Annotated in this window: 51 protein-coding genes, 1 other RNA gene and 1 pseudogene (1 of these 53 running past the window's edge); 30 read left to right on the top strand and 23 right to left on the bottom strand. The window is 54.5% G+C overall.

Annotated features, from left to right (window positions below):
* Positions 1-97, top strand: a pseudogene (locus IGQ15_RS01620) (photosystem II protein D2); the annotation flags it as partial.
* 57 nt (positions 98-154) lie between these two features.
* Here IGQ15_RS01620 and rfbC read toward each other — a convergent pair.
* The 3 genes from rfbC to rfbB are packed head-to-tail and all read right to left on the bottom strand — an operon-like array spanning position 155 to position 2659.
* Positions 155-703 carry a dTDP-4-dehydrorhamnose 3,5-epimerase gene (gene rfbC, locus IGQ15_RS01615; protein WP_297048004.1) on the bottom strand — a complete coding sequence of 183 codons (549 nt, stop codon included), beginning with the start codon at positions 701-703 and terminating at the stop codon, positions 155-157.
* On the bottom strand, positions 672-1583 hold the full coding sequence (rfbA, locus tag IGQ15_RS01610) for a glucose-1-phosphate thymidylyltransferase RfbA (protein ID WP_297048012.1): 912 nt from the start codon (positions 1581-1583) through the stop codon (positions 672-674). Before rfbA ends, rfbC begins: the two co-directional genes overlap by 32 nt.
* Positions 1580-2659 carry a dTDP-glucose 4,6-dehydratase gene (rfbB, locus tag IGQ15_RS01605; protein WP_297048002.1) on the bottom strand — a complete coding sequence of 360 codons (1080 nt, stop codon included), beginning with the start codon at positions 2657-2659 and terminating at the stop codon, positions 1580-1582. Before rfbB ends, rfbA begins: the two co-directional genes overlap by 4 nt.
* A 103-nt stretch (positions 2660-2762) precedes the next feature.
* On the opposite strand from rfbB, the gene IGQ15_RS01600 reads away from it, so the two are divergent.
* Positions 2763-3212 (top strand): nucleoside deaminase, encoded by a 450-nt coding sequence (locus IGQ15_RS01600; protein WP_363315758.1) that lies wholly within the window; start codon positions 2763-2765, stop codon positions 3210-3212.
* A gap of 6 nt (positions 3213-3218) precedes the next feature.
* Here the strand turns inward: IGQ15_RS01600 and alr are convergent, their stop codons facing one another.
* Complete coding sequence (alr, locus tag IGQ15_RS01595) at positions 3219-4370, bottom strand: alanine racemase (RefSeq protein WP_297047998.1); 1152 nt, start codon at positions 4368-4370, stop codon at positions 3219-3221.
* A gap of 350 nt (positions 4371-4720) precedes the next feature.
* On the opposite strand from alr, the gene murI reads away from it, so the two are divergent.
* Both murI and IGQ15_RS01585 read left to right on the top strand, forming a co-directional pair.
* On the top strand, positions 4721-5560 hold the full coding sequence (gene murI, locus IGQ15_RS01590; protein ID WP_297047996.1) for a glutamate racemase: 840 nt from the start codon (positions 4721-4723) through the stop codon (positions 5558-5560).
* A 77-nt stretch (positions 5561-5637) separates the two neighbouring features.
* Positions 5638-6360, top strand: coding sequence for a Bax inhibitor-1 family protein (locus tag IGQ15_RS01585; protein WP_297047994.1), 723 nt, complete (start codon positions 5638-5640; stop codon positions 6358-6360).
* Here the strand turns inward: IGQ15_RS01585 and aroC are convergent.
* From aroC to rimI, 6 genes are all read right to left on the bottom strand, one after another.
* Entirely contained in the window at positions 6357-7448 is a 1092-nt protein-coding gene (gene aroC, locus IGQ15_RS01580; protein ID WP_297047992.1) for a chorismate synthase, read from the bottom strand. The two genes, IGQ15_RS01585 and aroC, sit on opposite strands and share 4 nt — an antisense overlap.
* 15 nt (positions 7449-7463) lie before the next feature.
* Positions 7464-7802, bottom strand: a complete 339-nt coding sequence (locus IGQ15_RS01575; RefSeq protein ID WP_297047991.1) for an iron-sulfur cluster assembly accessory protein — start codon at positions 7800-7802, stop codon at positions 7464-7466.
* Between the two features lie 11 nt (positions 7803-7813).
* Positions 7814-8752, bottom strand: a complete 939-nt coding sequence (locus IGQ15_RS01570) for a TIGR01777 family oxidoreductase (protein ID WP_297047989.1) — start codon at positions 8750-8752, stop codon at positions 7814-7816.
* 6 nt (positions 8753-8758) lie between these two features.
* Entirely contained in the window at positions 8759-9235 is a 477-nt protein-coding gene (locus IGQ15_RS01565) for a ChuX/HutX family heme-like substrate-binding protein (protein ID WP_363315755.1), read from the bottom strand.
* Between the two features lie 45 nt (positions 9236-9280).
* Positions 9281-10456, bottom strand: a complete 1176-nt coding sequence (locus IGQ15_RS01560; protein WP_297047984.1) for a transaldolase — start codon at positions 10454-10456, stop codon at positions 9281-9283.
* Between the two features lie 99 nt (positions 10457-10555).
* A complete protein-coding gene (gene rimI / locus IGQ15_RS01555; RefSeq protein ID WP_297047982.1) occupies positions 10556-11098 on the bottom strand; it encodes a ribosomal protein S18-alanine N-acetyltransferase in 543 nt (180 codons plus the stop codon).
* 61 nt (positions 11099-11159) lie between these two features.
* On the opposite strand from rimI, the gene IGQ15_RS01550 reads away from it, so the two are divergent.
* From IGQ15_RS01550 to ald, 6 genes are all read left to right on the top strand, one after another.
* Complete coding sequence (locus IGQ15_RS01550) at positions 11160-11537, top strand: DUF2996 domain-containing protein (protein ID WP_297047980.1); 378 nt, start codon at positions 11160-11162, stop codon at positions 11535-11537.
* A gap of 7 nt (positions 11538-11544) precedes the next feature.
* Complete coding sequence (locus tag IGQ15_RS01545; RefSeq protein ID WP_297047978.1) at positions 11545-12018, top strand: peroxiredoxin; 474 nt, start codon at positions 11545-11547, stop codon at positions 12016-12018.
* Positions 12019-12116: 98 nt separating this feature from the next.
* Positions 12117-12839 (top strand): DUF928 domain-containing protein, encoded by a 723-nt coding sequence (locus IGQ15_RS01540; protein ID WP_297047977.1) that lies wholly within the window; start codon positions 12117-12119, stop codon positions 12837-12839.
* Between the two features lie 7 nt (positions 12840-12846).
* Positions 12847-13211: RNase P RNA component class A (rnpB, locus tag IGQ15_RS01535), an RNA gene on the top strand.
* Between the two features lie 60 nt (positions 13212-13271).
* On the top strand, positions 13272-14120 hold the full coding sequence (gene pheA, locus IGQ15_RS01530; RefSeq protein WP_297047975.1) for a prephenate dehydratase: 849 nt from the start codon (positions 13272-13274) through the stop codon (positions 14118-14120).
* A 7-nt stretch (positions 14121-14127) separates the two neighbouring features.
* Positions 14128-15219 (top strand): alanine dehydrogenase, encoded by a 1092-nt coding sequence (ald, locus tag IGQ15_RS01525; RefSeq protein ID WP_297048010.1) that lies wholly within the window; start codon positions 14128-14130, stop codon positions 15217-15219.
* 279 nt (positions 15220-15498) lie between these two features.
* Here ald and IGQ15_RS01520 read toward each other — a convergent pair whose 3' ends face one another.
* A complete protein-coding gene (locus IGQ15_RS01520) occupies positions 15499-16356 on the bottom strand; it encodes a phosphatidate cytidylyltransferase (RefSeq protein WP_297047973.1) in 858 nt (285 codons plus the stop codon).
* 234 nt (positions 16357-16590) lie between these two features.
* Here IGQ15_RS01520 and IGQ15_RS01515 point away from each other — a divergent pair, with 234 nt between their 5' ends.
* Both IGQ15_RS01515 and IGQ15_RS01510 read left to right on the top strand, forming a co-directional pair.
* Positions 16591-17256: a sigma-70 family RNA polymerase sigma factor gene (locus IGQ15_RS01515; protein WP_297047971.1), complete on the top strand. Its 666-nt coding sequence runs from the start codon at positions 16591-16593 to the stop codon at positions 17254-17256.
* Positions 17257-17297: 41 nt separating this feature from the next.
* Positions 17298-17828: a DUF4880 domain-containing protein gene (locus IGQ15_RS01510; RefSeq protein WP_297047969.1), complete on the top strand. Its 531-nt coding sequence runs from the start codon at positions 17298-17300 to the stop codon at positions 17826-17828.
* Here the strand turns inward: IGQ15_RS01510 and IGQ15_RS01505 are convergent.
* The 8 genes from IGQ15_RS01505 to proB form a co-directional block, all read right to left on the bottom strand.
* A complete protein-coding gene (locus IGQ15_RS01505) occupies positions 17818-18744 on the bottom strand; it encodes an NAD(P)H-dependent glycerol-3-phosphate dehydrogenase (protein ID WP_297047967.1) in 927 nt (308 codons plus the stop codon). The genes IGQ15_RS01510 and IGQ15_RS01505 overlap by 11 nt on opposite strands.
* 12 nt (positions 18745-18756) lie before the next feature.
* Positions 18757-19077 carry a hypothetical protein gene (locus IGQ15_RS01500; protein ID WP_297047965.1) on the bottom strand — a complete coding sequence of 107 codons (321 nt, stop codon included), beginning with the start codon at positions 19075-19077 and terminating at the stop codon, positions 18757-18759.
* 99 nt (positions 19078-19176) lie between these two features.
* Positions 19177-20031 (bottom strand): DUF6671 family protein, encoded by an 855-nt coding sequence (locus IGQ15_RS01495; RefSeq protein ID WP_297047963.1) that lies wholly within the window; start codon positions 20029-20031, stop codon positions 19177-19179.
* Positions 20024-20794: an ABC transporter ATP-binding protein gene (locus IGQ15_RS01490; RefSeq protein ID WP_297047961.1), complete on the bottom strand. Its 771-nt coding sequence runs from the start codon at positions 20792-20794 to the stop codon at positions 20024-20026. The genes IGQ15_RS01495 and IGQ15_RS01490 overlap by 8 nt, the downstream gene beginning before the upstream one ends.
* On the bottom strand, positions 20795-21841 hold the full coding sequence (locus tag IGQ15_RS01485; RefSeq protein ID WP_297047959.1) for a serine hydrolase: 1047 nt from the start codon (positions 21839-21841) through the stop codon (positions 20795-20797).
* Between the two features lie 5 nt (positions 21842-21846).
* Entirely contained in the window at positions 21847-22599 is a 753-nt protein-coding gene (locus tag IGQ15_RS01480) for an RNA methyltransferase (protein ID WP_297047957.1), read from the bottom strand.
* Between the two features lie 591 nt (positions 22600-23190).
* A complete protein-coding gene (locus IGQ15_RS01475; protein ID WP_297047955.1) occupies positions 23191-24198 on the bottom strand; it encodes a GntR family transcriptional regulator in 1008 nt (335 codons plus the stop codon).
* A 159-nt stretch (positions 24199-24357) separates the two neighbouring features.
* Positions 24358-25467: a glutamate 5-kinase gene (proB, locus tag IGQ15_RS01470; RefSeq protein ID WP_297047954.1), complete on the bottom strand. Its 1110-nt coding sequence runs from the start codon at positions 25465-25467 to the stop codon at positions 24358-24360.
* 74 nt (positions 25468-25541) lie between these two features.
* Between proB and IGQ15_RS01465 the strand changes: the two genes are divergently transcribed.
* The 3 genes from IGQ15_RS01465 (at position 25542) to IGQ15_RS01455 (ending at position 27050) form a co-directional block, all read left to right on the top strand.
* Positions 25542-26345 (top strand): inositol monophosphatase family protein, encoded by an 804-nt coding sequence (locus IGQ15_RS01465; RefSeq protein ID WP_297047953.1) that lies wholly within the window; start codon positions 25542-25544, stop codon positions 26343-26345.
* 85 nt (positions 26346-26430) lie between these two features.
* Positions 26431-26802 (top strand): DUF29 domain-containing protein, encoded by a 372-nt coding sequence (locus IGQ15_RS01460; protein ID WP_297047951.1) that lies wholly within the window; start codon positions 26431-26433, stop codon positions 26800-26802.
* A gap of 62 nt (positions 26803-26864) precedes the next feature.
* Entirely contained in the window at positions 26865-27050 is a 186-nt protein-coding gene (locus tag IGQ15_RS01455; RefSeq protein ID WP_297047949.1) for a hypothetical protein, read from the top strand.
* Here the strand turns inward: IGQ15_RS01455 and IGQ15_RS01450 are convergent.
* The gene (locus IGQ15_RS01450) at positions 27047-27631 is read right to left on the bottom strand and encodes an L-threonylcarbamoyladenylate synthase (RefSeq protein ID WP_297047947.1); all 585 of its coding nucleotides are present in this window, start codon (positions 27629-27631) and stop codon (positions 27047-27049) included. The two genes, IGQ15_RS01455 and IGQ15_RS01450, sit on opposite strands and share 4 nt — an antisense overlap.
* Positions 27632-27640: 9 nt before the next feature.
* Positions 27641-29368, bottom strand: coding sequence for a gamma-glutamyltransferase (gene ggt / locus IGQ15_RS01445; RefSeq protein WP_297047944.1), 1728 nt, complete (start codon positions 29366-29368; stop codon positions 27641-27643).
* Positions 29369-29466: 98 nt separating this feature from the next.
* Between ggt and IGQ15_RS01440 the strand changes: the two genes are divergently transcribed.
* From IGQ15_RS01440 to IGQ15_RS01395, 10 genes are all read left to right on the top strand, one after another.
* Positions 29467-31296, top strand: a complete 1830-nt coding sequence (locus IGQ15_RS01440) for an NAD(P)H-quinone oxidoreductase subunit F (protein WP_297047942.1) — start codon at positions 29467-29469, stop codon at positions 31294-31296.
* Positions 31281-32777 carry an NADH-quinone oxidoreductase subunit M gene (locus IGQ15_RS01435; protein ID WP_297047940.1) on the top strand — a complete coding sequence of 499 codons (1497 nt, stop codon included), beginning with the start codon at positions 31281-31283 and terminating at the stop codon, positions 32775-32777. Before IGQ15_RS01440 ends, IGQ15_RS01435 begins: the two co-directional genes overlap by 16 nt.
* Positions 32774-33919, top strand: coding sequence for a CO2 hydration protein (locus tag IGQ15_RS01430; protein WP_297047938.1), 1146 nt, complete (start codon positions 32774-32776; stop codon positions 33917-33919). Before IGQ15_RS01435 ends, IGQ15_RS01430 begins: the two co-directional genes overlap by 4 nt.
* 66 nt (positions 33920-33985) lie before the next feature.
* A complete protein-coding gene (gene glyA / locus IGQ15_RS01425) occupies positions 33986-35263 on the top strand; it encodes a serine hydroxymethyltransferase (protein ID WP_297047936.1) in 1278 nt (425 codons plus the stop codon).
* Between the two features lie 28 nt (positions 35264-35291).
* Positions 35292-36338, top strand: a complete 1047-nt coding sequence (locus IGQ15_RS01420; protein WP_297047934.1) for an MraY family glycosyltransferase — start codon at positions 35292-35294, stop codon at positions 36336-36338.
* Positions 36339-36342: 4 nt separating this feature from the next.
* Positions 36343-37593, top strand: coding sequence for a competence/damage-inducible protein A (locus IGQ15_RS01415; protein WP_363315757.1), 1251 nt, complete (start codon positions 36343-36345; stop codon positions 37591-37593).
* A complete protein-coding gene (locus IGQ15_RS01410; RefSeq protein WP_297047930.1) occupies positions 37590-38018 on the top strand; it encodes a hypothetical protein in 429 nt (142 codons plus the stop codon). The genes IGQ15_RS01415 and IGQ15_RS01410 overlap by 4 nt, the downstream gene beginning before the upstream one ends.
* Before the next feature lie 13 nt (positions 38019-38031).
* Positions 38032-38994: a glycosyltransferase family 9 protein gene (locus IGQ15_RS01405; protein WP_297047929.1), complete on the top strand. Its 963-nt coding sequence runs from the start codon at positions 38032-38034 to the stop codon at positions 38992-38994.
* On the top strand, positions 38987-39577 hold the full coding sequence (locus IGQ15_RS01400; protein ID WP_297047928.1) for an HAD family hydrolase: 591 nt from the start codon (positions 38987-38989) through the stop codon (positions 39575-39577). The genes IGQ15_RS01405 and IGQ15_RS01400 overlap by 8 nt, the downstream gene beginning before the upstream one ends.
* Positions 39578-39579: 2 nt before the next feature.
* Positions 39580-40047: a hypothetical protein gene (locus IGQ15_RS01395; protein WP_297047927.1), complete on the top strand. Its 468-nt coding sequence runs from the start codon at positions 39580-39582 to the stop codon at positions 40045-40047.
* Between the two features lie 24 nt (positions 40048-40071).
* Here the strand turns inward: IGQ15_RS01395 and IGQ15_RS01390 are convergent, their stop codons facing one another.
* Positions 40072-40767 carry a Crp/Fnr family transcriptional regulator gene (locus tag IGQ15_RS01390; RefSeq protein WP_149818430.1) on the bottom strand — a complete coding sequence of 232 codons (696 nt, stop codon included), beginning with the start codon at positions 40765-40767 and terminating at the stop codon, positions 40072-40074.
* A gap of 461 nt (positions 40768-41228) precedes the next feature.
* Between IGQ15_RS01390 and IGQ15_RS01385 the strand changes: the two genes are divergently transcribed.
* Genes IGQ15_RS01385 through IGQ15_RS01375 form a run of 3 tightly spaced genes read left to right on the top strand, consistent with a single transcriptional unit; the run spans position 41229 to position 42268 of the window.
* A complete protein-coding gene (locus IGQ15_RS01385; protein ID WP_297048006.1) occupies positions 41229-41438 on the top strand; it encodes a DUF2997 domain-containing protein in 210 nt (69 codons plus the stop codon).
* Between the two features lie 20 nt (positions 41439-41458).
* A complete protein-coding gene (locus IGQ15_RS01380; RefSeq protein ID WP_297047925.1) occupies positions 41459-41845 on the top strand; it encodes a DUF1257 domain-containing protein in 387 nt (128 codons plus the stop codon).
* Between the two features lie 12 nt (positions 41846-41857).
* A complete protein-coding gene (locus tag IGQ15_RS01375; RefSeq protein ID WP_297047923.1) occupies positions 41858-42268 on the top strand; it encodes a ferredoxin in 411 nt (136 codons plus the stop codon).
* Here the strand turns inward: IGQ15_RS01375 and IGQ15_RS01370 are convergent.
* A complete protein-coding gene (locus IGQ15_RS01370) occupies positions 42255-42686 on the bottom strand; it encodes an NfeD family protein (RefSeq protein WP_297047921.1) in 432 nt (143 codons plus the stop codon). The genes IGQ15_RS01375 and IGQ15_RS01370 overlap by 14 nt on opposite strands.
* Before the next feature lie 205 nt (positions 42687-42891).
* Here IGQ15_RS01370 and IGQ15_RS01365 point away from each other — a divergent pair, with 205 nt between their 5' ends.
* Both IGQ15_RS01365 and IGQ15_RS01360 read left to right on the top strand, forming a co-directional pair.
* On the top strand, positions 42892-43068 hold the full coding sequence (locus tag IGQ15_RS01365) for a hypothetical protein (RefSeq protein ID WP_297047920.1): 177 nt from the start codon (positions 42892-42894) through the stop codon (positions 43066-43068).
* Between the two features lie 38 nt (positions 43069-43106).
* A protein-coding gene (locus IGQ15_RS01360; RefSeq protein ID WP_297047917.1) for an EI24 domain-containing protein crosses the window boundary here: on the top strand, positions 43107-43229 show its start. 642 nt of this gene lie beyond the right edge of the window; 123 of the gene's 765 nt are visible here — the first part of the coding sequence; the start codon lies at positions 43107-43109; its stop codon lies off the right edge, out of view.

The raw sequence follows: 43229 nt of genomic DNA, 5'->3' as shown, positions 1-43229 counted from the left end.
GAACGAGGGGATTCGCGCTTGGATGGCGCCCCAAGACCAACCCCATGAAAACTTTGTCTTCCCAGAAGAGGTACTCCCCCGTGGTAACGCTTTATAGGGCGTAATTGTATCCTCGTCTGAGTGTCCCTCTCCAGTGGGGGAGGGATTTTTTATCTCAAGCGAATAGGGGAAGTTCGTTAAAAGACTTGCCCTGCTGATCCTTGGCAGAAAGGAGGGGTTCGCTGTCGATCGGCCATTGAATGCTGACGGTTGGATCATTCCACAACAGCGTATATTCATCCCTCGGATTGTAGTAGTCCGTTGTTTTGTAGAGCACTTGGGCGGTGGCTGATTGCACCCAAAAGCCGTGGGCAAAGCCAGGGGGAATCCACAGTTGCTGGAACGTGTCTGCACTGAGCCAAGTACCTACCCATTGGCCACAGGTGGGGGAGGAACGCCGTAAATCGACTGCGACATCAAAAATTTTTCCTTCGATGACGCGAATGAGTTTGCCTTGGGGCTGTTGATGCTGGTAGTGTAATCCCCGTAGCACGCCCTGTTGTGAGGCAGAGTGATTGTCTTGGACAAAGGTCACGTCTAACCCTGTAGCGGCCATAAAAGCCCGTTGATTAAAGCTTTCTAAGAAAAAGCCCCGCTGATCGCGAAAGACATGGGGTTCCAAGAGGAGAATATCAGCGATCGCCAGCGGTTCTACCTTGAGCATGAATGCCTCCAGTGACTTCTGCCCACACCTGCAAGAGATATTGGCCGTAGCTACTTTTGCGCAAGGGTTGGGCGAGTTCATAAAGTTGCTCTGGGGTAATGTAGCCCTGATGCAGGGCAATTTCCTCTAAGCAGGCAATTTTGACCCCCTGCCGCTCCTCAAGGGTGCGAATGAAGCTACTGGCCTGTTGCAGCAGATCATGGGTACCCGTATCTAACCACGCATAGCCGCGTCCGAGCAATTCCACCCGCAGTTGTCCCTGTTCGAGGTAAAGGCGGTTGAGGTCGGTGATTTCCAGTTCTCCCCGAGCTGACGGTTGCAGTTGGGCTGCCAGATCGCACACCTGATGGTCATAGAAATATATCCCCGGCACAGCATAGTTGGACTTGGGTACCGCTGGCTTTTCCTCAATGCCGAGGACGCGGCCGCTGGCATCAAACTCAATCACACCGTATTGCTGCGGATTGGCCACCCGATAGCCAAAGATCATTGCCCCTTGGGTGAGTTGAGCGCCTCGTTGCAACTTCTTGGAAAGATCATGGCCGTAGAGAAGATTATCGCCAAGGGTGAGGCAGACGGGTTCCCCCTGCAAAAATTCCCGCCCTAGAATAAAGGCTTCCGCCAGACCATTGGGCTGAGGCTGCACACAATAGCTGAGGGATAAGCCCCACTGATGACCATTCCCCAGAAGCTTCTCAAAAAGGTAGAGGTGCTCTGGGGTAGAAATAATGAGAATCTCTCGAATCCCCGCCAACATCAAAATTGAGAGGGGATAGTAAATCATCGGCTTATCGTAGATGGGCATCAGTTGTTTACTGACCACCTGCGTTAGGGGATAGAGGCGGGTTCCAGACCCACCCGCCAAGATAATTCCTTTCATGGGCAAGGGGTTAAGAGACTGCCATAGTTGGTTGTTAGCCAAGCACTGTAGTCGGCGGTGCGCGCCGCTTCCACCCAATCTTGATGGGCAAGATACCACTGCACGGTTTTTTCGAGGCCACTGCTGAAGGTTTCTTGGGGTTGCCACCCCAGTTCCCGTTGGATTTTGCAGGCATCAATGGCGTAGCGGCGATCGTGGCCGGGGCGATCGCTCACAAAGGTAATCAAGCTGCGGTAATTCAAATCAGACCGAGGCACAAGGGTTTGCAGCAGATCACAGAGGGTTTGCACGACCTCAAGGTTGGGCTTTTCGCAGTTGCCGCCAATGTTGTAGGTTTCACCCACCTGACCCTTTTGCCAGACGGTATAGACCGCGCGGCAGTGATCTTCAACGTAGAGCCAGTCCCGCACATTTTGACCATCGCCATAAATGGGTAGCGGTTGCCCCGCCAGGGCTTGGCAGATCGTCAGGGGAATCAGTTTTTCGGGGAACTGGTAGGGGCCGTAGTTATTGGAGCAATTGGTTGTCAGGGTGGGCAGGCCGTAGGTGTGGTGGTAGGCACGCACAAGGTGATCTGAGGCGGCCTTTGAAGCGGCATAGGGGCTGTTGGGGGCATAGGGGGTGTCTTCCCGGAAGGGCGGATCCTCAGGGCCAAGGCTACCATAGACTTCATCGGTGGAAATGTGAATGAAGCGAAACTGCTCTTGGGCACTAGAGGGTAACTGTTGCCAGTAGGTTTTGACCTCTTCTAGGAGATTGGCGGTGCCGACAACATTGGTTTGGATAAAGTCTTGGGGACTATTGATGGAGCGATCGACATGACTTTCAGCAGCAAAGTGAATAACTGCATCGGGCTGAAAGGTTTGTAATAGCTCTTGAACGAGGGGGCGATCGCCCACATCTCCTTTCACAAATTGATAATTGGGCAATTGCTCTAGCATAGCCAAGGTGCCGGGGTGACAGGCATAGGTCACTTTATCAAGGTTGAGCACCGCCCCCCAGCCTTCCGTAAGGGCTAAGCGCAAAAAGTTGGCGCCAATAAAACCACCCCCACCCGTTACTAAAAACTTGATCATGGACACTCACACCCCCAGATTCTGGCTTGCATCATATCAAGACTAGACACCGATTCAACAAAAGATGTTTACTAGGAATGAACGTTTGCTCAAGCATACACTTATGGATGAATTTATGGCGGCGGCGATCGCCGAAGCAGAACAAGGACTCAGAGAAGGTGGCATTCCCATTGGCTCGGTCTTGGTGCGCAATGGCCAAATCATTGGTCGCGGTCACAACCAACGGGTGCAGCGGGGCAGTCCGATTCTGCATGCGGAGATTGACTGTCTAGCCAATGCGGGTCGCATCGGTCGCTACGAGGATACGGTGCTCTACTCAACCTTGATGCCCTGCTATCTCTGTGCGGGTGCTGTGGTGCAGTTTGGCATCAAAAAAGTCATTGCTGGTGAATCCCAGACCTTTCCGGGGGCGCGGGAGTTCATGGAAGCCCACGGCGTTGAGGTGATTGATTTGAACTTGGAGCAATGCCAGCAGTTAATGCGGGACTTTATTACGCAGCATCCCCAGCTCTGGTTTGAGGACATTGGCCAACTCACCCCTGAAGGAGAGTAGCAAAATTTAGGACACGGGAATACGCGGCAAGCGGTTCTTGAAGCCGCAGAGAATTTCCCAAGTAATTGTGCCTAGGGTGTCCGCCCAAGTCTCTACGGTTAGTCGGTCCTCGCCATCTTCGCCTAGGAGCGTAACGACATCTCCCTCTTGCAAGCCATCAATGTCACTGACATCAATCATTAGTTGATCCATCGTAATTGCCCCCACTTGGCGCACCCGTTGTCCCTGGACTAGAACTTCGAGCTTGTTGGAAAGAAGGCGGGGCACCCCATCGGCGTAGCCAATGCCAACAACAGCAATTTTCATCGCTTTCGGGGCAATGAATTGGTGGCCATAGCTAATGCCCGTATGGGCAGGAATCTCTTTCAATAGGGTAATGCGCGATCGCACTTGCATGACTGGTCGCAGCGGCACCACATCCCGTAAATGGGGGGCAGGATACACGCCGTAGAGACTCAAACCAATGCGCACCATGTCATAGTGGCTACTGCGATTGGCCAAGGTGGCTGCTGAATTGGCCATGTGACGCCGTACCGACCCCAACCCAAGGGAGGCAAGGTCTTGGCACACCTGCTCAAAATAGGCCTGCTGCTGCCGCATCAAACTGGGGTCAGGGTCATCAGCACTAGCAAAGTGGGAGTAAATGCCTTGGATACGCAGGTGAGGTAGCCGCTGCACAAACTGCACAAAACCCACTGCATCCTGCCACGGACAGCCCAAGCGAGACATGCCTGTATCAATCATCAAATGGACATCAAGGGGTTCCCGCAGATGATCGGCGTAGTCAGAGAAAATCAGGGCTTGCTTGGGTGTAGAGAGGGTGGGCTGGAGTTGCCACTCGGCCATCATCTGCACCTGCACGGGCAAATTGACGGATCCCAAGACCAAAATTGGCGCTGTAATCCCCGCCTGCCGTAGAGCAATCCCTTCGGGAATCGTTGCCACCCCGAGCCAAGTTGCGCCGTGGGCTAAAACCGTCTGTGCCACCGTGAGGGCGCCATGACCATAGGCATCTGCTTTCACCACGGCTAAAAGTTCCGTGGTTGGTGCCAGCCACTGGCGAAGATGTTGGGTATTGGCTGCCAAGGCCGCTAAATCAATTTCAATCCACGCACGCTCACACTCATGGGAACGGGTGAGCTGTTCCTGACTGAGCATTGTTTTTCCTATCCTCACACCATAATCCCCGGCAGGGGGTGACAAAACTTACAACCACGGGTGCTCTGTGATTCAATGTATAGCACTCTATGTTCGGTCTTAGCGTCAATCATTCGGTTCTTAGCAAAACCTGCTAAAGTGGCACTACAGCCCTTTCCTAAGACCTAGAGTCCATCAAGGGAATCTCACGGTTTGCAGCGTGTTTCATCCCTGTGAAAAGGGCGTTAGATTGGCTGTGGTTGCCCTCTTTCTGAACGGGGCAATCTCATTTTTGTTGGTGTGAGGTCGAGGTTCGAGTGGACAACTGGCACAAGACATCCCTAGGGCTCAATCCTCTGGGAGCGATTGGCGTGTTTGACAGTGGGGTGGGTGGCCTAACGGTTTTACAGGCACTCCAAAGCCTTTTACCCCAAGAATCGTTTCTCTACTTTGGTGATACGGCACGGTTGCCCTATGGAACTCGTCGCCGCGGTGAAATTCTCCAATATGTGCGGGAGATTCTAACCTGGATGCATTCCCACGGCGTGAAGATGGCGGTAATGGCCTGCAATACCAGTTCGGCTCTTGCCTTGACACAGGTCCGCAGTGAGTTTCCCTTTCCGATCCTTGGTTTGATTGTCCCCGCTGCTAAAATGGCGGTCACGCGGGGAAAGCGCATTGGCGTCATTGCCACCCCCGCAACTGTCAAAAGTGGTGCCTATGCCCGGGCACTTCAGGAACTCTCACCCACGGTGGCGATCGCCCAAGTGGCTTGCCCTGAGTTTGTCCCCCTTGTGGAAAGCAATTGCCTAGAGGGCGATCGTGTCCATCGCATTGTTCGTCAGACCCTAAGACCCCTAGTTGACTTTGACCCCGATACCCTCATTTATGGTTGCACCCATTACCCCCATCTGCGCCACGTGATTGAGCAGTATTTGCCCGCACCGGTTCATCACCTTGATCCTGCCCATGCGGTTGCCCATGCAACAGTGCGCAAACTAGAGGCCATGAATTTAGCGACTCCCTGCCCCCAAGGCCAAGTGCAATTTTATGTCAGTGGGATACCCGAACAGTTTGCCCAATTAGCCAGCCAATGGCTGGGATACTACCCAACGGTGGAACATCTATCCTTGAGTGTTTTAACCCAATTCTATCCGCTATTAGAGATAACCGCCCCGCCACCAGAGGTCTCCGTGGTTGTTGCCAGCTAGGTGCCCTTGGGAATTTTGGCACAATAAAACTATGCTATTTGGCTGTGTTGTCTATTCACCCCCCTTGGAGGATTCCCGTGAGTAGTACCAGTAACTTTCAAGATGCGATTCGCGAGGCGCGCAGTCATGCGATCGTTGGTCCCAATGTTATTCGCAATGCCCTACCCTTTTTGGGTGGTGGCCTCGTCTTGACGGCGGTGGGGAGCTGGGGTGGTCTGGGCGTGCTTGCTGCTGCGCCCCAACTCTTCATGCCCACGTTTATTGTGGCCATTATTGCTGAACTTGTACTCTTTTTTGTGGCCCAGGGAGCCGCTCGCAAAGGGAATAATGGGTTGGCACTGCCACTGTTGGCCACCTACAGCCTGCTGTCGGGCTATACCCTTTCGGGTTTGATTTATGTTGCCCTCAGTACCGTGGGTATTATGGGCATTATCATTGCCGCTGGGGGCTGTGGCATCACGTTTATGGCCGCTAGTCCCATTGGTTCCAATCTCTCGGAACGCGATGGCTTTGCCCTTGCCAAAACGGTACGACTGGGGATTATTGCTCTGCTGGTGGTGCTGGTTCTCCAGTTGATCTTTAGCGTCTTTGGTGTCTTTACGCCCACGTTTCTGGAAATTGCAATTTCGGGCATTGGTGTCGTGCTCTTTGTGGGGGCTGCGGTGGTGGATTTCTTTGTGCTGCCCCGTACCTACCGCGATGATCAGTATCTCTCTGCTGCCCTTTCGATGTACTTGACCTACATCAACCTGTTTATCTTTATCCTGCGGTTACTGATTGCCCTCAATCGCAGTCGCTAAAACAGCAGATGACACTGGGCATGATCCCGTAGCAGATGGTCACAGAGAACCAAAGACACCATTGCCTCGACCATCGGCACTGCTCGCGGTAACACACAGGGATCATGCCGCCCTTTTGCTGCTAAAATTGTTTCCTCGCCTGCTTGGTTGACGGTTTTCTGGGCTTGGCCAATGGTGGCGGTGGGCTTAAAGGCTACCCGCAAAATAATGTTTTCGCCATTGGAGATGCCCCCCTGAACCCCCCCGGAGCGGTTGGTGCGGGTGCGAATTCGCCCCTGTTCATCGGTGTAGAACTCGTCGTTGTGCTCTTGACCCGTGAGCAGGGTACCGGCAAAGCCGGAGCCAATTTCAAAGCCCTTACTCGCGGGTAGCGACATCACCCCCTTAGCCAGATCTGCTTCCAGTTTGTCAAAGACGGGGGAGCCCAGACCGACAGGCACGTTGCGAACCACACACTCAATGACGCCGCCAATGGAGTTGGCCTGCCGCCGCACCTCATCCACAAGGGCAATCATCTTTTCGGCGGTGACGGCATCGGGACAGCGCATGATATTGGCCTCAACGGCAGCCGCTTCCACGGTATCAGGATCAACAACGGCTTCAATGTCCTTGACCCGCTTGACGTAGGCGATGATTTCAGTGCCAGCGACTTGAGCCAGAATTTTGCGGGCGATCGCCCCCGCTGCAACCCGCCCAATGGTTTCCCGTGCCGAGGAACGCCCACCCCCTTGCCAGTTACGAATCCCATATTTACCGTCATAGGTGGCATCCGCATGGGAGGGACGATAGACCTGTGCCATTTCGGCATAATCTTCGGGGCGAGTGTCCTTGTTGCGCACCAAGATGGCAATGGGCGTGCCGAGGGTTTTGCCCTCAAAGACGCCGGAGAGAATTTCACAGCGATCGCTCTCTTGGCGAGGGGTCGTGAGACGACTTTGGCCAGGGCGGCGGCGGTCCAGTTCCTTTTGAATATCCGCTTCCGATAGCTCCAAGCGAGGAGGGCAGCCATCCACCACCACCCCCACACCGCCCCCGTGGGATTCACCAAACGTGGTGACGCGAAATAGATGCCCAAACGTATTGCCCATAGTAATTTCTGAAACCTACGATCCGCTCACCCGAAAGGCCATGCCACAGCCACAAGTTTGACTGGCATTGGGATTGTGGAAGCGAAAAGCGCCCCCCATTAAGTCTTCGATATAATCCACCCGCAACCCCCGCAACATCTCAGCCGCTTCAGCCGCGATCGCGATCGTCCAGCCTTGGGACTGGGTGAGCAAATCCGCTGGCTCGGGTTCGGTCACAAGGGCAAGATCATAGCGCCAGTCACTGCACTCACTGGGTTGCACCTGAATCCGCAGAATGGCTGCTTGGCCTCGACTGACGCCGTGGGCTTGGAGACGTTCCAACTCTTGAATGGCTGCGGGGGTCAATTCCACCATGTTGCACAAAACTAGCGGGAATCATCAGTATATCGTGGTTTGAGGAGGTTGATTAGAGCCGCCTTGGCGTTGGGGTAGTCAAATTGAAAGCCCGTAGCCAGCGTCCGCTCCGGTAAGACCCGCTGCCCCTTGAGCACCACATCGGCGCCTTCCCCTAGCAGCAGTTGGAGGACGGGGGCTGGCACAGGCAGCCACGAGGGGCGTTGCGTCACCTCTCCTAATACACGGCAAAAGTCGGCCATCCTCAGGGGCTCTGGGGCGGTGGCATTGTAAACCCCCTGCATGCCCACTTGATCCACTGCGGTCAGAATCAGGCGCACTAAGTCCTGCTGATGGATCCACGAGAACCACTGCTGACCCGAGCCCAGGGGACCCCCTAGATATAACTGAAAGGGCAATAGGAGCTTGGCCAGCGCCCCCTGCTCGCCGAGGACAATGCCAAAACGGAGAATCACTAACCGCACCCCTAAATCCGTTACCCCTTGGGCAGCCGCTTCCCAGTCCCTACAGACCTTGGCTAGAAAATCATTTCCCGCTGCATGGGTTTCGACAAATGTTTCTGTATCGCTAGTGCCGTAGTAGCCAATCGCAGAGGTGGAGACCAACACCTGCGGTCGCTGTTGACATTGGGCGATCGCCTGCACCAACTGCTGCGTCCCCACCACGCGACTCTCATAAATCTCTTGCTTGCGCTGAGCTGTCCAACGGCCATTGGCTAGGGGTTCACCCGCTAGGTTAATCACCGCATCCGCCCCCTCAAGGGCAGCAAACCAGTCCGCGGCGGCTTTGGGGGTGTAGCCCACCCATTCAACATGGCGAATGCCAGCGAATTGCTTGGCGGCTTTCGCCGGAGAGCGCACTAGAGCAACCACGTGATCGCCGCGATCGCTCAGGACCCTGATGACCTGTTGCCCGACAAACCCAGTAGCACCGGTTACGACGACTCTCATAGATGTTTATTCATGGGTTGCGCTAGACATTTTCGCCTCAAGGGCTGCCACCATGGGTTGCCACTCTGTGCCGTAGCGTTCCCGCAGGGCGTGCCAAGCCGCCACTTGACCTTCGGCGTATTCACCGGGTTTACCCCATTGCAAAAAGGCGCTGAGGACAGACTTTTCATTGGCATCGAGAAAGCGAATGGCGTAGGTGGGAAAGTTACCCCGCTTGGCTTGCCCCTCTTCAAAGCGAATTTTGACCACCTGATCCATATTCAGGTGAAACTCAAAGTCCTCCGTGTGCATATTGGCGTAGCGCCCTTTGGGCAGTTCGGCATAGAAGACCTTGGTGAGGGGCGATCGCACCTCCAAAACGGCAACATCGTTGGTAACGACAAGGCGTAGTAGCCCCAGTTGCTTACAGTCACTGAGGAATTGCTGAAAGGAGGGAGAAAGATCGGACATTGTTGGTGCATCAGTCACGAACGCTTCTTCCACTGTGACGCACAGGAGATGCCGATGCAAGCCTGCCAATTTAGCGCTCTATTTCGCCTTAGCCAAATGCAGCACAACTCCCAGACCCGCGCCCATATCCTCTGGCGTGACCTTACCATCGTGATTGGCATCGAGGGCATCAAACACTGCATCAGTTCCCAACCACTCTTCGCGGGTAATAATGCCATCGCCATCGAGGTCATAGACATGAAAGAGTTCTTCTGCTGCATGGGTGAGGGTTTCAGCGCCTTCAAGGCGTGCCAGTCGCTGCGTCAAGAGATCCTCAAGGGTCTCCAGTGCCTTGGTGAAGCCCTTAATGCCCTCATCCAGTTTTTCACTAGCCATCTCATCAGCCGCGTGCATCTTGCGGAAGGTGGCTTCATCCATAGCGACTTTTTCAAGGTCAAGGGTAGCAGCGATCGCCGGATCCAACTTGCGTTTTAGCTCACCACTGGTGTTTTGCAGCTCTTGCAACAGTGCCGGTGAAATCGTCAGCAGATCACAGCCCGCCAGTTCAATAATTTCGCCAATGTTGCGGAAGCTGGCGCCCATCACTTCGGTAGGATAGCAGAATTTCTTGTAGTAGTTGTAGATTTTGGTTACGGAAATCACCCCTGGATCCTCAGGGCCGGGATACTCGGCACGACCCGTTTTTTTCTTGTACCAGTCGAGAATGCGCCCAACAAAGGGGGAAATCAGTGTCACACCCGCCTCAGCGCAGGCGATCGCCTGATGGAAGCCAAACAGCAGGGTTAAATTGCAGTGAATGCCCTCTTTTTCGAGAATTTCGGCAGCGCGAATGCCTTCCCAGGTCGAGGCAATTTTAATCAGCACGCGATCGCGCCCCACGCCGGCGGCTTCGTATTGGCCAATCAACTCCCGCGCCTTTTGCACGGTGGCTGCTGTATCGTAGGAGAGCCGCGCATCCACTTCCGTTGAGACCCGACCGGGGATAATCTGCAAAATTTTCAAGCCAAAGGCCACCGCCAAGCGATCCACAGCAAGGGAGACAATCTCACGGGGAGTGGCACCAGACCCCAAATCCGCTTTGGCTTTGCGCAGGGTTTCATCCACAATGGGCTGGTACTCCTTCATTTGGGCAGCAGCCGTAATCAACGAGGGATTCGTGGTGGCATCACGGGGGGTGAATTTTTCGATGGCGAGGATGTCTCCCGTATCAGCGACCACCACTGTCATTTGTCGCAACTGTTCCAGCAAGTTCATGAGACAGGTCTCCCAAACGTGTCCCTTTCATTATCGTTCGCCAGCCCAAGGGTCAGTGAAAGCATCGTAACAAAGCGCAATATGTCATCCCTAGGTTCTCTAGGTGCGATCGATAAGCGACCAACCTTGCGCCTCGACCCGCGATCGCCAGTGCTGCCAGTGCTGCTGAAGTTCTTGACCCGTTTCCAGGGTATTGAGGTGATTGCGCCAAAGAATCAGGGCATCCTCTTGGGGGTTCTCGTAGTAGTGGGGACGCCGTCCAACCAGTTCAAAGCCAAAGTGCTGATAGAGTCCTTGGGCCGCTTCATTACTGGCCCGTACTTCCAAAGTTGCCCACCGGCGATCGCCCCCCTGATGTCCCAGTTGCAAGAGCCGACACAGCAGTAACCCTGCCAACCCCTGCCGCCGGTACTGCGGATGCACCATCAACAGCACAAGGTGCAATTCATCGGCAATCCCCCAGCTCACGCCACACCCCCGCACCTGATCAAGGGTGGTCACCACCAGCAGCGTATGTTGCGGATTCTCCAACTCACGGGCATAGCCTTGGTGCGACCAAAAGCCCCCCAGACACACCTGATCCAGTTGAACAATGCTATCTAAATCCTTAATCGTTGGGCGTCGTAATTCTAATTGCCCCATGGCCGTTGCCTGCAAAGGAGAGTGCTATCATGCAGAGGAAATGGTACCGTGTAGCAGCGCTATGGCAGAAGAGACGCCCACCCAAGCCCCCAAAAAAGAAAAGCCCCCCGCCATTGAGGATAAACCCTTTGCTGAGTTTATTAACGAAGCTTTTTTACCTGCTCTCCAGAACGCTCTCAGCACCAAAGTGGGGGATGTGAGTCTGCGCCTAGAGGAGAATACCGTGATGGGTGAGTGGGGCAAGGGAATGTATCAGTTTCGCCTCTACTTCCTAGAGGGGGATATTCAAGGGCCAAAGGCCTTTGTCTGTAGCAGCGGTGGCATTGCCCCCAGCACCATTGAGCCATTTTTGGGGGATGAGCGCAAAGTAACGCTTGATCTACTAGTCTTTGGGGTGATGCAGCGCCTGAATGGCCAAAAGTGGTTGGGAGGCAATTAGGGAGGATATGGCTACAGCAATTCAAGTGGGCGATCGCGCCCCTGATTTTGAACTGACGGCTGCCGATGGCCGCAAGGTGAAGCTCTCCGACTTTCGTGGCAAAAAGAACGTTGTCCTCTACTTTTACCCCGCCTCAGAAACCCCCGGCTGCACCATTCAAGCCTGTGCCTTCCGCGATGCCTACAGTATCTTTCAAGAACTGGGCGCTGAAGTGATTGGTATTAGTGGTGACCCCCTGGAGCGACAGCAGGGCTTCCAGAAAAATCACCAACTCCCCTTTCTTGTCCTCAGTGATCCCGGCAACAAAGTTCGCCAGCAGTATGGTGCCTCTTCTCTCTTTGGCCTCTTTCCGGGACGGGTCACCTATGTCATTGATCAAGAGGGCGTGGTGCGCTACGTTTTTGACTCCATGCTCAACTTCAAAGCCCACGTGGACGAAGCGCTCAAGATTTTGCACCAGTTGGCCAGTGCCACTGCCTAAAACAAGCGATCGCAATCACACCCCAACAGTAAGCGAGTTCACTGCCAAGGCCGAGTCCCTAGGGCTAGGGTAGAGCCATTCCTCTTAGGAGTTTGGCCATGCGTTCCTACCTTGCCCTTGTGCCTGCGGTGACCCTCTTTCTGTTGCCCCTTAGTTCTCTCAGCTTTGCTCAGGCAACGCCCCCTGGGGTGAGCCAACATTCAAGTCTTGCAGCGCGTCTGCGGGCAAATCTGCCAAACCGTGGTGTTCCCGGTAGTCGCTTTGGTGGGGCAACCCGTGGTGCCTGTGTTAGCGGCAGTGAACGTTTAACGGCATTGCTCCCTGATACCCACCTTGGCCAAACTGCTATGGCGACACCCACCCTCTTTGTTTTTGTGCCTAAGAGCAAAGCCATGCAGGGGGAAGTGGTAATTGCTGATGCCGAGCATCGTCCCCTAGCAACAAGGGTGGTGGATCTTCCCGCTGAACCGGGGATTCTGGCGCTGAAGCCTAATGTGCAACTCCAACCCGGCCAAGACTACCGCTGGACATTCACCCTGCTGTGTGGCGCTGATGCCGATGATCCCTCCGCTTTTATTTCCGTCAGTGGCGTGATTTCGCGGGTGCAGCCGGCCACGGATTTGGCGAAGCGACTTCAGGGCAAGAGTGGGGGCGATCGCCTTGGGGCAGCGGTTGATGCAGGTCTTTGGTACGAAACCTTGGCGATTTTGGCCGAGCTGCAAGGAAATGAAGCCACACGAAACCTAGCTCGCAGTGAATGGGTCGCCGTATTATCTGCCGTTGGTCTCGGGAGCATTGCCCAAGCGCCTTTAGTACAATAAAACAGAATGAGTTAGCGCGGTGGTTGCGGGAGTCTCTGACTCCTGAGGAAAGTCCGGGCTTCCCAAAGACCAAGCTTGCTGGGTAACGCCCAGTGCGGGTGACCGCGAGGATAGTGCCACAGAAATATACCGCCGATGGAGGAAAACCTCACAGGCAAGGGTGCAACGGTGCGGTAAGAGCGCACCAGCAACATCGAGAGGTGTTGGCTCGGTAAACCCCGGCTGGAAGCAAGGTGTGCTAGCGCCAAGGAACCAGGGTTGGTCTTTTCCCCAGTTCTTTGCTAGCCAGAGCCGCTAGAGGCACTTGGTAACAAGTGTCCCAGATAGATAACCACCCTTTGAACAGAACCCGGCTTACGTCTAACTCATTCATTGAGAATCCCCTTGGGAGGATGTGTCCTTGAGTCTTTGCCCCCCCTGTCTGGATCATCTATGGTGAAGCTGGGTTATCTTGGCCCAGTGGGCACCTACAGTGAAGAAGCGGCTCAAAGCTACGCCCAATGGCGACAGGGCGAACCCCTGACACTGATTCCCTTGACGACGATCGCTGGCTGTTTGGAGGCGTTGGCCGCTGGCGAGCTGGACTTGGCCTTAGTCCCCAGTGAAAACTCCGTTGAGGGCAGTGTCAACATTACCCTTGATTCGCTGTGGCGATTGGATACGCTGCACATTCAGCACGCCTTTATCCGCCCCATTGTCCATGCCTTCATTGCTCAAACCACCGATTTCGCCCAAGTTCAAGCGGTCTATTCCCATCCCCAAGCTCTCGGGCAGTGCCAGCGCTGGTTACAAGCCCATCTTTCCCATGCTCGCCAATGTCCTGTGACCTCCACCGCCGAAGGGCTGCAATACGTGGCTCAATCCGATCGGGTGGGGGCGATCGCCTCTGTGCGGGCAGCCCAACTCCATCAATTACCCATTGTCGCCATCGAAATTCAGGATATTCCCGACAATTGCACGCGGTTTTGGGTGGTGAGTCGCCAACAGGGGAACGGCTGGCCACAGCCGGGGGATACCCACACCTCCATTGCCTTTAGCCTTAAGGCCAATGCCCCCGGTGCCCTGCTCAAGGTGCTGCAACTGTTTAGCGATCGCCAGATTAACCTCAGCCGCATTGAATCACGCCCCAGCAAACGTGCCTTGGGTGATTATCTCTTCTTTGTTGACCTAGAGGTGAATGGTCGCCCCGATATGGTGGCTGATTGTCTGCTAGCTCTGAAGGACGCTACAGATGTGTTGAAAGTCTTTGGTAGTTATCAATTTCTAGACCTCGGAGAATAGATTGGCCATGCGTATCGGTGTCCCCAAGGAAATTAAGGATCAAGAATTCCGCGTCGGTCTAACGCCAGCGGGGGTACAAAGTCTGCGGGAGCGTGGCCACGAGGTTCTCATTGAAAGTGGCGCGGGGGTGGGTTCAGGTTTCCTCGATGAGGCCTATGTTGCTGCAGGTGCCCAAATTGTGTCCACAGCTCAAGCCGCATGGGATGCCCAACTGGTGGTCAAAGTTAAGGAACCCTTGCCCTCGGAGTATCGCTATTTGCGTTCTGGCCAACTGCTCTTCACCTACTTGCACCTTGCCGCTAGTCGTGAGCTAACGGTGGCGCTGCTGCAATCGGGAGCAACGGCGATCGCCTACGAAAGTGTTGAAGAAACACACCATCACCAACGCAGCTTCCCGCTGCTAACCCCCATGAGCATGATTGCTGGTCGCTTGGCAGTGCAGTTTGGTGCCCGCTTTCTAGAGCGTACCCAAGGGGGACGGGGGGTCCTCCTCAGTGGCATTCCGGGGGTGCGGCCGGGGCGGGTTGTCATTTTAGGGGGCGGGGTCGTCGGCACAGAAGCGGCGCGGATGGCCGTGGGTTTGGGGGCACAGGTGAGTATTCTCGATATTAATGTCGAGCGTCTAAAGTACCTAGAAACCCTCTTTGGCGCACGGGTGGAGTACCTCTACAGCAGTTCTCACCTCATTGGTGAGCTACTGCCCCAAGCAGACTTAGTGATTGGTGCGGTCCTTGTGCCGGGTCAGCGTCCCCCCTGTTTAGTGCCCAAGTCCCTTGTGCAAACGATGCGCCCCGGAGCAGTGATCATTGATGTGGCCGTGGATCAAGGGGGCTGTGTGGAAACGCTGCGACCCACTACCCACTCCAACCCCACCTATACTGCCTTTGGTGTGGTTCACTATGGCGTGCCCAATATGCCAGGAGCGGTGCCTTGGACAGCCACCCAAGCCCTGACGAATAGCACCTTGCCCTATATTCTTTGCCTCGCCGATCATGGCGATCGCGCCCTTGAACTCTCCCCTGCCCTTGCCAAGGGTCTAGTGGTCAAGCAGCACCATTTAGTCCATCCCGATGTGCGGGTGGTCTTCCCCGATCTTTAGGAAGGCGATCAAGCACCTCTGGACAAAAATACTCTCCCATCTCAGCAATTTGGCCAAAGCCAAATGCAGTGAGGTTTTGAGGAATTTCTAACAGATTTGGAGGTGCTTGAATTTTCCCGAAAGTCGCCTCTGGAGGGCATTTGGCATCTTCACCGATCAGAGATCCAAAAATTTTACCGCAACAAACAAATCAAAGTTGGTAGGTGCTTGAAAATGATCTGTGCTATGGTAGCTCTAAACAGCCGCCTAGGGGGGCGGAATGGAAAGTGGAAAGAAAATTTACTGACATAGGGGCAGTAGCAACGTCACAAAGTAAAACACAAGGGGGGCCGTAAAAACATAGCTATCGGCGCGATCCAGAATGCCGCCATGCCCCGGAATCAACTGGCCAGAGTCCTTGACCCCGGCATCTCGTTTCATCATTGACTCCGTTAAATCTCCCAATAGACTGGCAATGCCAATCATGAGACCAAACATTGCCCCCAAAAGCCAAGGGAGTGGCCAGCCGAGGGAATGCGCTCCCCAAAGAGCAACGCCTAAACTCCCTAGAACGCCAAACACTGCCCCTTCTACAGTTTTCTTGGGGCTGATGTGGGAAAGCCGTGTCCGGCCAAACAGCTTACCAACAGCATAGGCACCAATATCTGCCGCCCAAATACAGACAAAGGCCAAGAGGGTCACCTGCAACCCCAAGGGCAAAGCGGTGAGTTGAAACTGCTCTGGCCAAAATCCCCCTAAAGGTAATGTTGCCTCTTGCTCTAGCCCCCGCAGGCGCACCCAATAGCTCGGCAAATAGCCACCGTAAAACAACCCCATGATTGAGGTGGAAATATCGGCGATCGAGGCCAGCTTGGGTTGAAATAGCAAGTAGAAGCAAATGAAGGTACCTGCGACGGGAAAGACAGCATCGGCAAGGTCTGGACGCAGCAGCGAGGTGATGAGGAGCACTTGACTAACCACAAGGGTGGTTTTAGCAGCCGGCGCACTCCCTTTGGCACGGGCGAGTTCAAAGTATTCCAGTTGGCCCAGATAAATCAGTGCCCCAATGCCCAGACAAAAATACCAACCGCCTAGAAAGGTCAGCAGCAGCACAAGAGCGATCGCGATAAGTCCACTGGCAATGCGGATCCAGAGCATGGGGGTGGGGAGTTACATTGAGCCGCGCGTTGAGTGTTTGCGTAGCGCGTCCAAAGAACGATCGCCGCTACAATAAAAAGTTTAATCTAAATTTACCAACGTTAAGGGAACATTAACAGACGCGCAGCCGCAACAGGATGCATGGCCATGTCCTTGGCAAGCTATAACGGATCAGGGAACATCATAGGGGCAAGGGCGTCATGAAAAGCGATTGGTCTGAGGTCGAGTGTATCCATGACATCCAGTCTTCCCCTTGCTTGGACGCGTGTTGAGGAGACCAGTGCTCGGGTGACGCTGCCGCTGACAAGACTTACACCCCAAGAGTTGGTTGTCCGCTGTCAAGCCGGCAGAACCCCCGATCGTGCTGCCTTTACTGAATTGTTGCGGCGATACCAATCCCATGTGGAGCGAATTATCTATCACCTCGCGCCCGACTGGGACGATCGCGCCGACCTTGTGCAAGAAGTCTGGATTCGGGTCTATCGCAACATTCACAAACTGCAAGATGCCAGCAAATTTCGGGGTTGGCTCAGCCGCATTGCCACCAACTTGTTTTACGATGAGTTGCGCAAACGCAAACGCCATCAACCGCCCCTGTCGCTGGATGCACCCCTGAAAACCCAAGAGGGTGAAATGAATTGGGAACTTGCCGCCAGTGATGCCAGTCCCGATGACCGGTTGCGCACAGATGAATTCTATGATCAATTACGGCGGGCGATCGCCAACCTACCGGAAACCTTTCGGACAACGATTGTCCTGCGGGAAATTGAAGGCCTCTCCTACGAAGAAATTGCCCAAATCACTGGGGTTTCCCTCGGAACCGTGAAATCGCGAATTGCCCGTGCCCGACAGCGACTGCAACTAGAACTCCAACCCCACCTCGATCTCCCTTCAACCTGATGCGAATCACCCCTACTCTTTTCCTGCAAGAACAGACCCCTATGATGGATGAACTTGATCACTGCAAACGCGATACCTTTGAACTCCTGAGCGCCTACCTTGATGGTGAGGTGACGGCTGCGGAACGGCAACAGGTGGAAGCATGGCTGGCGACTGACCCCGAAGGCCAACGCCTCTATCAGCGACTCCTGACCCTTAAGCAGCAGATGCAAGAGCTGCCCGTGCCCTTGACCCCCTGTCCAGCGGATCAGTTGGCCGCTCAAGTGATTGCTAAGGCCAAGCGCCCCCGTCGGATTTGGGTCCTAGGGAGTGCGGGGGCAACCCTAGCGGCATCCTTCGTGGCAATGCTTACGGGTCTAATTCCCAATCCCTTCCCCGGTCTGCCTGTGGCCATCACAAGTCCTGCCCGCATTGAGCCAGAGGTATCTCCCCTACCGATTGAGCCAACGGCAGTCGGTTTGATGCTCAGTCTTGACCGTCCCCCTGTGGCCATTCCCGTCAGTGAAACGGCTCCTGCGGCGCTGCCGGCACCCCCTACAAGGTCACAGCCAAGGACTGAAGCTACTGACTAGGAATAATCTCCGGTTTAAAGGGACGCTCCAAAAGACAATTGAGGGCAGCTTGGGGAGTGAGATGGCCCCCAAGAACAGCATTCACCATCGCAGTAATTGGAATGTCTAACTGGTGCTGCTGGGCATAGGTGCAGAGCACCCGAGCGGTGTTCACCCCTTCAGCAGTCCCTTTTGTCAGGGCGAGAGCTTGGGAGAGGGATTTACCGTGGGCAAGATGCCACCCCACTTGATAATTGCGACTGAGGGCGCTCGTACAGGTGGCAAGGAGATCCCCTAACCCTGAAAGGCCGTAGAAGGTTTCCACTTGTCCGCCCCAGTGGGTACCCACCCGCACCATTTCCACCAGTCCTCGGGTAATCAGGGCAGAGCGGGCATTGACGCCAAGACCCAGACCATCATTGACGCCACAGGCGATCGCAATCACATTTTTGAAGATGCCCCCCATTTCCACACCCCGCCGATCCTGATTGCTATAGAGGCGAAACGTGGTACTGCCCAAACAGTCCTGTACTTGCTTTGTCGCTGCTAGATTGCCCCCCACCACTGCTGCTGCCGGTAGTCCCTGCTGAATTTCACTGGCTAGGTTGGGTCCCGAAAGCACCACAAGATTGTGATGCGGGCAGTAACTTTGCCAAATATCCGCTGCTGTGGCAAAGGTTTCCGATTCTAGGCCTTTCGTGGCACTGACAAGGATCATGTCTAAGGGGGGTTGAAGGGCGGCGACTTGGGCAGCCACTTCCCGTACGGCCTTGATGGGGAGAGCCGAAACCAGTAAATGAATGTCTTGGAAAAGAACAGCCGAGAGTGCCCCCTGCGATCGCCCCCAGCAGGAGACCGTGCAGCCCTGTTGCTCAAATAGGTATGTCAGTGTTTGTCCCCAATGACCTAAGCCCAAAATCAATACCCTTGGGGACATACTATCCCCGTCCTAGGGCGTAACCGTTAAATTTTGAAATTGTTGCTGCTGCCGTTTGCGAAAGGCCTCTGCTTGAGCATTAAGATTTTCCATTTGATCCGCCACCACTTCGTTGGGATCGCGACCATCCATCAAACGCAGTCGATTCATCAGTCCGGGCATGGAAAAGTTGCCATTCTGGGGATTCAGAATGCTTCCCAAATCATTGGCGTTGCCGTTTTGTTGCCAGCCTTCCATGGGGTTATTCGTGTTTGCAGTCTGGGCAAGGGCGATACTGCCGAGATTGAGAGTGAGTGCAGCAAGGGCAAGACTGGTTAAATAGCGGGGTGTCATGGGTCACTCCTCAAAAAATGCGCTAGGAATGCAGACGACAGGATGGCTCAAGCGGTGCCGAGGGCTGTACAAGGGATTATACCAAGTCTTTGTCGTTGCCTAGGGGTTGCAGAAGTAGCATTGACTGGGATCGGCAACGGTTTCAGGAACCGGCACTGTGAGTTGGTGCAAACAGCGTTGACAGCGGTAACGGCTAGCTTTGATGGCGCTGGTGGGTGCGCCACACAGTTCACAGGGTAGCCCCGGCAGTTTCTCACGAGCCACAAACCCCGGCCAACCACACTGAGGACAGCCCTGAGCCATCGCTGTAACTAGCTCTACAGCCGCTTGAGCAATTACCTGCATGCGCGTCGGGTTCATGTGGGCACGCATATCGGTTTCAAGGTGAATGGTGGGGCTATCGGTTTGCAGGATGGCGATCGCCCTTTGCAACTGTTCCTCGCTTTGAATCCCTTTGAAAATTGGCGTATTGGGCAGAGGATCAGCCTGCGCCATCGCAATCAAACCATGCGCTGGAAAGCCCACCCGTGCCCCAAAGGCCAAGGCCTCTTCAAGATTGCTCACGGTGGCATGGTTAAAGTTCGTTTCTAGGGAGAGCACTTCCCCCCGCAAGACAAGGTCATGGCGGCGATCCACAAGCAGGATGAGTTCGCGATCGCTCGGCAGCATCGGAAATTGGGGATGGGGGCCAAAGCTCCCCTCACTGGCGATGATTAAGTCTGCATCCGTTTGTGCTAGCACCGCTTCTGCTTTGGCAAGAGCCGCCTCTTCTTGGGTGCCACAGCGGGGAATTTCACGGCTAAACGTGCCAAAGCGATCGCTATCAAAATCCGAGGCCGCAACCACCGTTACTCCCAAGCGAGCTAGCACTGGGGCGATCGCCTGCTCTTTGCCGTGCTTGGTGGCAAGAATCGCCGTGCGTCCTTGGAAGTAGTGATCTGTGGCTCTAAACATCACCGCCAAGATAGGCCTCAATCACCTTGGGATCATTTTTAACTGTCAGGGGATCACCCAGAGCAATGAGTTGACCAAAGTCCAACACCGCTAGGCGATCGCACAAACTCATCACCAAGGGCACATGGTGCTCAATGAGAATCACCGTCAGGTCAAAGGTCTCCTTGAGGCGGCGAATCAACTCACAGAGGTCTTGCTTTTCCTTGGGGGTCATACCCGCAGCTGGCTCATCCAACAAGAGCAGTCGTGGTTGCAGTGCCAAGGCACGCGCCAGTTCAAGGCGGCGTTGTTCACCATAGGGTAAGTTACCTGCCCGCTCGTGGCGCCGCTCGTAGAGATTCACCCAGGAGAGGAGTTCCTTGGCGCGGTTCTCCAAGCGCTCCTGAGCATAACGTACAGGCGCTGCCCCCCAGAGGTTTGCCCAGAAACTGGCAGGGGCATGGAGATGCTGTCCCATGCGCACATTCTCCCAAACACTCATCTCTGGAAAGAGGCGAATATTTTGAAACGTGCGGGCAATCCCCAACCCAGCAATCTGATGGGGCTTAAGCGGGTGCAGGGGCTGCTGCTGAAACTGAATTTCCCCTGAGGTGAGAGGAATTAACCCCGTCAGGAGGTTAAAAAGGGTGGTTTTACCAGCGCCATTGGGGCCAATAATGCCCAAAATCTCCCCCGTTGCAACGCTAAAGGACACGCGATCAACCGCCTTGAGGCCGCCAAAGTAGCGGCACACATTCTCTAAAGTCAGGAGTGGCTGCGACATCTAGGGCTGAGGAGGAGGAAGTTTCTCGAAGGCTTGGTAGGCCATCCGCGAGACTTGGCGAATGAGTTCACTACCTCGGGGATCATTGTAGGGGCGTTTCACCATCATTGCTGCCACATAGCGTTGGCCATTGGGCATATCCACCATGCCCGCATCCCCCACCACAATACCAATATCTCCGGTTTTGTGGGCAATGGTGGCCCCTTTGCCAAGACCAGCGGGCAAGAGCGTATTGGTGACCGTGCGCCGCATAATGTCCAGCAGGCGATCGCGACTACGGGGCGAGACAATTTCCCCCTGACCAATTTTCAGCATCAGCGTTGCCAAATCGCGGGGGCTAGTGGTGTTAGTGCCCTTCATATCCGGTAGCAGATTGTTGATCACCGTGTTTTCTAACCCCCATTCCTGAAACTGTTGGTTCAGCACGGCTGCGCCCCCGAGACGATCAATGATCATATTCGTTGCCGTGTTGTCGCTAATGGTAATCATTAAATCGGCCACCTCAAGGGCAGGGTACTGGGAATTGGGCTTTTGGTATTGCAATGTGCCCGCCTCAGAAGCAATGAGATCGGGACGCATCGTCAGGCGTTCATGGAGCGTGACTCGTCCCTCATCCACCGCCTTGAAAAAGGCAACAAGGATCGGAAATTTAATCGTAGAGGCCGCTGGAAAGACCTCATCACCGCCTACATTGAGGGAGGCGCCAGAGTCGAGGTTAAAAAAGTATAGCCCCGCCGTCAGATTGGGTTGACGGGTAACCAGTTGTTGAATTTGCTGTTGCAGCGCGGGGAGGGGACGTTCTGGGGGCAAATTGGCGGTTGGTGTTTCAGGGGCGATCGCCTGACTGGCAGTGGTCTCGAGGGCCAGTTCTTCAGGGTGCAACACCGACAGCACCGTTCCTACCATCGCAGCAAGGGCCACCACACTCACGCCAAAGCGAAAAGTCATTAAGAACAAATTGGGACGGGGCGGGGCTGGGGGTGTGACTGGACGAGGCAGTGAGGAAAGACCAGAGGGCTGAACCATTGAACGAGACTGAGCAACCATGCCATTTACTTTAGAGGGAAAGTGTCCGAAGAAATTGCGGCTGCGTGCTGAATCGCCCACTCCACCTGATGAACCATGCCCCGCAACAGCGCCACTTCGGCATCCGTGGGGTAGGCGCGCCCGAGGAGCGATCGCACCTTGGCCATACGACTAGCAGCGGTATGGGGATACAAAAAACCAATCTGGAGCAGCACCTGCTCTAAATGATCATAAAACCCCTGCAACCGCTCGAAGCGGGCGGCAGACCCTTGGGGAAAAGTTCCCGCACTGTCGCAGGCCGTCAACCACAACTCATAGCAGCATACGGCCACAGCTTGCGCCAGATTCAAAGATGGATAGGCATTGGCCGTAGGAATCTGCACCAAACCCTGGGCGCACTCCAATTCCGCATTCGTGAGTCCCCGATCCTCGCGACCAAAGACCAGTGCCGACTGCGGGACAGCCAACAGTTGCGATGCCGCCTGACGCGGTGTCCACAAGGGTAACGCCAAATCCGCCACCTCTCGCCCCACCGTGGCAAAGACCCGCTGACAATCTGCCAGTGCCGTTGCGAGGGAGTCCGTCATTCTTGCTTGCTGGAGCACATCCTCTGCATGAACTGCCCAGCGCTGGGCTAGCTCTCCCTTGGGATCACAGCGGGGACTGACAATCCACAACTGCTGTAACCCCATATTTTTCATCACACGGGCAATGCTGCCAACATTGATCTCCCCTTGGGGTTCAACAAGGACAATGCGCACTGCAGGGAGGGTATCCACGCTTGCTGGGTGAACCAAAATAAAAAATAATTAACATTTTCTAGATGATTTTAGAAGACTTCTTTAATCTTTCTCAAGTCCTTACCAATTCAGGACTTTACCGCATATTGCATAAGTTTTAATAACTGTAACACGCTTAGTACGCGTCTGAGCTCAATGAGTAAAATTGGAAATAACTTTTTATAATGTGCTCCCTACTCGCCAACCGCTTTCCCTCACTTAGGAAGTTCTCCAAAGATTTCCTGGGGACAACCCTGTCCTAAAACATGGGGGACACAAAGGGGCGCTTCTCTCCCATAGAGACTTTTGCCGTTTTAACTGTGTTCCATCCCTGTAAAGAGGGCTATGTTTTGGGCTAGCAGCAGGGGTTTTGATTTGGTGGTGTGGTTCCGCAAATGAGGAGTCAATTCATGTGGCGTTTTATGAGCTTGTATTGGCCAAAAGTCAGTGCTGTCGGCATCCTGTACTGTGGTCTAGCCGCTGGCCTAGGTTATCTTACGAACCTACAACTAGATGCAATGCACAATCAAGCAAAACATCAGGCAATCACCGTGCAATTGTCCCATAGCCTGAATGAGCTCAATCCCTGAGTCAAGAGGCTTTGGCTGCGAGGGGGAGATCCTCCGTCAGACCAATTTCCCGTTTCAGCAGTTCAACCGACTGCGGATCAATGTAGCTTTCGCAGCAAATGAGACGGGGAATGCGAATCAGCTCATGGCGAGCCGCCGCAATGGCTGCTTTGACCCGTTCCCCACTGGCGCGATCGCTAATGATTGTTTGGGCACGGTGAACTAGGGCATTGAGCTTATAGCTATCATTGGCTTGAGCTGTCACCAAGAGAAGCTCATCCCCCCGCAGGCTGTGGATCATGACCTCTGCAACACCAAGGGTGCCGGAACTGAGGCTGACCAACCCCAAGCAGGAGCCTTTCGGCAATTGCCGTACCACTTCCAGTTCCCGTTGGTAGTTGTAGATGTCGATGAAAAATACTCGCACGTCCTTATCGCGGGTGATCGCTTCCGTCATGCTGGCAAAATAGCGCACGGTAACGACGGTTGCAGAGGTATCGCCATCAAGGACAGTTTCCAAGTCTTCAAGAAAGATCAGTTCTACGGGAATTGGCAGCAGTTGTTGCAGCTCCTGAACAATCAGTTCGCCAGCCCCTTGATCGTGGCGGGGCACCGTCACCAAGACCCTCACCCCGGCTTTCTGGCGGGCGTCGATTTCCGCAAGGAACAGCTCGCGAATTTGACTCAGGGAATAGCCCATTTCGAGGAGGGTATCGACACTTTCTTGGACAATGCGGTGTACAGGCACAACAGCGGGTCGGCGTTGGCGGGGACGGGTTTCCTCTTGGCCGAGGGCACGCACATAGATGCCCGACCCCACTTGGGGCACGACTAAACCAGCAGCTTCAAGGCGTTCGTAAACTTTGCTGATCGTGTTGCGGTGCAATCCGGTTTGCATGGCGAGCTGCCGCGTACTGGGCAAGCGATACCCCGGCGGAAATTGCCGTGCAGCGATCGCAAAACTAATTTGATTAAAGAGCTGAGTTGAAGCAGGAATTTCGCTATCTGGTTGGATGTGGAACTGAACCATACTTTTTCCGCCAATCAGGTCCTGTGCTAAATACGCCTTCCTTGGTGGGGCTATGCCAGATGCAAAACCTACCCCCAATCGCTGCATAAACCGTCACAATTAGTGAGTAATTTTACCGCACTGGTTGGCTATCGTTCTGTGCTTGAGGATAGAACACCGTCACAGTGTCACGACTAGGTTGTCGCGGTGGACAATTGTATCGGCACCGGCATAGCCGAGGATGTTGGCCAATTCCGTGGACTGTTGCCCCTGCACACGACGGATTTCTTCGCTGTTGTAGTTGACAAGGCCACGGGCAATTTCAGTCCCTGCGGGGTCACAGAGCTTCACGGCATCTTGGGCTTGAAACTCCCCTGCAACACGGGTGATGCCTGCTGCCAAAAGAGACTTGCCACCCACAGTAATGGCCTTAACGGCACCCTCATCGAGCCACAACTCACCTTTGGGAATGAGGGCACGGGCAATCCAGCGTTTACGGGCATTGATGGTTTTGGGACGAGGTTCAAAATGGGTGCCTAGGGGTTCACCTGCCAGGATTTTCAGGAGGTTGGTGGGCGATCGCCCATCGGTAATGACAGTGCGCACCCCGGCTTCGGTGGCAATCTCGGCAGCCCGAATTTTGGTGGTCATGCCCCCGGTGCCCCAAGGGGAGCCAGCAGCACCAATTTGAATCGTTTGTGTTAACTCAGCTAAGGAGACCACCCGCTCAATGGGAACGGCTGTCTTATCAATACGCGGATCCGCTGAGTAGAGGCGATCGACATCCGTGAGCAAAAATAACCAATCGGCTTCCACAAGGCTCGCTACAAGGGCTGAGAGGGTATCATTGTCGCCAAACTTGAGTTCATCCACCGCCACTGTATCGTTTTCATTGACAATGGGGATGACGCCCAGTTCAAACAGCGCTTGGAACGTGTTGTAGATATTCAGGTAGCTCTGGCGATCGACAAAATTTTGCCGCGTCACGAGGATTTGGGCAATGGGCTGGCGCAGCACTGAAAAAAGATCATCGTACATGCGCATTAGGTGTCCCTGCCCCACTGCTGCCACTGCTTGTTTTTGGGCTAATTGTTGGGGACGCTCTGTCAAGCCCAAGCGCACAGCACCCACACCCACCGCCCCAGAGGAAACGAGCACCACGCGATCGCCCCGCCGTTGACAGTGACACAGAACCTCCACCAGTTGGGCAATGGTGGCCAAGGCCAGATTCCCTTCTTTGCCCCCCGTTAAGCTCGATGTGCCAATTTTGACAACCAGTGTTTGTGCCATGGGGAATCGGGACGAAGATTGCCTCGTGGGTATAGAATCAGACGTGCTCATTGTATCGCGGTGGGAGACAGCCAGTGAACTCAGGGTTTTGGTCTGCGGTGCTGGAAACCTGTCAACAGATTCAACAGGTGGTTGCCCCCCGTTTGCTGGAGTGGGCAGGGCAGTCCCCCAGCGATCGCAAAGCCGATGGTAGTCTTGTTACCCGCGCCGATCTTTGGGCCGATCAGAAAATCACCGAGATGCTACAAGAGCGCTTTCCCCACCACGGCTGTCTGAGTGAAGAGGGAAACCACACCTACGGTGGTGAACAGTGGTGTTGGATCATTGATCCCATTGATGGCACGAGTAACTATAGTCATGGTCTGCCCATTTGGTGTATTGCCCTCAGTCTGCTCTACCAAGGCACGCCCGTATTTGGCTATGTGCACGTTCCCGGCTTTCAGCAGACGTTTCATGGCTTCTATCAAGCCCCTGACCATGCCAACGGTGCCTATTTGAATGAGAAACCTATTCGCGTCAAGGTCAGTGAGCCAACTTTGCAGACGTTTTTTAGTCTTTGTGCCCGCAGTACTAATGTGCTCAAGCATTCTTTCCCCTGCAAAATTCGCATGTTGGGATCCGCCAGTTACAACTTGCTGACCGTTGCTGCGGGTTATACCCTCGGTGCCGTAGAGCGCACACCTCGCATTTGGGATGTTGCCCCCGCTTGGCCGATTGTCCATGCTGCTGGTGCCCACTGGCAATGGTTAGACCCGCCGGAACCGTGGCAGAGAATGTTTCCCATTCAGCCAGGGCATGAAGCTGGGAGTCGTATCTTTCATACGCTGGTGAGTGCCAGTCCTAGCTTGGGGCAATTTTTTGCAGCGTACATTATCTAAGATGCAGCTTGAGGGGATCAGCTCATCAAAAATCATGTAAAGCAACCTTTAGGAAAGCGACTTTTATGCTTGAACCCTAGAGCAGGTGAAGTTACTGAAGGCAGGAGACTTTGGCCACCTTGATATTGCCCACCTCGTGGTGGAAATCGAAGCCTTGGGACGGCAGGAGCGTCGGGAGCTAGAAAATCGCCTAGGGATTCTCATTGGACATCTCCTGAAGTGGGACTATCCGCCGCAAAAACGTAGTAAAAGCTGGCGAGTAACCAGTCGCGAACAACGGCGCGCTGTGGAGAAACTCATTCATCAAAACCTCAGCCTGCAACCCTGCCTGCCCCAGCCGATCGCTGAGGCCTGTGAATCTGGCAAAGATTTAGTGGTGTGTGAAACCCCCTTGGACTACTCAGATCTCCCTGAAACCTGCCCCTACCCCTTGGATAACCAATTTCCTTGCCAATAGAGATAAATTTCCGCCTGATCCAAGGTGAGGCTATACTGGCAGTGACGACGCGGAGTCGCAATATGGATACAGCCCAAATTAAAGCTTTGGTGGAAAAAGCCCTAGAAGATAAAATTCTTACTCTCGAAGAGCATGGCCGAATTATTGACGCAGTGCTTTCCGATGGCAAAATTTCCGAAGAAGAGGAAAAAATTTTACAGGAACTCCTTGAACGGGTCGCCTCTGGGGAAATTGATTCCCAGTATTAGGGTGTTTTAATCTGCACTCGCCCTTGGCGCAGGATGTGCCATTCCCCCGATTGCCATTGCACCACGGTTGAGGGTTCTGGGGGGGTAGGGGGTAACTGCCACGGGTGGAGCGTCAGTACTTGGGGAAACTCACGGGCGATCGCCCCCAATTCAATGAGCGGCGGCTGACCTGAGCGGTTAATACTGGTGGTGGCCAACGGTCCTGTTTGCTCAAGGAGGGCTTGGGCTGGCGGCCAATCGGGAACTCGTAAGCCAATCGTGCCTGTACCTAGGGGGTTCAAACCTGCAGGAAGTTCAGCAGCGGGCAACACCAAGGTCACGGCTCCCGGCCAGTAACGTGCGGCCATGGCAGACCACTGCTCCCATTCAGCGGCACTACCGCGCACAAAGGGCCAGAGTTGCTCAGGATTGGCGCCCATGAGGATCAAGGGTTTATCCGGTTGGCGCTCCTTGGCGGTGTAAATCAACTCCCCGCGATCGCAACGACTGGCCAAGGCGGGCACCGTATCTGTGGGAAAACTAATCAACCAATTGCCTGTGCGCACTGCGGCCACTAAGGCGGCCATACTCACCTGTGCCATATGTTTCCTCTACCAACCAATGGCAGCCCCTTCCCCCCGAGGATCGGCTGCCCCTTCCAATTGTCCATGATCCAAAACGCGAATCAAGCTGGCATTTCCCCAAGGACGGGTTGGTTCTACCTGATAGCCCCACTGCTGCCACGTTTGAGTCCAAGAACTCGGAATGGTTGGCTCGACAAAGAGGGTATCCGGTGCCCACTGCTGATGGATCCGGGGACTGGCAACGGCGGTGGCGGCATCCTGCCCTAAATCAACGACGTTCAGAAATATTTGGAACACTGTGGTAATAATGCGACTGCCGCCGGGGGAGCCTAAAACCATATTGAGGTGATTATCCTTTAGGACAATTGTCGGACTCATGCTCGAGAGGGGACGCTTGCCGGGTGCGATGCCATTGGCTAGGGGGGCGTTGTCCGATTGAATACCGACGACACCAAAGAGGTTGGGTTGATTGGGGGCAATGGCAAAATCATCCATTTCATTGTTGAGGAGAATCCCCGTTTGTGGCACCACCACACCCGCTCCAAAGGGGCCATTGATCGTAAAAGTTAGGCTGACGGCATTCCCTTGGACATCCACCACATTCAGGTGACTGGTGTTGTCTGACTCTGCAAGTTGGATCGGGGTTGCGGCACTTACAGCGCTTTGGGGACGGGCACGACGGGGAAGAATTTCGCTGACCCGCTGTTGGGCATAGCGAGGACGGGTGAGGGCAGTGACAGGCACAGGCACAAAGTCACTATCGCCCAAGTAACGGGCGCGATCGGCGTAGGCAATTTGCATCACGCTGGCTAGGTAGTGACCGCGATCGCTGGGGGTGGGAGCAGGGGGCAGCAGTTGCCAGAGGTTGAGCATTTGCACAAGGGCAACGCCACCAGAAGAGGGGGGTGGCATCGAACAGACCTGAAACGCACGATAGGTGCCGCAAATTGGCTCTCGCCAAACGGGGATATAGGTTCGTAAATCCTCTAAAGTGATTTTGCCCCCTTGCTGCGCCATAAAGTCTGCGATCGCTGTGGCAATCCAACCCTCATAAAAACTGCGCGGATTGCGGGCGATCGCTCCCAAGGTTTTTGCCAACTCTGGCTGTTGAATCAGAGTACCCAGGGGGGGAACTTGACCATTCCTGAGGAAAATGCGCGCGGCGGTACCATCCTGCTGCAGAACGGCTTGGCGCATCGTTGCCCACTGCTGATAACGCCGGGTAACCGCAAACCCCTGTTGGGCAGCCTGAATGGCGGGTGCCACCACCTGAGACCAAGGGAGTTGACCATAGCGTTGGTGCAAAGCAGCTAAGCCAGCAACGGTGCCGGGGGTGCCTGCGGCCAAGACCCCATCCAAACTAGCGCGGGGAATCACCTCACCCTTCGCGTTGAGGTACATCGTCGGTGTTGCTTGCAGGGGGGCTCGCTCCCGAAAATCAAGGGCACGCATGGTTTGGGATTGTGCCTGATACACAAGGGCAAAGCCACCACCGCCAATCCCAGCGGCATAGGGCTCAACGACGGCGATCATGAATGCGGTTGCCACGGCTGCATCCACGGCATTGCCCCCTGCCTTAAGGATGTCTCTTCCTACTTTGGCTGCTGCAGGTTGAGCTGCCGTGACCATTCCCCGCTGGCCGATCGTTTGAGCTGGGGCGGGTGGGGTGGGAAAAACTGTAACCGCTAGGACGATAGCGAGAAAGGGCGATCGCCCCCATTGCTCAACCTTCCCTAGAGTGAATCCTTGCGCCATGATTGATTGAGCTCAAAACTGCGGCGGAACCCCAGCCTGTAAAATACACGAAGAGAGCATGATTGCAAACGTCCTCAACCGCAAGCTTCATTTTTGCCATGCCAAATTCACTGTTAGAAACCAGTTGGTGGGTGCCCTGTTATGGCTTAGTGGGTGCAGCCCTGACGTTGCCTTGGGCCACCGGTTATGTGCGGCGCACGGGGCCTCGACCCGCCGCCTATTTCAATCTGCTGATGACGGTTGTTGCTTTTGTGCATGGCTTTTTTCTATTGCAACAAACTCGCAGTGGCGCCACTGCAACCCTTGTTTGGCATTGGCTACAGGCACCGGGACTCGATCTCTCGTTTTCATTGCTCATCAACAGCGTCACCACGGGGGCCATGGAATTGGTGACGGGTCTGAGTATCCTCGCCCAGATTTTTGCCTTAGGGTATCTCGAAAAGGACTGGGGCATGGCCCGCTTCTTTGCCTTAATGGGCTTTTTTGAGGCGGCTCTCAGTGGCATTGCAATCAGTAACTCATTGCTCCTAAGCTATGGCCTCTTGGAGATGCTGACCCTCTCCACTTACTTGCTGATTGGCTTTTGGTATGCTCAGCCCCTTGTGGTCAAAGCAGCACGGGATGCCTTTCTCACCAAACGGGTGGGGGATATTCTGCTGCTGATGGGGGTAGTAGCTGTCGGCAGCTTTGCGGGGAGTTATGATTTTCCCGATCTCTACCAATGGGCAGAACACGCCAATTTACCAGACGGTTGGGGGTTTTTACTGGGCTTAGCCTTGATTGCAGGTCCCACCGGTAAATGTGCTCAAGTGCCTTTGCACCTGTGGCTCGATGAAGCCATGGAAGGGCCCAACCCCGCCTCGATTATGCGCAACTCAGTGGTGGTGGCGGCGGGTGCCTATATTCTCATTAAGCTACAGCCGATTCTGGTGGCCTGTCCGGGGGCAAACATTGCGCTGATCCTGATTGGGGCGGTGACAGCCATCAGTGAATCCCTTGTCTCCATTGCCCAAATTGACATTAAACGGGCACTATCCCACTCGACTAGTGTCTATCTAGGGCTGGTGTTTATTGGGGTCGGCACGAATTGGACGGATTTTGCTCTGTTTGTATTGCTCACCCACGCGATCGCCAAGGCACTGCTATTTATGAGTATTGGCAGTGTGATTATGACCACCAACTGTCAGGATTTGACGGAATTGGGGGGCTTAGGCGGACGGATGCCAGCGACAAGTTCAGCTTTTGTGATTGGCGGTCTATCCCTGATTGGCTGTCTGCCCCTGGGTGCCTTTTGGTCGTTTTATCGCGGTATTGGCTACTACTGGCAAACAATGCCCTGGCTGGTGGGTCTGATTTTAGTCGTCAATGTCCTGACGGCTGTCAACCTTACCCGTGTCTTTCGCTTGGTCTTCCTAGGGCCTGCTCAGCCCAAAACCCGCCGTGCCCCTGAAGTGCCTTGGCCTCTGGCCGTGCCAATGGTGACCTTGAGTATTTTGAATGTGCTGGTGCCCTTGATCTTGCAGCGGGTGCAGTTGTTACCAGAGACCATTGATTGGACGATCGTGGCGCTCCTTGTGCTGTCGGGATTGGTCGGGATTCTTTTGGGTGGCTTTGTTACCCTCAAGCGCAGTTGGACGCGCCCCATCAAGATACCCTTGCGCTTTGTGCAGGATCTGCTGGCCTACGATTTTTACATTGAAGCGTTGTATCGCTATACCGTGATCTGGGCGGTGCGATCGCTCGCGCAGGTGAGTGCTTGGGTGGATCGCCACATTGTCGATCGCATTGTCAATACAACGGGTGTGGTGTCCCTTGTTGGGGGTGAGTTGCTCAAGTACACTGCCAGCGGTCAATCCCAAGCCTACTTACTGCTGGTGTTTATTGGTGTGGCGATTCTCGGGGGGGCGATCGCATGGCTACTACTGTAATGCCGCTGTTGAGTTTTCTCCTCGGGGTGCCCTTGCTGGGTGCCCTTGCCCTCAGCCTGTTGCCCGCTGAGAGTTTGGGGCGTACCTACCGCAGTTTAGCCGCTGTGGTGATGGCGATCGCCCTTGTCGTCAGTCTCGCGATCGCTCGTCTATTTGACCCCGGCAATGCAGCACCGCAATTAACCGAGGTGATTCCTTGGCTAGAGCCACTGGGCTTGAGCTATCGCCTGAGCGTGGATGGCCTGTCGCTGCCGCTATTGGTCTTAAATAACTTCCTGACCCTGATTGCCCTATTGGCCACTTCTGTCAATCTGCCCCGTCCTCGGTTGTATTACCCACTGGTACTGCTGTTGAATGCGGGTGTCAGTGGTGCTTTTTTGGCCGACAATTTGCTGCTCTTTTTCCTCTTCTACGAACTGGAGTTGATTCCCCTCTACCTTCTGATTGCCATTTGGGGTGGGGCACGGCGCAGTTATGCGGCCACGAAGTTTTTAATTTACACGGCTATTTCTGGGGTACTGCTCTTGGCTGGCTTTCTGGGACTGGTGTGGTTAGCCCATGCCTCCTCCTTTGACTTTGACCCCCAGTTATCCACTCTCTTACCCCTGAGTTCACAGCTTGTTCTGTTGGGGCTGATTTTGGTGGGCTTTGGCATCAAGATTCCCCTCGTGCCTTTCCATACGTGGCTACCCGATGCCCACGTCGAAGCCTCCACGCCGATTTCTGTGCTGCTGGCAGGGGTACTCCTGAAACTGGGTACCTATGGGCTAGTGCGCTTTGGAGTGCAGTTGTTCCCGCAGGCATGGCAAGTCTTGGCACCGGGGTTGGCCACTTGGGCGGTGGTCAGTGTCCTCTACGGTTCGCTGATGGCGATCGCCCAAACGGATATGAAAAAAATGGTGGCCTACAGTTCCATTGGGCACATGGGGTTTGTTCTCTTGGCTACTGCCACTGCCACCCCCTTGAGTATTCTGGCAGCCATTGCCCAAATGATGAGCCACGGGCTAATTTCCGCCCTCCTCTTTTTGTTGGTGGGGGTTGTCTATGAAAAAACCGGCAGCCGCAATATTGAGGTACTGCGGGGATTGCTGAACCCAGAGCGGGGATTGCCTCTGGTGGGTAGCCTGATGATTGTCGGTGTCATGGCCAGTGGCGGTATCCCCGGCATGGTCGGCTTTGTGGCCGAGTTCCTGATCTTCCGCAGTAGTTTTCTCACCTTCCCAGTGCAAACGCTCCTGTGTATGGTAGGGACGGGCTTAACAGCAGTGTATTTTCTCTTGCTGGTGAACCGCGTCTTTTTTGGTCGTCTGCCCAATGAATTGACGGATTTGCCACCCGTGGCGTGGGGCGATCGCCTGCCGAGCCTCCTATTAGCCACGCTAATCTTGATCTTAGGGATTGTTCCCAACTGGCTCATCCATTGGAGTAAAACCACTGTTAGCCTTCTCACCACTGCTATTGCTACGCTGCCCGCACCATGACCTTAACTACTGCTGCTCCCAGCTCCCTGCATCAAGAACTGCGTACTGCCATTCTAGAGCGGTTGCTGAATGGTCAAGCCCTGTTACCGGATACACCCACCCATGTAATGGAAGTGGTGGGCATCCTCAAAAGCTATGGGGTGGTGCTCAAGGCCTATGCGGAAAATCTCTGCGATATTAGTGAGCGGCAGTTTCTTGTTCTCTTTCCCTTCTTCAAATACTTCAACGGCGAGATTACCATTCCCAAGCTGCTGCGCCACTGGTGGCACGACCGCATTAACTATGAATATGCCGAATACTGTATGCGCGCCATGATGTGGCATGGGGGGGGTGGTCTTGATGCCTTCCTTGATTCGGCAGAATTTCAGCAATTGGCGGGCAAGGCGATCGCCGCTAAAGTGCGGGGCAATCCCCTGATGCAATTCGTGAACCTGCTTTTTCCAGAGTTTTTGCTGGAGACGGTGCGGATGCTCTGCTACTACAGTGGATTGGGGCAGTTTTGGACGGTGATGTATCCCATCTTTCTCACCTTGAGCGATCGCTACGATGCGGGTGAGATTCGCAGCATTCCCGATGTCGTGGCTCATATTCGCGCGGGGCTGATTGCTGCTGCCGATCGCCCGATTACCTACAGCGTCAAAATTCACGGCCAAACCTACGAGATTCTCCCCGCCGGTGCTGGACTGACCTTTTTGCCAGACACCGCCATTCCCTATATTGAAGCTGTGTTTGTGCGCGGCACGCCTTTCTTTGGCCTCATTTCCTTCAATGCCCAAGCCCAGCAAATTTCCCGCGATCAAAGCGAGTTTGGCTATGGTGCCCTATTTGCCGATCCCATTCCCACGGGTGCAGCTGGTATTCCCCCCACGCTGCTGATGCAGGATATGCGCCACTATCTCCCTCCCTATCTTTTAGAGTTCTATCGCCGCCAAGGCCGAGGTGAAGACGATCTGCACGTGAAAATTTGCCAAACCTTCCAAAAATCAATGTTTTGCGTCACCACGGCGGCAATCACCGCCCTTGCCCCCTATCCTTGGACAACCACTGACCCCCAAGAGCAAGCCGCCAACCGGGCATTCTACGAAATGTGGCTGGATCGCCTCGAAACCTCCCGCCTCTGGAACGTGCAACTGAGCAACTAACCAAGGCTCAGGCAGCGATCTGCGATAAGATAGTAAGGTAGTTGATCTCCTTCCATTGACAATAAAATGCCCCCTATTGATTGGCTTGCGCAAACGGATCCCTTGGTCGCTGAAATGGTACAGCGGGAAGTCCAGCGGCAGCAGCAACACCTTGAACTGATTGCCAGCGAAAACTTTACTTCTCCTGCGGTGATGGCCGCTCAAGGCACAGTTCTCACCAACAAATATGCCGAAGGGTTGCCCGGCAAACGCTACTACGGTGGCTGCGAATTTGTGGATGAAGTGGAGCAACTAGCCATTGATCGCGCCAAGGAACTCTTTGCCGCTGCCCACGCCAATGTGCAACCCCACTCCGGTGCCCAAGCCAACTTTGCGGTCTTTTTAGCACTGCTCAATCCTGGCGACACGATTATGGGGATGGATTTGTCCCACGGTGGCCATCTGACCCACGGTTCCCCCGTCAACGTTTCTGGTAAATGGTTTAACGTCGTTCACTACGGTGTCCATCCTGAAACGGAACGCCTCGATATGGACCAGGTGCGGGATTTGGCGCGGCAGCACCGTCCTAAGCTGATCATCTGCGGCTATTCTGCCTATCCTCGCGTCATTCCCTTTGCTGAATTCCGCCAAATTGCCGATGAAGTGGGGGCCTACCTCATGGCCGATATTGCCCACATTGCCGGTTTGGTTGCCACAGGTCACCATCCCAATCCCGTGCCCCTTTGCGATGTGGTCACCACCACGACCCATAAAACCCTGCGGGGTCCTCGCGGTGGCCTCATTCTTACCCGTGATGAAGAGTTGGGCAAAAAGTTCGATAAAGCAGTCTTTCCCGGTACCCAAGGGGGACCATTGGAACACGTCATTGCCGCTAAGGCTGTGGCCTTTGGTGAAGCCCTCAAGCCCGAGTTCAAAGCCTATTCTGGCCAAGTGATCCGCAATGCCCAAGCCCTCGCTGCGGGGCTGCAAGCGCGACAACTGCGCCTTGTCTCTGGGGGCACCGATAACCACTTGATGCTGATTGATTTGCGATCGGTCAATCTGACAGGCAAAGAGGCTGATCGCCTGATGGGGGAAATCAATATCACCACCAACAAAAATACGATTCCCTTTGACCCCGCCTCTCCCTTTGTTACTAGCGGTCTACGGTTGGGGACACCGGCGTTGACAACCCGTGGCTTCACTGAGGCTGAGTTTACGGAAATTGCCGAAATTATTAGCGATCGCCTGCAGGCTCCAGCGGATGAAACCATCAAAAACCGCTGCCGCGAGCGGGTGGCAGCCCTCTGCACTAAATTTCCCCTCTATCCCCACTTGCAATTGCCGCAGCCAGTGCTAGCCTGAGGGGGAATCCTGCCGCTACCCTGAGCAGATGCTGTACCACCTAATTGCCTTCCTTGCTGCCATTGCCGTTGTCCTGTTGGTCACCCCCATTGTCAATGACCTTGGACAGAAGGCAGGGTTTGTGGATCGACCCAATGAACGTAAGATTCACTCCCGTCCGATGGTGCGCCTTGGCGGCGTCTCCATTTTTCTGGGTAATCTGGTGGCACTGCTGATTGTCTGGAATGCTGGCGGTTTTGGTGTCCTACCTCAGCCAGCGGAGTATGAAATTTGGGGGGTCACCTTAGGGGGGGTGGCCTTTTTCCTCATTGGCCTGGCAGATGATCTGCTGACTTTACCAGCGCTCCTACGCCTTGTCCTGCAATTTCTGGTGGCGGGTATTGTCTGGGCGGTGGGGGTAAAAATTCGCATTATCACTGTGCCCTTTGTGGGCATTGTTGACCTCGGCTGGCTGAGTTTGCCCTTGACCACAGTGTGGCTGGTGGGGATTGCCAATGCCATTAACTTCATTGATGGTGTGGATGGTCTGGCAGCGGGAGTGTCGGGTATTGCCGCCTCCGCCATGTTTTTCGTCTGTATACTGATGGGGGAGCCGGAGGCAGGACTTTTAGCCGCAGCCCTAGCGGGAGGGGCACTGGGGTTCCTGCGCTACAACTTCAATCCTGCTCAAATTTTCATGGGGGACGGGGGCGCCTACTTCATGGGATTTACCCTTGCAGGTTTGGGCGTGATTGGACTCGTCAAAGCCTATACGGCGGTGGCCATTCTGCTGCCTCTATTAATTTTGGCTGTGCCCATTGTGGATACGTCAACGGTCGTTTTTAACCGCCTTCTGAAAGGGCAGTCTCCCTTTGCGCCCGATCAGAAACATTTGCACCATCGCCTTCTCAATGCCGGCCTTTCGCAGCGGGTGACGGTGCTGTTTATCTATTGCTTGACGCTGTGGGTGGGCAGCCTTGCCTTAGCGTTGGCGGGTTTGCCGGGAGGATGGGGCTATGCAGTGGCAGCGTCTCTTTTAATGGGCTTTGCCTCATGGTATGTCTGGCAACGGGTGCGCAGCAGCGAAAATGACTGAAACAATGAGTGCAGAAATTATATGCGTGGGTACAGAATTGCTGCTGGGGGAGATTCTCAACAGTAATGCCCAGTTTTTAGCGCAACAACTGGCGAGCTTAGGGATTCCCCACTATTACCAAACTGTGGTTGGCGACAATCCCACGCGGATTAAGAAAGTCGTAGCCATTGCCTGCGATCGCGCCCGCCTATTGATTTTCACGGGTGGCCTTGGTCCCACACCCGATGATCTCACCACCGAAACCCTAGCGGATTTCTTTCAAGCCCCCCTCGAAGAGCGGCCGGAAATTATTGCTGACCTAGAACGCAAGTATGCCCATCGCGGTGGCTTTAGTCCCAGTAACCGCAAGCAAGCCCTGCTGCCCGTGGGGGCGCAGATTCTCCCAAACCCCTTGGGGACTGCCCCCGGCATGATCTGGCAGCCGCGCACGGGTCTCATCATTCTCACCTTCCCCGGTGTCCCGGCTGAAATGAAGCAGATGTGGCAAGAAACGGCAGTGCCCTTTTTGCGCTCCCAAGGCTGGGGAAAAGAGGTCATTTACAGCCGTGTGCTGCGTTTCTGGGGCATTCCCGAATCCGTACTTGCGGAAAAAGTGGCCGCCCAAATCGCCCGTGAGCATCCCACCGTGGCCCCCTACGCCGGCAATGGTGAAACCCGCCTGCGCATTACTGTACGCGCTAAGGACGAAGCGGAAGCGCAGCAACTGATTCAGCCCGTCGAAGCCGAGATTCGCCAAATTGTGGGTTTAGACTGCTATGGTGCCGATGACGATACCCTCGCCAGTGCCGTGGCTCGGCTCCTTCAAGAGCGACACCAAACGGTGGCTGTGGCAGAGTCCTGTACAGGCGGTGGTCTTGGGGAAATGCTGACCCGTTTGCCGGGGAGTTCCCTCTACTTCAAAGGGGGCATCATTGCCTATGCCAACGAAGTTAAGGTGAATTTATTGGGGGTGACTCCTCAGGATCTAGAGCAAGAGGGGGCTGTCAGTGCCGTGGTGGCCGCCCAGATGGCGCTAGGGGTCAAGACACGTTTGGCCAGTGATTGGGGTGTGAGCATTACGGGCATTGCCGGTCCAGGGGGAGCGACGCTCACTAAACCTGTAGGACTGGTCTATATTGGTGTGGCACTGCCCAATGGCGAGGTCATTACCCGTGAATTTCGCATCAGTGGTCAACGGGGACGGGATTGGGTGCGGCATCTCAGTGCCATGAATGCCCTCGATGTACTGCGGCGGCAGTTATTGGTGAATCCATGAGTCACGGTCTGCTCTGGTTACCCCTATTGGCGGTTTTTATCGTGCTGGCACGGTTGGGCTGGGTCGAGTACCGCAAGCTGGAACACTATCGCCAGTGGGCACAGCAATTTGAAGCCAGTAAGTACGATATTGCCGCTGTCCTCGGTCAGCAGGGCGATCGCCTAACATGGGGACGACCGACCCGACAGGGCATTGTTAATTTGCAAACCTGTGACTTAGGGGATATTCAGAGCGTTTGGGTCGAGAGTAGTGGCCAACGGGTTGAGACAGCAGCCACTCCTACCAAAGGAACCATTCACCTTGTGCTGCAAACCCCCACGGGAGAGTGCTATCGCATTCCCTTTACGGAGCTTCCCCTAGCCTTGGCGTGGCGCGATCGCCTGCAACCAAAACTTACGGCTAAAATTAAGGGCGAGTTTGCATAGGTGCTCAACCGCTATGAAACATATCGTGGCGCTGGTACCCGGCGGTATCGGTGATCAAATTTTGTTTTTTCCCACCCTTGATGATCTCAAAGCCCATTTTCCAGAGGCGCAGTTGGATGTGGTGGTTGAACCCCGTGCCGCTACTGCCTACCAACTGAGTGGCAGTGTCCACCAAGTCATTCCCTTTAACTTCAAAGACCGCAATGCCCTAGCGGATTGGGCAAACCTGATTGGCACACTGCGGGAGGGGGAGTACGATGCCATTCTCTCCTTGGGACGGAGTAAAGCAGTGCGCTTTCTGCTGTGGCTGACGGGGATTCCCAAGCGAGTCGGCTTTGCCAAACTCAATCCCTTAGGGTTTCTCACCGATGCTGTACCCGTCAACCTTGATCAGTACAGTGCCGCCACCTACCACGACTTACTGCAAGCCTTTGGTATCACTACCCCCTGTCCCCTGCCCAAGGCCGTCATTGCTGAGGCGGATCAACAGTGGGCAATCGCAGAGCGGCAACGCCTAGGAATTACTGGGAGGTATCGCCTCTTGCACGGTGGCTCGAGTCAGATGGCACTGACTAAGGGAATTAACAAAATTTACCCCCCCGCTGCTTGGGTTGAGGTCATCCAGACGCTGCAACAGCAGGAGCCGCACCTGCCCTTTATCGTGGTCTGTGGGCCTGAAGATCACGCATGGGTAAGTGCGCTAACGCAGGCGCTACCGCAGATTAAGATTAGCCATCCTCCAGACTTGCGCAAACTGGCAGCTCTAATGCAACAGGCACAACAGATTCTCTGTACCGACAGTGGCCCGATGCATATTGGCGTGGCGGTGGGTACTCCCCTTGTGGCGCTTTTTGGCCCTACGGATCCCGCCAAACTCCTGCCCGCCGATCCCCGTTTTCGCGCCGTCAAGTCCGCCACAGGCAACATGGCCGATATTTCCGTCTCAGCAGTGATTGAGGCGGCTCGCCATGGCTAGACCGGCTGTCTTCCTCGATCGCGATGGCGTGCTGAACCAAGAGGTGGGCTATATTCACCGCCTTGAGGATTTGCAGCTCATCCCCGGGGTGGCTCAAGCGGTGCGGCGGCTCAATGATGCGGGGTGGTTTTGCTGCTTAGCCTCCAATCAATCAGGTCCGGCGCGAGATTATTACAGCATTGATCATGTCCATGCCCTGCACCACAGACTTCAGGAGTTGCTAGCCGCAAGTGCCGGTGCGGTGTTGCATGCGGTTTATTTCTGTCCTGATCTCAGCCGTCCTGAAGGGGGAGTGGTTGCCGACTATGCGGGCTGGACAACATGGCGCAAACCCAATACGGGAATGCTCGTAGCGGCTGCTTGGGATCATGATTTAGATCTAAGCCGCAGTGTCATGGTGGGGGACAAAGCCACTGATATTGATCTGGCGCGGAATGCCGGCTGCTATGGGATTTTGGTACAAACTGGGTTTGGCGATCGCGTTCTTGAGGGGAGCTACCAGCACGCCAGTCAGCCCGACTTCATTGCAGAGGATTTAGCCGCTGCCGTAGAGTGGATTTGCACCCACCTTACACCCCGATAGCGATGACTTCATCGCCAGACCATACCAAGTTTCCCCTCGCCCTACTGTTGCTGGTGGTTCTGGGCTACGTACTCGTGGGCTGGTATTTGTCCGCCTATCCTTGGATGTGGTCGGCCTATGCTTCTCTTTTGGCAGCAATTCTGACAGTGTTTGTCGTGGGTGGCACCTCTAGCCTGTTGCAATGGCGGCAGAGCAACCCTAAAAGTATCTTTAGTGGCTTAACTATGCGCGTGGGCACCCCCAGTCTTTTTACAGTGCTGGTGCTGAGTACCGCTGTCACCCTTGCCATTATTGCCTTTCATGTCTTTAGTGTGATTGCTATTCTCATTGGCACTGAAATTCTCGTGCGGATTGAAATGAAAGCTGCTGGCTACCAGAACTGGCAAATTATGCTAGTGCTGATTCAAATGGCAATTTTAGGAGTGTTCATTGGCTGGAGCATTGGACATTACTTGCTGCCATCCTCTTGAGGGCAATCATTATTGTTCTGAGTCCTATAGGAGTAAACTTTCTAAGGCACGTAGATTCGTAATGCACAAGCTCTCTTGATTGCGGCGAATAATCCCCTTGCGCTCCAGTTTCCCCAACACCCGTGTCACCGTTTCCCGCGCCATGCCACTGAGACTACTTAATTCACGGTGAGGTAAATTGGGAATTTCTAGGCCATCGGCTCCCTGTCGCCCTTGACCATCGGCCAAAAACAGCAGAATATCTGCCACCCGTGACGTACTATCGGATTCCCGTAGCCGCAGCCGCCGGTTTAGCTGCCGTAGCCGTCGTGCCATTAACTTGGCGAGGCGTATGCCCGCTTGAGGTTCAGTATTGACAAGATTGACAAAATCCGTCGCGGGCATATTGGCCACAACTGTCGGTGTTAGGGTAATCACATCTGTTGAGCGGGGCACTTCCTCTAGGGGGGCCATTTCGCCAAAGAGTTCCCCGGGCCCGAGGATATTCAGGGTGACTTCTTTGCCATCAATGTTGTAAGTGCGAATTTTGACCCAGCCACTGAGGATAAAGTAAACCGATGTGCCCCAATCATTCTCCAGCAAGATTACTCGGTTGGCGGGATGCTGACGTGTCACTACGTGGGCTAGGGCTTTCTCCACCACTGCCTGCGGTAAATCCCGAAAAAAGGGCGTATTTTGTAAAGATAATTCAGGTGCAGGAGAACTACGCCGTTCTTGCATAAAGGTCAAGGCCGAGGGCAGAGGCTGAGCAGATAAGTCGTCAGGCGTTGCAGGGAAATCAACACCTGTGATCTTACCATTGCTATCTATGATCACAATCAATGTATCTGTCACCTTAGCAAACGCTACCTTGACACGAACAATATTGCCGTTGCTCTCGCTGCCAAGGCGCTCCTTGTAGGCACCAACCCGCTTCATAGGTCGCGATCGCCTTGAGGCCGCCGTCCCGTCCAAGACAACAATCTACATATTTCTTATCAATTCTCAGCGCAGACGTCGCTCTATAGATGACTGATCCTTCAGGTCTTCAGGCGTCCGGGGGAAACTGCTGCGGAGTGTAAAGTTTATTAAAGACCTTGACTCCTTTGGTTAGCCTTCGTCACAATGAGTTCCATAGGTTAGGACTTGAATTTTATCCTCGTGAGCGGTTTGTCATAACTGCGAGTGAGTCGGTTGTGCCAATGCTAGAAACCCTTGAATTTGTGATTTATCCCGATGGCCGCGTCGTTGAAACGGTGACGGGAATTTCTGGAGCATCCTGTGCTGAGGTGACTGCTGCCATTGAAGCGCAACTGGGGTGTGTCATTAGCCAACAACCCACCGCGGAATACTACGCTCCCCAAGAGGAAGAAAGTCAATTGGTTGTTCAATCTGTCCCCTCCCAGTGGTAATCGTTGAGGATTGGTGATCCATGTCGCACTTCAGCCAAATCAAAACCCAAATTCGGAGTTTACCCGCCCTACAGGCTGCCCTAACGGACTTGGGCTTACCGTGGCAATCTGGCTCCCAAGAAGTGCGCGGGTTTCGCGGTCAAACCCAAACGGCTCAAGTCGTTGTTCCCCAAGACAATGGCTATGACATTGGCTTTCGCTGGAATGGCACTGAGTATGAGCTAGTGGCGGATTTGGAGTTTTGGCAGCAGGCATGGTCAGTGGATCGCTTTTTGAATAAAGTCACGCAGCGCTATGCCTACCATGCGGTGTTGCAATCTGCTACTGACCAGGGCTTTCAAGTCCAGACCACAGAACAGCAGGCCGATGGTAGTGTCAAGGTTGTACTGCAACGCTGGCGTTCCTAGCCAGTCCGAGCAATGGATAAGCCCCTTGGTTTAGAACCAGAGCTTGGCGGTCAATTCCGCCAAAGTAAACCTCGCAGTGGCTACGAGCCTGAACTCGGAGGAACCCATCGCCAACGCGGTGTCTATGTTGATGAGATTACCTGCATTGGCTGCAAACACTGTGCCCATGTGGCGCGAAATACATTTTACATCGAGCCTAACTACGGGCGATCGCGGGTGGTACGCCAAGATGGTGACCCCCTTGAACTGATTCAAGAAGCGATTGATACCTGTCCCGTTGACTGTATCCACTGGGTGGATTACACGGAATTAAAACGGCTTGAGAAAGAACGCCTCGAGCAGGTGGTTCCCCTTGCGGGTTTTCCTATTGATCCAGCCACCACACACCGCAAGAAACGGCGATCGCCCCCTAGGACCGAATAGCATCTTCGGGCATCACAATCAGCGTCGTTCCCTGACGGCCAATAATAATCACCCGCTGATGTTCGGGAATGGCCAAGCGAGGATCATCACAGCGAGCTTGCCAAGAAATCCCTTCGTACAGCACCCGCCCCATCTCGCCAGCGGGGATTTTTGTAATCGTTTCCGCCTCAGCAGCTTCCTTGAGCACGGGGGGAACTCGCTTCGGTTGATACCGCCGCAGGAGAAAGACCACCACAACAGAGAGCACCATCCAGAGGAAAATCTGTATTGAGAAGCTGGGAATCAGAAACGAGAGAAACGCGACAATGAGGGCACTGAGGCCGAGGGTAGCCTCCATAAACGCTGTCGGCAAAACAAGTTCCATCACAAAAAGGATGATGGCAACAATTAACCAAATCCAAAAGGGAGACAGGGGCATTGCTCTTATCACCCAAGGCAGCTACTTCAACGATAGCTCAAACTCTGCGGCTACAGGGAGCGGATTTAACTGTTTTGAGTGTGTTCAATTCTTGCCCAAGGACCTGTACTGGAACTTACAAAAGTCATACTGCGTCAGGGCAGCTAGCGCTGAAAGGAAACTCCTTCGGTTCTGTACAATGATGAATTCAATGAGGCAAACAACGATGACGGATCTATTTATCCCTCTACTGGTGGGACTCCTCACCCTTGGCCTGTTGACCAGTTGGCTATGGCGCCCAACAGCAACGCCGATGTCCCGTGCTGAACAGGTCAATACCCCTGATTTTGTTGCTGATGCACCGCCGCCGGATGATGAAGGTACGCCGCCCCGCCGTGGATAGGCTAGGATTTTCCTAGGGGCTTCTAGAACGAACAATTAGTGATCAAGCAGCTTTGGTCAGCAGGAGAGCGGTTTCAGGCGGGTTTCTTTGCCTTTGGTCGTGGCCTTTTTTTTATAGCCCGTTATCGTCTTTGGGGCTATCTCCTGTTACCTGCCTTCTTG

It is taken from the genome of Thermosynechococcus sp. M98_K2018_005 (assembly GCF_015295825.1).
In the GTDB taxonomy this organism is placed as follows: Bacteria; Cyanobacteriota; Cyanobacteriia; order Thermosynechococcales; family Thermosynechococcaceae; genus Thermosynechococcus.
This window is presented reverse-complemented; position numbering and strand designations above follow the sequence as displayed.

Bases quoted from the DNA above. Each gene is read 5' to 3' on its own strand.
- rfbC (WP_297048004.1), bottom strand. From the start codon at position 703: ATGCTCAAGGTAGAACCGCTGGCGATCGCTGATATTCTCCTCTTGGAA.
- rfbA (WP_297048012.1), bottom strand. From the start codon at position 1,583: ATGAAAGGAATTATCTTGGCGGGTGGGTCTGGAACCCGCCTCTATCCC.
- rfbB (WP_297048002.1), bottom strand. From the start codon at position 2,659: ATGATCAAGTTTTTAGTAACGGGTGGGGGTGGTTTTATTGGCGCCAAC.
- IGQ15_RS01600 (WP_363315758.1), top strand. From the start codon at position 2,763: ATGGATGAATTTATGGCGGCGGCGATCGCCGAAGCAGAACAAGGACTC.
- alr (WP_297047998.1), bottom strand. From the start codon at position 4,370: ATGCTCAGTCAGGAACAGCTCACCCGTTCCCATGAGTGTGAGCGTGCG.
- aroC (WP_297047992.1), bottom strand. From the start codon at position 7,448: ATGGGCAATACGTTTGGGCATCTATTTCGCGTCACCACGTTTGGTGAA.
- IGQ15_RS01575 (WP_297047991.1), bottom strand. From the start codon at position 7,802: ATGGTGGAATTGACCCCCGCAGCCATTCAAGAGTTGGAACGTCTCCAA.
- IGQ15_RS01570 (WP_297047989.1), bottom strand. From the start codon at position 8,752: ATGAGAGTCGTCGTAACCGGTGCTACTGGGTTTGTCGGGCAACAGGTC.
- IGQ15_RS01560 (WP_297047984.1), bottom strand. From the start codon at position 10,456: ATGAACTTGCTGGAACAGTTGCGACAAATGACAGTGGTGGTCGCTGAT.
- rimI (WP_297047982.1), bottom strand. From the start codon at position 11,098: ATGGGGCAATTAGAATTACGACGCCCAACGATTAAGGATTTAGATAGC.
- IGQ15_RS01550 (WP_297047980.1), top strand. From the start codon at position 11,160: ATGGCAGAAGAGACGCCCACCCAAGCCCCCAAAAAAGAAAAGCCCCCC.
- IGQ15_RS01545 (WP_297047978.1), top strand. From the start codon at position 11,545: ATGGCTACAGCAATTCAAGTGGGCGATCGCGCCCCTGATTTTGAACTG.
- IGQ15_RS01540 (WP_297047977.1), top strand. From the start codon at position 12,117: ATGCGTTCCTACCTTGCCCTTGTGCCTGCGGTGACCCTCTTTCTGTTG.
- pheA (WP_297047975.1), top strand. From the start codon at position 13,272: ATGGTGAAGCTGGGTTATCTTGGCCCAGTGGGCACCTACAGTGAAGAA.
- ald (WP_297048010.1), top strand. From the start codon at position 14,128: ATGCGTATCGGTGTCCCCAAGGAAATTAAGGATCAAGAATTCCGCGTC.
- IGQ15_RS01520 (WP_297047973.1), bottom strand. From the start codon at position 16,356: ATGCTCTGGATCCGCATTGCCAGTGGACTTATCGCGATCGCTCTTGTG.
- IGQ15_RS01515 (WP_297047971.1), top strand. From the start codon at position 16,591: ATGACATCCAGTCTTCCCCTTGCTTGGACGCGTGTTGAGGAGACCAGT.
- IGQ15_RS01510 (WP_297047969.1), top strand. From the start codon at position 17,298: ATGATGGATGAACTTGATCACTGCAAACGCGATACCTTTGAACTCCTG.
- IGQ15_RS01505 (WP_297047967.1), bottom strand. From the start codon at position 18,744: ATGTCCCCAAGGGTATTGATTTTGGGCTTAGGTCATTGGGGACAAACA.
- IGQ15_RS01500 (WP_297047965.1), bottom strand. From the start codon at position 19,077: ATGACACCCCGCTATTTAACCAGTCTTGCCCTTGCTGCACTCACTCTC.
- IGQ15_RS01495 (WP_297047963.1), bottom strand. From the start codon at position 20,031: ATGTTTAGAGCCACAGATCACTACTTCCAAGGACGCACGGCGATTCTT.
- IGQ15_RS01490 (WP_297047961.1), bottom strand. From the start codon at position 20,794: ATGTCGCAGCCACTCCTGACTTTAGAGAATGTGTGCCGCTACTTTGGC.
- IGQ15_RS01485 (WP_297047959.1), bottom strand. From the start codon at position 21,841: ATGGTTGCTCAGTCTCGTTCAATGGTTCAGCCCTCTGGTCTTTCCTCA.
- IGQ15_RS01475 (WP_297047955.1), bottom strand. From the start codon at position 24,198: ATGGTTCAGTTCCACATCCAACCAGATAGCGAAATTCCTGCTTCAACT.
- proB (WP_297047954.1), bottom strand. From the start codon at position 25,467: ATGGCACAAACACTGGTTGTCAAAATTGGCACATCGAGCTTAACGGGG.
- IGQ15_RS01455 (WP_297047949.1), top strand. From the start codon at position 26,865: ATGGATACAGCCCAAATTAAAGCTTTGGTGGAAAAAGCCCTAGAAGAT.
- IGQ15_RS01450 (WP_297047947.1), bottom strand. From the start codon at position 27,631: ATGGCACAGGTGAGTATGGCCGCCTTAGTGGCCGCAGTGCGCACAGGC.
- ggt (WP_297047944.1), bottom strand. From the start codon at position 29,368: ATGGCGCAAGGATTCACTCTAGGGAAGGTTGAGCAATGGGGGCGATCG.
- IGQ15_RS01440 (WP_297047942.1), top strand. From the start codon at position 29,467: ATGCCAAATTCACTGTTAGAAACCAGTTGGTGGGTGCCCTGTTATGGC.
- IGQ15_RS01435 (WP_297047940.1), top strand. From the start codon at position 31,281: ATGGCTACTACTGTAATGCCGCTGTTGAGTTTTCTCCTCGGGGTGCCC.
- IGQ15_RS01430 (WP_297047938.1), top strand. From the start codon at position 32,774: ATGACCTTAACTACTGCTGCTCCCAGCTCCCTGCATCAAGAACTGCGT.
- glyA (WP_297047936.1), top strand. From the start codon at position 33,986: ATGCCCCCTATTGATTGGCTTGCGCAAACGGATCCCTTGGTCGCTGAA.
- IGQ15_RS01420 (WP_297047934.1), top strand. From the start codon at position 35,292: ATGCTGTACCACCTAATTGCCTTCCTTGCTGCCATTGCCGTTGTCCTG.
- IGQ15_RS01415 (WP_363315757.1), top strand. From the start codon at position 36,343: ATGAGTGCAGAAATTATATGCGTGGGTACAGAATTGCTGCTGGGGGAG.
- IGQ15_RS01410 (WP_297047930.1), top strand. From the start codon at position 37,590: ATGAGTCACGGTCTGCTCTGGTTACCCCTATTGGCGGTTTTTATCGTG.
- IGQ15_RS01405 (WP_297047929.1), top strand. From the start codon at position 38,032: ATGAAACATATCGTGGCGCTGGTACCCGGCGGTATCGGTGATCAAATT.
- IGQ15_RS01400 (WP_297047928.1), top strand. From the start codon at position 38,987: ATGGCTAGACCGGCTGTCTTCCTCGATCGCGATGGCGTGCTGAACCAA.
- IGQ15_RS01395 (WP_297047927.1), top strand. From the start codon at position 39,580: ATGACTTCATCGCCAGACCATACCAAGTTTCCCCTCGCCCTACTGTTG.
- IGQ15_RS01390 (WP_149818430.1), bottom strand. From the start codon at position 40,767: ATGCAAGAACGGCGTAGTTCTCCTGCACCTGAATTATCTTTACAAAAT.
- IGQ15_RS01385 (WP_297048006.1), top strand. From the start codon at position 41,229: ATGCTAGAAACCCTTGAATTTGTGATTTATCCCGATGGCCGCGTCGTT.
- IGQ15_RS01380 (WP_297047925.1), top strand. From the start codon at position 41,459: ATGTCGCACTTCAGCCAAATCAAAACCCAAATTCGGAGTTTACCCGCC.
- IGQ15_RS01375 (WP_297047923.1), top strand. From the start codon at position 41,858: ATGGATAAGCCCCTTGGTTTAGAACCAGAGCTTGGCGGTCAATTCCGC.
- IGQ15_RS01370 (WP_297047921.1), bottom strand. From the start codon at position 42,686: ATGCCCCTGTCTCCCTTTTGGATTTGGTTAATTGTTGCCATCATCCTT.
- IGQ15_RS01365 (WP_297047920.1), top strand. From the start codon at position 42,892: ATGACGGATCTATTTATCCCTCTACTGGTGGGACTCCTCACCCTTGGC.